General features: G+C 46.3%; 53 protein-coding genes and 4 pseudogenes (2 of these 57 running past the window's edge). 18 read left to right on the top strand and 39 right to left on the bottom strand.

Going from position 1 to position 57,671, the window contains the following annotated elements; translation table 11 throughout:
- Together NST44_RS05785 and NST44_RS05780 are read right to left on the bottom strand one after the other, a co-directional pair.
- On the bottom strand, positions 1 to 111 hold the beginning of the coding sequence (locus NST44_RS05785) for a DUF4261 domain-containing protein (RefSeq protein ID WP_040738332.1). 765 nt of this gene lie to the left of the window's left edge; only the first 111 of its 876 coding nucleotides appear in the window; its start codon is at positions 109 to 111; its stop codon lies off the left edge, out of view.
- 212 nt (positions 112 to 323) lie between these two features.
- Positions 324 to 776, bottom strand: coding sequence for a MerR family transcriptional regulator (locus NST44_RS05780; RefSeq protein ID WP_007129133.1), 453 nt, complete (start codon positions 774 to 776; stop codon positions 324 to 326).
- 175 nt (positions 777 to 951) lie between these two features.
- Here NST44_RS05780 and NST44_RS05775 point away from each other — a divergent pair, with 175 nt between their 5' ends.
- Entirely contained in the window at positions 952 to 1,803 is an 852-nt protein-coding gene (locus NST44_RS05775) for an aldo/keto reductase (protein WP_340898282.1), read from the top strand.
- A gap of 110 nt (positions 1,804 to 1,913) precedes the next feature.
- On the opposite strand, the gene NST44_RS05770 is transcribed toward NST44_RS05775, so the two are convergent.
- From NST44_RS05770 to pnuC, 4 genes are read right to left on the bottom strand one after another with little or no spacing between them, the layout of a single operon-like run.
- Positions 1,914 to 2,465, bottom strand: coding sequence for an NADAR family protein (locus NST44_RS05770; protein ID WP_340898281.1), 552 nt, complete (start codon positions 2,463 to 2,465; stop codon positions 1,914 to 1,916).
- A 3-nt stretch (positions 2,466 to 2,468) separates the two neighbouring features.
- Complete coding sequence (locus NST44_RS05765) at positions 2,469 to 3,353, bottom strand: NUDIX hydrolase (protein ID WP_210094148.1); 885 nt, start codon at positions 3,351 to 3,353, stop codon at positions 2,469 to 2,471.
- A gap of 54 nt (positions 3,354 to 3,407) precedes the next feature.
- Positions 3,408 to 4,442, bottom strand: a complete 1,035-nt coding sequence (locus NST44_RS05760) for an AAA family ATPase (protein ID WP_340898278.1) — start codon at positions 4,440 to 4,442, stop codon at positions 3,408 to 3,410.
- Positions 4,439 to 5,110 (bottom strand): nicotinamide riboside transporter PnuC, encoded by a 672-nt coding sequence (gene pnuC, locus NST44_RS05755; RefSeq protein ID WP_340901419.1) that lies wholly within the window; start codon positions 5,108 to 5,110, stop codon positions 4,439 to 4,441. The genes NST44_RS05760 and pnuC overlap by 4 nt, the downstream gene beginning before the upstream one ends.
- 324 nt (positions 5,111 to 5,434) lie before the next feature.
- Between pnuC and NST44_RS05750 the strand changes: the two genes are divergently transcribed.
- The gene (locus NST44_RS05750) at positions 5,435 to 6,544 is read left to right on the top strand and encodes a PRK06851 family protein (RefSeq protein WP_340898276.1); all 1,110 of its coding nucleotides are present in this window, start codon (positions 5,435 to 5,437) and stop codon (positions 6,542 to 6,544) included.
- A 21-nt stretch (positions 6,545 to 6,565) separates the two neighbouring features.
- Here the strand turns inward: NST44_RS05750 and NST44_RS05745 are convergent, their stop codons facing one another.
- Positions 6,566 to 6,970: a VOC family protein gene (locus NST44_RS05745; RefSeq protein WP_007129140.1), complete on the bottom strand. Its 405-nt coding sequence runs from the start codon at positions 6,968 to 6,970 to the stop codon at positions 6,566 to 6,568.
- Positions 6,971 to 7,330: 360 nt separating this feature from the next.
- Here NST44_RS05745 and NST44_RS05740 point away from each other — a divergent pair, with 360 nt between their 5' ends.
- The 3 genes from NST44_RS05740 to NST44_RS05730 all read left to right on the top strand — a co-directional run bounded on the left by NST44_RS05740 (position 7,331) and on the right by NST44_RS05730 (position 10,173).
- A complete protein-coding gene (locus NST44_RS05740) occupies positions 7,331 to 8,506 on the top strand; it encodes a sensor histidine kinase (RefSeq protein WP_040738333.1) in 1,176 nt (391 codons plus the stop codon).
- Positions 8,493 to 9,140, top strand: coding sequence for a response regulator transcription factor (locus tag NST44_RS05735; protein ID WP_007129142.1), 648 nt, complete (start codon positions 8,493 to 8,495; stop codon positions 9,138 to 9,140). Before NST44_RS05740 ends, NST44_RS05735 begins: the two co-directional genes overlap by 14 nt.
- A 211-nt stretch (positions 9,141 to 9,351) precedes the next feature.
- Complete coding sequence (locus NST44_RS05730; RefSeq protein WP_340898271.1) at positions 9,352 to 10,173, top strand: CPBP family intramembrane glutamic endopeptidase; 822 nt, start codon at positions 9,352 to 9,354, stop codon at positions 10,171 to 10,173.
- A 192-nt stretch (positions 10,174 to 10,365) separates the two neighbouring features.
- Here the strand turns inward: NST44_RS05730 and NST44_RS05725 are convergent, their stop codons facing one another.
- The 7 genes from NST44_RS05725 to NST44_RS05695 all read right to left on the bottom strand — a co-directional run bounded on the left by NST44_RS05725 (position 10,366) and on the right by NST44_RS05695 (position 22,694).
- Positions 10,366 to 16,440: a CehA/McbA family metallohydrolase gene (locus NST44_RS05725; protein WP_007129144.1), complete on the bottom strand. Its 6,075-nt coding sequence runs from the start codon at positions 16,438 to 16,440 to the stop codon at positions 10,366 to 10,368.
- Between the two features lie 116 nt (positions 16,441 to 16,556).
- Positions 16,557 to 17,663 carry an SGNH/GDSL hydrolase family protein gene (locus tag NST44_RS05720; RefSeq protein ID WP_007129145.1) on the bottom strand — a complete coding sequence of 369 codons (1,107 nt, stop codon included), beginning with the start codon at positions 17,661 to 17,663 and terminating at the stop codon, positions 16,557 to 16,559.
- Positions 17,664 to 17,709: 46 nt separating this feature from the next.
- Positions 17,710 to 18,474: a Cof-type HAD-IIB family hydrolase gene (locus NST44_RS05715; RefSeq protein ID WP_007129146.1), complete on the bottom strand. Its 765-nt coding sequence runs from the start codon at positions 18,472 to 18,474 to the stop codon at positions 17,710 to 17,712.
- Positions 18,471 to 19,307 carry a carbohydrate ABC transporter permease gene (locus tag NST44_RS05710; protein ID WP_007129147.1) on the bottom strand — a complete coding sequence of 279 codons (837 nt, stop codon included), beginning with the start codon at positions 19,305 to 19,307 and terminating at the stop codon, positions 18,471 to 18,473. Before NST44_RS05710 ends, NST44_RS05715 begins: the two co-directional genes overlap by 4 nt.
- Positions 19,308 to 19,336: 29 nt before the next feature.
- On the bottom strand, positions 19,337 to 20,287 hold the full coding sequence (locus NST44_RS05705) for a carbohydrate ABC transporter permease (RefSeq protein WP_007129148.1): 951 nt from the start codon (positions 20,285 to 20,287) through the stop codon (positions 19,337 to 19,339).
- Between the two features lie 155 nt (positions 20,288 to 20,442).
- Positions 20,443 to 21,915: an ABC transporter substrate-binding protein gene (locus NST44_RS05700; protein ID WP_007129149.1), complete on the bottom strand. Its 1,473-nt coding sequence runs from the start codon at positions 21,913 to 21,915 to the stop codon at positions 20,443 to 20,445.
- A 194-nt stretch (positions 21,916 to 22,109) separates the two neighbouring features.
- Positions 22,110 to 22,694, bottom strand: coding sequence for a YdcF family protein (locus NST44_RS05695; protein ID WP_007129150.1), 585 nt, complete (start codon positions 22,692 to 22,694; stop codon positions 22,110 to 22,112).
- Positions 22,695 to 23,014: 320 nt separating this feature from the next.
- Between NST44_RS05695 and NST44_RS05690 the strand changes: the two genes are divergently transcribed.
- The 3 genes from NST44_RS05690 to NST44_RS05680 all read left to right on the top strand — a co-directional run bounded on the left by NST44_RS05690 (position 23,015) and on the right by NST44_RS05680 (position 25,900).
- Positions 23,015 to 24,190, top strand: a complete 1,176-nt coding sequence (locus NST44_RS05690) for an ROK family transcriptional regulator (protein WP_340898265.1) — start codon at positions 23,015 to 23,017, stop codon at positions 24,188 to 24,190.
- Positions 24,191 to 24,589: 399 nt separating this feature from the next.
- Positions 24,590 to 24,988 (top strand): nuclear transport factor 2 family protein, encoded by a 399-nt coding sequence (locus NST44_RS05685; RefSeq protein ID WP_007129152.1) that lies wholly within the window; start codon positions 24,590 to 24,592, stop codon positions 24,986 to 24,988.
- A gap of 36 nt (positions 24,989 to 25,024) precedes the next feature.
- Complete coding sequence (locus NST44_RS05680; RefSeq protein WP_007129153.1) at positions 25,025 to 25,900, top strand: NmrA family NAD(P)-binding protein; 876 nt, start codon at positions 25,025 to 25,027, stop codon at positions 25,898 to 25,900.
- 189 nt (positions 25,901 to 26,089) lie between these two features.
- Here NST44_RS05680 and splB read toward each other — a convergent pair whose 3' ends face one another.
- Positions 26,090 to 27,118: a spore photoproduct lyase gene (gene splB, locus NST44_RS05675; protein WP_007129154.1), complete on the bottom strand. Its 1,029-nt coding sequence runs from the start codon at positions 27,116 to 27,118 to the stop codon at positions 26,090 to 26,092.
- A complete protein-coding gene (locus NST44_RS05670; protein WP_007129155.1) occupies positions 27,111 to 27,359 on the bottom strand; it encodes a transcriptional regulator SplA domain-containing protein in 249 nt (82 codons plus the stop codon). The genes splB and NST44_RS05670 overlap by 8 nt, the downstream gene beginning before the upstream one ends.
- Before the next feature lie 354 nt (positions 27,360 to 27,713).
- Between NST44_RS05670 and NST44_RS05665 the strand changes: the two genes are divergently transcribed.
- Positions 27,714 to 28,088, top strand: coding sequence for a MerR family transcriptional regulator (locus NST44_RS05665; protein ID WP_007129156.1), 375 nt, complete (start codon positions 27,714 to 27,716; stop codon positions 28,086 to 28,088).
- Positions 28,085 to 28,846 (top strand): SDR family oxidoreductase, encoded by a 762-nt coding sequence (locus tag NST44_RS05660; protein WP_007129157.1) that lies wholly within the window; start codon positions 28,085 to 28,087, stop codon positions 28,844 to 28,846. The genes NST44_RS05665 and NST44_RS05660 overlap by 4 nt, the downstream gene beginning before the upstream one ends.
- A gap of 185 nt (positions 28,847 to 29,031) precedes the next feature.
- Here the strand turns inward: NST44_RS05660 and NST44_RS05655 are convergent, their stop codons facing one another.
- From NST44_RS05655 to NST44_RS05610, 10 genes and pseudogenes are all read right to left on the bottom strand, one after another.
- Positions 29,032 to 29,943 carry a sensor histidine kinase gene (locus NST44_RS05655; RefSeq protein WP_007129158.1) on the bottom strand — a complete coding sequence of 304 codons (912 nt, stop codon included), beginning with the start codon at positions 29,941 to 29,943 and terminating at the stop codon, positions 29,032 to 29,034.
- A gap of 23 nt (positions 29,944 to 29,966) precedes the next feature.
- Positions 29,967 to 30,731, bottom strand: coding sequence for an ABC transporter permease (locus tag NST44_RS05650; protein WP_007129159.1), 765 nt, complete (start codon positions 30,729 to 30,731; stop codon positions 29,967 to 29,969).
- Positions 30,724 to 31,647: an ABC transporter ATP-binding protein gene (locus NST44_RS05645; RefSeq protein ID WP_007129160.1), complete on the bottom strand. Its 924-nt coding sequence runs from the start codon at positions 31,645 to 31,647 to the stop codon at positions 30,724 to 30,726. Before NST44_RS05645 ends, NST44_RS05650 begins: the two co-directional genes overlap by 8 nt.
- Before the next feature lie 370 nt (positions 31,648 to 32,017).
- A pseudogene (locus NST44_RS05640) lies at positions 32,018 to 33,055 on the bottom strand (serine hydrolase domain-containing protein); the annotation flags it as partial.
- A gap of 88 nt (positions 33,056 to 33,143) precedes the next feature.
- Positions 33,144 to 33,839: a response regulator transcription factor gene (locus tag NST44_RS05635; protein ID WP_040738336.1), complete on the bottom strand. Its 696-nt coding sequence runs from the start codon at positions 33,837 to 33,839 to the stop codon at positions 33,144 to 33,146.
- A gap of 286 nt (positions 33,840 to 34,125) precedes the next feature.
- The gene (locus NST44_RS05630) at positions 34,126 to 35,199 is read right to left on the bottom strand and encodes a hypothetical protein (RefSeq protein WP_340898257.1); all 1,074 of its coding nucleotides are present in this window, start codon (positions 35,197 to 35,199) and stop codon (positions 34,126 to 34,128) included.
- Between the two features lie 76 nt (positions 35,200 to 35,275).
- The gene (locus NST44_RS05625) at positions 35,276 to 36,349 is read right to left on the bottom strand and encodes a hypothetical protein (protein WP_340898253.1); all 1,074 of its coding nucleotides are present in this window, start codon (positions 36,347 to 36,349) and stop codon (positions 35,276 to 35,278) included.
- Positions 36,350 to 36,541: 192 nt separating this feature from the next.
- Positions 36,542 to 37,603, bottom strand: coding sequence for a hypothetical protein (locus tag NST44_RS05620; RefSeq protein WP_340898250.1), 1,062 nt, complete (start codon positions 37,601 to 37,603; stop codon positions 36,542 to 36,544).
- Positions 37,587 to 38,165, bottom strand: a complete 579-nt coding sequence (locus NST44_RS05615) for an RNA polymerase sigma factor (RefSeq protein ID WP_210094159.1) — start codon at positions 38,163 to 38,165, stop codon at positions 37,587 to 37,589. Before NST44_RS05615 ends, NST44_RS05620 begins: the two co-directional genes overlap by 17 nt.
- A 531-nt stretch (positions 38,166 to 38,696) precedes the next feature.
- Positions 38,697 to 39,494, bottom strand: coding sequence for an SDR family NAD(P)-dependent oxidoreductase (locus NST44_RS05610; RefSeq protein ID WP_340898249.1), 798 nt, complete (start codon positions 39,492 to 39,494; stop codon positions 38,697 to 38,699).
- A gap of 253 nt (positions 39,495 to 39,747) precedes the next feature.
- Here NST44_RS05610 and NST44_RS05605 point away from each other — a divergent pair, with 253 nt between their 5' ends.
- Complete coding sequence (locus NST44_RS05605) at positions 39,748 to 40,602, top strand: helix-turn-helix transcriptional regulator (protein WP_340898248.1); 855 nt, start codon at positions 39,748 to 39,750, stop codon at positions 40,600 to 40,602.
- A gap of 96 nt (positions 40,603 to 40,698) precedes the next feature.
- On the top strand, positions 40,699 to 41,571 hold the full coding sequence (locus tag NST44_RS05600) for an SDR family oxidoreductase (RefSeq protein ID WP_340898244.1): 873 nt from the start codon (positions 40,699 to 40,701) through the stop codon (positions 41,569 to 41,571).
- Positions 41,572 to 41,765: 194 nt separating this feature from the next.
- Here NST44_RS05600 and NST44_RS05595 read toward each other — a convergent pair whose 3' ends face one another.
- The gene (locus NST44_RS05595) at positions 41,766 to 42,362 is read right to left on the bottom strand and encodes a hypothetical protein (protein ID WP_340898242.1); all 597 of its coding nucleotides are present in this window, start codon (positions 42,360 to 42,362) and stop codon (positions 41,766 to 41,768) included.
- A 165-nt stretch (positions 42,363 to 42,527) separates the two neighbouring features.
- Between NST44_RS05595 and NST44_RS05590 the strand changes: the two genes are divergently transcribed.
- Both NST44_RS05590 and NST44_RS05585 read left to right on the top strand, forming a co-directional pair.
- The gene (locus NST44_RS05590; protein ID WP_340898240.1) at positions 42,528 to 43,154 is read left to right on the top strand and encodes a hypothetical protein; all 627 of its coding nucleotides are present in this window, start codon (positions 42,528 to 42,530) and stop codon (positions 43,152 to 43,154) included.
- 250 nt (positions 43,155 to 43,404) lie between these two features.
- Complete coding sequence (locus NST44_RS05585; protein WP_340898239.1) at positions 43,405 to 43,617, top strand: hypothetical protein; 213 nt, start codon at positions 43,405 to 43,407, stop codon at positions 43,615 to 43,617.
- Between the two features lies 1 nt (position 43,618).
- Here the strand turns inward: NST44_RS05585 and NST44_RS05580 are convergent, their stop codons facing one another.
- From NST44_RS05580 to NST44_RS05555, 6 genes and pseudogenes are all read right to left on the bottom strand, one after another.
- Entirely contained in the window at positions 43,619 to 46,342 is a 2,724-nt protein-coding gene (locus tag NST44_RS05580) for a TrlF family AAA-like ATPase (RefSeq protein WP_340898237.1), read from the bottom strand.
- A 376-nt stretch (positions 46,343 to 46,718) separates the two neighbouring features.
- Positions 46,719 to 46,793 (bottom strand): annotated as a pseudogene (locus tag NST44_RS05575) (23S rRNA (pseudouridine(1915)-N(3))-methyltransferase RlmH); the annotation flags it as partial.
- 102 nt (positions 46,794 to 46,895) lie between these two features.
- Positions 46,896 to 47,723, bottom strand: coding sequence for a hypothetical protein (locus NST44_RS05570; RefSeq protein ID WP_340898235.1), 828 nt, complete (start codon positions 47,721 to 47,723; stop codon positions 46,896 to 46,898).
- Positions 47,724 to 47,766: 43 nt separating this feature from the next.
- Positions 47,767 to 48,246: a 23S rRNA (pseudouridine(1915)-N(3))-methyltransferase RlmH gene (rlmH, locus tag NST44_RS05565; RefSeq protein ID WP_099477990.1), complete on the bottom strand. Its 480-nt coding sequence runs from the start codon at positions 48,244 to 48,246 to the stop codon at positions 47,767 to 47,769.
- A gap of 394 nt (positions 48,247 to 48,640) precedes the next feature.
- Entirely contained in the window at positions 48,641 to 49,762 is a 1,122-nt protein-coding gene (locus NST44_RS05560; RefSeq protein WP_340898231.1) for a cytochrome P450, read from the bottom strand.
- Positions 49,763 to 49,837: 75 nt separating this feature from the next.
- On the bottom strand, positions 49,838 to 50,416 hold the full coding sequence (locus NST44_RS05555; RefSeq protein ID WP_007129182.1) for a TetR/AcrR family transcriptional regulator: 579 nt from the start codon (positions 50,414 to 50,416) through the stop codon (positions 49,838 to 49,840).
- A gap of 267 nt (positions 50,417 to 50,683) precedes the next feature.
- Between NST44_RS05555 and NST44_RS05550 the strand changes: the two genes are divergently transcribed.
- The 3 genes and pseudogenes from NST44_RS05550 to NST44_RS05540 all read left to right on the top strand — a co-directional run bounded on the left by NST44_RS05550 (position 50,684) and on the right by NST44_RS05540 (position 51,760).
- A complete protein-coding gene (locus tag NST44_RS05550) occupies positions 50,684 to 50,857 on the top strand; it encodes a DUF3934 family protein (RefSeq protein WP_340898228.1) in 174 nt (57 codons plus the stop codon).
- Positions 50,858 to 50,893: 36 nt separating this feature from the next.
- Positions 50,894 to 51,355: pseudogene (locus NST44_RS05545) on the top strand (HEAT repeat domain-containing protein).
- 111 nt (positions 51,356 to 51,466) lie between these two features.
- Complete coding sequence (locus NST44_RS05540) at positions 51,467 to 51,760, top strand: hypothetical protein (RefSeq protein WP_007129184.1); 294 nt, start codon at positions 51,467 to 51,469, stop codon at positions 51,758 to 51,760.
- 104 nt (positions 51,761 to 51,864) lie between these two features.
- On the opposite strand, the gene NST44_RS05535 is transcribed toward NST44_RS05540, so the two are convergent.
- The 3 genes from NST44_RS05535 to NST44_RS05525 all read right to left on the bottom strand — a co-directional run bounded on the left by NST44_RS05535 (position 51,865) and on the right by NST44_RS05525 (position 55,132).
- A complete protein-coding gene (locus NST44_RS05535) occupies positions 51,865 to 52,905 on the bottom strand; it encodes a GTPase (protein WP_007129185.1) in 1,041 nt (346 codons plus the stop codon).
- A gap of 187 nt (positions 52,906 to 53,092) precedes the next feature.
- Positions 53,093 to 53,260, bottom strand: coding sequence for a CxxH/CxxC protein (locus tag NST44_RS05530; protein ID WP_007129186.1), 168 nt, complete (start codon positions 53,258 to 53,260; stop codon positions 53,093 to 53,095).
- A gap of 498 nt (positions 53,261 to 53,758) precedes the next feature.
- On the bottom strand, positions 53,759 to 55,132 hold the full coding sequence (locus NST44_RS05525) for a S1C family serine protease (protein WP_007129187.1): 1,374 nt from the start codon (positions 55,130 to 55,132) through the stop codon (positions 53,759 to 53,761).
- Between the two features lie 802 nt (positions 55,133 to 55,934).
- Between NST44_RS05525 and NST44_RS05520 the strand changes: the two genes are divergently transcribed.
- A complete protein-coding gene (locus NST44_RS05520) occupies positions 55,935 to 56,192 on the top strand; it encodes an alpha/beta-type small acid-soluble spore protein (protein ID WP_340898219.1) in 258 nt (85 codons plus the stop codon).
- Between the two features lie 354 nt (positions 56,193 to 56,546).
- Here the strand turns inward: NST44_RS05520 and NST44_RS05515 are convergent.
- From NST44_RS05515 to yycI, 3 genes and pseudogenes are all read right to left on the bottom strand, one after another.
- Positions 56,547 to 56,642, bottom strand: a pseudogene (locus NST44_RS05515) (MBL fold metallo-hydrolase); the annotation flags it as partial.
- A gap of 143 nt (positions 56,643 to 56,785) precedes the next feature.
- Positions 56,786 to 57,589, bottom strand: coding sequence for an MBL fold metallo-hydrolase (locus tag NST44_RS05510; protein ID WP_007129189.1), 804 nt, complete (start codon positions 57,587 to 57,589; stop codon positions 56,786 to 56,788).
- A 7-nt stretch (positions 57,590 to 57,596) separates the two neighbouring features.
- Positions 57,597 to 57,671, bottom strand: the 3' end of a protein-coding gene (gene yycI, locus NST44_RS05505; RefSeq protein WP_007129190.1) for a two-component system regulatory protein YycI. The gene runs 675 nt beyond the window's last position; the window shows 75 of its 750 coding nt (coding positions 676-750); its start codon lies beyond the right edge, outside the window — the gene reads right to left on this strand; it ends in the stop codon at positions 57,597 to 57,599.

The raw sequence follows: 57,671 nt of genomic DNA, 5'->3' as shown, positions 1-57,671 counted from the left end.
CTCGGCATTCGGCCGTTCCGCTTCCTCCTCAAACAGCAGGTACATTTGAAACAACCGCTGAAACTCGCTTTTTTCGTCTAAATTTTGCTGAAGCACGCGTTCGCTCTCCATTTCTCCCCTACCACTCCGTTCGTATGTCGTTCCCCTCTACTATAGAGATTGCCACACGGTTCCGGCAAGTCCGCTCAGGAAAATGATTCCAAAGTCGGATCTATGGGGCGCTCAGCCTTTCCTGAATCGGAACGCCCATCTCCGCCTTATGCCTATCAAAGCAGCTTATATCGGACATAAATTTTTCTCCGTCACTTGTTGTACGGTTCAGTTTAACGGGGATAACGAACAGAGGGCGAGTAAAATACGTCACTATGCATGTGCAGAATTCTGTCCCAGTTCCCGGGATTGGTCGTGTCTGGAGAGCGGTTCTCTAGAATGGCCTGATACAGGGTTGTTTTTTCCTCCAAATGGGCAACATGCCGTTTGGCTTCCTCGAGCTTAGCGAGCGCCGCTTCTTTATGCTCCATCATGAGTGTGTAGCGTTGCGGAATGGTTGAATCCCCTTCGAGACATAAATCGACGTACTTTTTAATGACTTCAATCGGCATCCCGGATTGCTTGAGGCATTTGACGCCATGCAGCCAGTTGATCGATACTTCGTCGAACATCCGGATATTATTCTCATTGCGCTGTACGCTTGGCACCAGGCCTTTATCCGTGTAAAAGCGCACGGCATGCTCGGTGAGTCCCGTTATCTGGGCAGCTTCTTTGACCGTATGCATTGTGAAATCCTCCTGAAAAATAATTTGAAAGACGGCTTGACTTCGTGTAACACGAAGGCTCTAAGCTAATTGTAATGCAAATCGGCTGTAAGCGAAATCTTCGCTCGGCGGTACCGATTCCCCTGGGACTCGCGGCCGTTTGCCGTAATACATTTGAACAATAGGAGGAATTACAATGCAAACCGTAACGTTGAACAACGGAGTAAACATGCCGATCATCGGCTTCGGGGTCTATCAAGTTCCCGATGCGGAAGAATGCGAGAACGCAGTATATGAAGCACTAATGACCGGTTACCGCCTCATCGACACCGCCGCCGGTTATCTGAACGAGGAGGCAGTCGGACGAGCAATTAAGCGCAGCGGCATACCGCGTGAGGAACTGTTCATCACGACCAAGCTTTGGGTCCAGGATGCCGGCTACGAGAGTGCCAAGCTGGCATTTGCCAAATCCCTGAAGAAGCTGCAGCTCGACTACCTCGATCTGTACCTGATTCACCAGCCGTTCGGCGATTACTACGGCGCTTGGCGCGCAATGGAGGAATTGTATCGCGAGGGCAAAATCAAGGCGATCGGGGTCAGCAACTTCCTGCCTGACCGTCTGATGGACCTTATCGTACACAATGAGGTCGTCCCCGCCGTCAACCAGATCGAAACGCATCCGTTCTACCAGCAGACAGAGGTCACCGCTTTTTTGAAAGAGCAGGGAGTTCAACATCAGTCGTGGGCGCCGTTCGCCGAAGGACGAGGCAACATGTTCGGCAACGAAGTGCTGACCTCGATCGCTGAAAAACACAGCAAGTCCGTCGCCCAGATCGTGCTGCGCTGGCTTGTTCAGCGTGAAGTCGTTGTCATTCCAAAATCGGTGCGCAGAGAGCGGATCGCCGAAAACTTCGACATTTTCGATTTTGAGTTAAGCGCGGACGATATGACACAAATCTCTACCCTCGATACGCGGGAAAGTCTCTTCTTATCATACCGCGATCCGGAAGTCGCCAAGATGATGGGCAACTGGAGAGTCGACCTGTAAACCTCGGTCGAAACACAATCCCATAGAGAGAGCTATCGACGAAAAATGAAAAGAGGATCGATTTTAATACAGCACCTACGATCCTCTAATTCCGTTATCCGACCAAAAAACTAGCTCTGCAGCAGCTCGTCCCGCGCTTCGGTCAGCGCGAATCCCAGCAGGTTTTGGCCCCGCCATTTCACGGGGTTCTCCGCATTTGGATTGGACTGGCTCATACCGATCCCCCAAATGCGGTCCTGCGGGCTGGCTTCGACGAGGATGCGGTTCTTCGTCGACTTGAGATAATCGCCAAGCTCCGGATTCTGCGAAAACTTGGCCAAGCTGGCTCGTTTGACGATGCCGTAGCATTCCTGGTCCCAGGTATCCTTGTCGAAGTTTCGGACCGCGCGCCCATAAGCCTTCATTTCCTTGGGATGCTTAGCTGTAAGGATCGACTCCAGCATTTCATGGTCGCCGAACAGCCTTGCCTTCTCAGCCATCATAAACTGCTCGGCACAGGAATATTCCGTCCCCTCTACCGTGAACGGGCACATCCACCACTGGCTGAAGCAGCTTTTGTCGATGCTCCCGTCCTTAGGCGGCGTATGGCCCCAAAAGAATACAAACTTGAACGTTTTCCCTTCGTTATAAGCTTGTTTTAGCTCATCGAGATTGTAAATCATCCGTTATTCCTCCAGTTTTCTTCGATACAAGCGGGAAGGCCTGTGTCCCGCATTTTCGGTGTAATGATCGGTCTCCGCCACGAGATCGGCCACCTTGCGCCGGAAGGCTGCCTTCAATAGCTCTTTATCCAAAATGACCTCATAAACCTGCTGCAGCTCCGTCAAGGTAAAAAGCTCTGGCATCAAGTGCAGCGCAATATCGGTATAATTTACTTTTCCCCGCAGCCGCTCGATCGCGCATGCTATAATCTTCGCGTGGTCAAAGGCCAATCCATCATTCGATACGATCTTGTAATCCGTGCTGGTCGATGTCGTCTTTACGGTCAACGTCCTCGCCACGACCGCCGAAAGCTCCTCCTCACCGCTTAGCTTGAGTTCATACTCCAGCGTCTTGACGTATCCGTCCTCCATCATCTCTTTCTGCTCCCGCAGCAGCCGGTAGGATACCTTGAACCAAGCAGCGTCGGCCGCATCGTCTCCCGCCTGAAGCTCCAATTTATCGCTGTTGATCAAAGCCATATAGCTGCAGCTCATCACCCAGGTTCGGGGATCTCGCCCGATGTCACTGAACGTATACAACTGCTCCAAATAAACGTCGTCCACGCCGGTCTCCTCGCGCAGTTCCCTTGCCGCGGCCTGTTCAGTCGTCTCGCCCGGCTGGACAAAGCCGCCAGGCAGCGCCCATTTACCCAGGAAAGGGTGACCTCCCCGGCGGATGAGCAGGATGCGGAGCTCTTTTTCGGGTAGCTTCCGATAGCTGTCAGCCGCCTCATCCGTAACCGTGAAGATCACCATATCGGCTGCCACCGAAGGCCGCTCATAATTCTCTGCCCGGTACTTCTCCAAAAATTCGCGTTCCGTAAGTCCGTCCCGATCCAACAAATCCAATGGGGGCGCCTCCTTGTTTTTTCATTCTAAGCTAGTTGTGGTTATGTGTTCATTTTACTCCCTGCCTGCATCTAATTCTAAACGTTTTAGCTCCCCGAAATAGTTCCGATAGGGCTCGAACCTCGCCAGCACCTCGTCTACCTTGCGCATGCGCTCTTCCAGGCTCCCCCGCAGCGTAATGTAGGGGATGCGCCGCTCCTTCAAATCCGCGATGATCTGTTTATGAAAAACATGCCGCTTCTGATCCCCGCTTCGATCCCACGTATCGTCGTAAGGAATATCGTCGTCGCACAAGAAGAACAGATCGTAGCGCTGCGCGTTCTCCAGGGCAATCCGCGTTAACCGCTCCGGCGCCCGGCCGTGGTAATCCATAGCGAACATATACGTCGTAATCGCATTCGTATCGACGAACAGAAATCGGTTCGCCGCAAGCAAAGCCTGCTCTTCCCGCTCGATATGGCCCACAGCGATTTCATCGAACGCCTCCAGGCTGATTCTGCGGTCCACCTGATGCTCGGTCCAATAATCGCGCCCGTATTCGCTAGCATAGGTCGTGTGATACCGCCGCGCCAGCGCTTCGGTGATCGTCGACTTCCCCGTCGACATCGCCCCAACGAATACCACCTTCGTGATTAAGTCCCGGTACACGATATCACTTATGAACTCCCTGTATTTATACGGATCGGAACGGATCATCGTTGCAGAGATCGGAACCTGCTCGCGGGCTTCATCAACCCGCCGGTCAACCGAGCCCAAAGCGAGGCTCATATGCCTGCCGTAAAACTCGCTCGAATAAAAATGCGTGACCTGCTCCCCGTTCAGTAAACGGAGGATATACTGTTCCTCCCGAATCTCATGCTCTCGGTCATCCGAATACCCGTCCGGTCCGTCCCAAGCTTCAACGACCCGGACTGCCGGGTATAGTCGCCGAATCCAATTCGCCCGGATGTGAAGCGGGATCGGCGTCACCGTCGTCTCGTAAATGACCACGATCAACTCATCGACCTCTTGCAGCGCCGTTTCGATCATGAACTGATGCCCTTTATGCAGCGGGGCAAACTTCCCCAGCGTTAATCCGAGCTTTTTCATGCCGCCACCTCCCTGGCCCCTTTGTTCCAATTGTAATAGCCGTATACCGCATTAACCAAATACGCGCTCCACATGACGATCATCAGCATGCCTTCGCTGCTGCCCTCAAGCAGTCGAATCGCCCAGAGCAGCACCGTAAACAAATTCAACACAATATAGACAAGCCATTGCTCCTTGAATCTGCGGACCATTAAGAAGGTGGCTACAACGGACAACACCGTCGTAATAGCATCGATGTAAGGCGAGTTCTGTCCCGGGATGAACGAAAGCCCAAATCCCAGCAGCAAACAGCCCAAGATACAGGCTGCGCCAACGAGAAGCAGACCTCTAAACTCCATTTGGCGCATGATCAGCTTGCCGTCTTGGCGGTGACTTTTCCACATGTAGAAGCCAATGACGTTCATCGGAACGAAGAACAGCAGATTCAGCATAACCTCTCCAAACAACCCGTTAATATAGGCCAGATAAGCGTAACCGATGGTGTTGTACATGCCGAAAGCATAGCTCATCAGGCTGCCCTTCGCCGCAAGCACCACGCACAGCACCCCGGTAATAAAAACGGTAAATCCGAATAAAGAATCCTTGGACATCACCGTAAATCCCACCGCAATCGAGGTAAACAGCGCCAACCAAGCGATTTCGAACAGGTTCCAGCCGCGCGCAACCATCTTCACAATACATCCCCTCTGCTTTCTTCACTGGTTTATAGAGCGAAACCACCCAGTCAATACTTAGTATCATTTTGTTAATAACATTTTATTACTATCAAAAATAACAGAAAAGCCTGCGCATGGCAAGTGAAATCTGCCCATTTATCGCAGACATGATCGTTATGATCTTGTACATTCCGCAGCCGTAACATATAGCGAAAATCATGAGAGGACGAACACCACTTGTTACAACACGGAATATACAAATATATAGGCACTTATCCCAATCATGCTTATTCTGTAAGCTTGGCGAATCGGAATAGGCACAAAGGAGTGTGTAGGTTGGTACTACAATCATCTCACTATTTTGCCCACGGCAACACTGCGCGCGGGGCTCATTTCTTGTATACATCCGCATTTGACGGGTTGAACAAGATTTATGTCCTTACGGGGCCCCAAGGTACGGGGAAATCAACGGTCATGCAAAGCTTGGCGGATCGCCTGCTGGATCAAGGCTTTCATGTGCAATGCTTCCACTCCCCCCTCCGTCCCGACGAACTGGATGGCATCATTTTTACGGAATTGAAGGTTGGTATTGTTGACGGCAGAGTCTGTAAGGGAATTTCGGATAGCGGGGCCGATAACATCGTCTTTATCGATTTCGGGGAAGCATTCGATAACAGCCTGATTTCACCGGAAGACTTGGTCACGATAGAAGATCTTAGTGGCAAGCTTGAGGACGCCTATTCAACTGTATATGAAACATTCGCAACGGCACTACGGATTCATGACGAGTGGGAAAAATATTATATCGAAAATATGGATTTCGCGAAGGCCGATCAGATTGCACTGGAATTCATTCAAGAATTATACGCCGGTCATGAAAGCGATACGCCAATCGCTCCGCGTCACTTATTTTTCGGAGCTGCGACCCCGAGGGGGGCGTTCGATTTTATTCAAAGCTTGACCGCTCAGCTGCAAAGACGGATATTCATCAAAGGAAGGGCGGGATCCGGCAAATCGACGCTGCTGAAAAAGCTTGCATCTGCTGCCGAACAGAAAGGAATCAACGTTCAAGTGTTTCATTGCGCCTTTGATCCGAACAGTCTGGATATGCTGATATTCCCGGAGCTTCGAACAGCGATCTTCGACAGTACCGCTCCGCATGAATATTTCCCCGATCGGGACGGGGATGAGATCCTAGATATGTATACGCGGACCATTGCCCCTGGAACCGATGAAGCCTATGCTAACGAAATAGCGGCTATCAAAGCACGCTATTCGGCAAAGATGAAAGAGGCCACCTCCCATCTGGCGGAAGCCGAAGCCATCGATTCTCAGATTAAAGCCTACTATGTTGCGGCCACCGATTTTTCGATCGTGGAGAAACTCCGCCTTCAATTACAGTCCGAATTGAATGAACGGATCAGCTCCATTCAGGCTTCACAATAAGATACAACCCAAAAGCGTTCGTCAATGTCTACCTTTGAACCGTTTAATCGCTTCCTCGGTCACCGGCTCGAAGAGGTTAAGCAGATTGCCATCGGGATCGCGGAACAGCATAGAACGGTTCCCCCACGGCATCGTGGTCGGTTCCTTTACCCAATGATCGACGAATGGCTTCAAGCGCACATATTCGGCTTCGACATCATCGACGCGGAACTCAATAATGACAGTGCGATTATTGGCCCCCACTACGGAACCCGCGCCGAATAGCTGTGCCGTTTGGGAGTGGCCGATTGCAAGGGTGCATGATGGCAAGACGAGTTCGGCAAATACGGGCGCGGGTCGCTCCGCCGAAACCCCCATGACTTTCTCATAGAACTCGACGAGACGATCCACGTCGTCAGTAATGATGCGTACGGAAGCGAAATTCATAAGTTATCATCCTTCCTAATAATGGGTTTGGCTGTGCCCCACAGCCGTTGTAAAACTTGCTTTTTACTTATTTCATTTACTTGTCCAATAATAAAAAAACGCTACTGACAACGTTATGTCAGTAGCGTTTTAGAATTTTTGGGGCTTCGTTCGATTCCTTCACCTTATCTGCGATGTCATGGTTAAATCGAAGGCATACTCGCAAGTGGCCATCAGCCTCTGACACACAAGAAACCATTAAAGACATTTATCGCGGTTGGGACGACCCGTAGGTCATCGTATTGAGCTGCAATGCCGAGTTTTATTATACTGGCCGGAATACGAGGTTCCAAGTTTATAGATTTCCTGTAAAATGATGCTATGAAAAAAATATTATCTTTCATGGATTGGGGCATATTCGCTCTTCGTTCGTACCATTATATCTTGCTGTTGTCCCAGGCTCTGGCGGTAAGTGAGTTTTCGATCCGAACGTTATTAAATGTGACCTGGCTGGGCGCAGCCCTTGTCGTCCCTTTGCTGTTCTGGTTTCCTGGGCGCCGGATGAACAAAGTCTGGTTTTGCATATTGGAGTTATTGCTTGGCGGTTCTTATTATGTGAATTCTGTCATTCATCCGGATCTGACTTCAAAAGCGGACTATTTGCTGCCGAGTCTTACAATCGGGTACTTATTAACTAAGCAATCTCTTTGGATCATTCCCTTGCTTGCTTTCATTCCTTTTTCCTTTCAGTCTTCCCTAAGACTGTCCTGGGAGCAAGCCCTAAGTCTCGGAACAGACAATCTGCTGTTCTGCTTCATCGGCATGTGGGCAAGCCTCGTAGCCAATGCGTATGATCAGAAGAATAAACTGGTAGCCGAAGTGGAGCATCAAAATAAGCTCTTAACTCACTACTCGGCCGAGATCGAGAAAATGACTTTGCTTGAAGAACGCAACCGCATGTCCAAGGAGCTTCATGATACGCTGGGTCATTCCTTTATCTCACTCATCCTGAGTCTTGATGCTTCTATTGCCCTTATGGATAGCAAGCCTGCCGAGGCCAAAGATCGGTTAATTCGCTTAAGGGCATTGGCTGAGAAAAATCTGGACGATATGAGAAACATCGTACACGAGATGGGGGAAGAAGAGGAGTCCAGTCTGATCCGACAGATTGAATCCCTTGCGGCCCGTTTCCGGGAGCACACGGGTACGGCCCTGACTGTGAGTCTGCCGGGGACAGAGAGGTCGATACGTTTTGAAGTACGGCAAACAATCCTTCGGGTCATCCAGGAGTCCTTTACGAATGCATTAAAACATGGAAAGGCAACTCAACTTCATCTGGAGCTTGGGTTTTCCGAGAGCCACCTACTATTGTCCGTTCGAAATAACGGCAAGCCGATCGACAAGCTAAATTATGGCTTCGGCTTGACCACGATGAACCACCGGGTTGAGCAGTTAGGAGGCAGCTTGCACCTGTCATCCAGGGAGGGAACTCCAGTGATCACCGAAGTCAGATGCGAAATCCCGCTGAAAGGATTGGTACCGCATGGAGAAGATTAAAGTGCTGCTTGCTGATGATCAAGAATTGATTCTCGAAAGTTTACATATCGTGCTGTCCATGGAACCGGATTTGGAAATTGTCGGTTTGGCCAAGAATGGGGAAGAGGCACTGAAGGGCTGTGAGCAGTTTTTGCCGGATATTGTGTTGATGGATATCAATATGCCTGTCATGGACGGCGTCGCCGCAACAGCCCTGATTAAAGAGCGGATGCCTGCAACTAAAATCATCATGCTAACCTCCTATAAGGAAGTAGAGTATGTGCTAGCAGCGTTAAGCCATGGAGCGGAAGGTTACCTGCTCAAAGCCCTTCATCCCAGAGACCTGGCTGCAGGCATACGGGTGGTTCAGGCGGGAGGGACTTTAATTTCGCAGGAAATGGCGAGTAAAATGATCAAGACCATGAACAATGCTCCCCTTGCAAAAAATAACGAATTTGGGCTCACCGCCCGTGAAATGGAAGTGCTGCATAAGCTGGCTTCTGGCCTGCGTAATCAAGACATTGCCGAGTCGCTGTATCTTAGTGAAGGAACGGTCAAAAATTATATCTCCACGATTTATTCAAAGCTGAATGTGAAAGGAAGGCGCGAGGCCGCCCGTAAAGCCCGAGATTCGGGAATGCTGGATCATTCATAAGCTGATTCCCAAGAAGCTGGTAACTCATTAGAGTTACCGGCTTTTTTCTCAATAGCCATAGCTTAAATGATGACCAAAGCGCACTGTCTCTTATGACTTTCTCAGCCTATACTCATAGCATCAAACAATAGAAGAGGCGATAAGAAATGAAGAAAAAAATGTCCGGAAATAAAGAACTTCTGCAGAAGCAGAATGGCAGGAAGTTAAGTGCTTGGAGTTCATTTTGGCGCTTTCCCATCGTCTGGATGCTTGTAGGAGCTATCGGTATACGTTGTTCCGGCAGCTGACAGAGCGAGTTGATGGGGTGATTTCCCTTGCCCTTACACTAGTGATGGGGTTGCTGGCCATCTTGGTTTATAAGCTCACCCTGACATACCTGGCCCGGCGTTCCACTCCAGAGATAGCTAGACAACGCGCAGGGATTGAGGCCTTGCTGGGCGTACTTACCGGGACAATCTTTATTGCAGGCTCCGTCTTTATTATTATGGCTCTGGGAGGTTACTCCTTTCAGTGGGCAAGTTCTGCGAATGCGGGTTCTGTTCTACTATCCTCCATTGGGGCAGCTTTAGGAGCAGCCATTGTCGAGGAGCTTATCTTTCGTGGACTTATGTTTCAAGCCATTGATCGATTGGGGGGGAAACCGCTCGCACTCGTTGTGACCTCACTATTCTTTGGAATTGCCCATCTCGGCAATCCAGGGGCAACATTATGGAGCGGGTTCGCCATAGCCCTGGAAGCAGGTGTTCTGCTCGGAGCGGCCTTCCTGTGGCGGCGGAACTTATGGTTTGCCATGGGGCTGCATTTTGCATGGAATGCCATTGAAGGAGTGCTAGGCATTCCTGTTTCCGGACACTCGGCTCCCGGTCTGTTTACTGTAGAGGTGAACGGTGCCACACTTCTCACAGGGGGCGATTTTGGACTTGAAGGTTCCATTGTTTCGGTTGTGGTCAGTCTTCTGATCTCCATTCCAATGCTAATTGGGGCTGCGCGGTATCGAAGGGTTGAGGCCCGGAACCTTCCTGTATCAAAGTAAACGGCAGACCTGATCCATCCCAAATAAATTTCAGATCTAGATAGGACGCTGTACCCACCAATATAAATCACTTGCAGACATAAAAAGAAAATGAGCCCGGTATAATTACCGGACTCATTTCATGAAACTGCCCAATACATATGATATCTGACCGTTTTGGGTCACTCCACTGGTGGAGCAGCCTCTATTTCATTAAAGCTTCGACACGGATACGAGAAGCTCGTTATCGCTTGAAACGACCACCACTTCAGGCGGTCCAGGTGGGTGCGGCATCCGGTTCGCGATCCACCACTCCCCCGTTGCGACAAAGGCCGAAGCAGTGAACGGGAGCGTTGCTTCCGCATCCAATCCTTGGTTGACTCCCTCCATCTCGATCTGCTTCGGAGTCAAGGTTTGCAGCTCATAGGTTGCAATCAAGCCATTATACTCTGCCGTGATAAGTACGGTTCCTTCCGAAATCGCCGTTACTACACCGCTAGCGCTGATCTCCGCTATACTTGGATCACTGCTTGTATAGATGACGTTTGTCTCTACCTTTTCACGGCTTCCATCACTATATACTGCGGTAGTCACTGTTTGATAACTCTCTCCTACGACCAGTGTAGAAATTCCTTCGAGCTCAAGCTCAATCAGGCTAACTGGCTCTTCTTCGTTGCCTGTTGATACCGATTGTAAAACAGGTCGTTTAGCAATATCGTCCCATCTCCAAATCGCGTTAAAATCCCACCCTAGCCTGTCTGTATAGGTGGATGGAGTCTTTATTTCAGTTTCAGATAGCCCCAATCCTTTAAGGGTTGTTAATGCTCCTTCAGCGACACCTTCCCGATCCACCATCATGCCGTCAAATGCATAATTATTTTCGAGCGTAGCGGTGTGCCCCGCAAGAACACGTCCCATCACCCGGTTTGCCATCGTTGGCGCCGTAACCGAAGGGCCCAGGGCAATGACATTTCTGACGACCGTATCATTGTATCCGTATCCAGTCACTCCGCCCGCATTGCTCGTAATCGCTCGAACTGTTCCTGACGCATACACGTTTTCTGTTAGGCTGCCCGAGTTCGTAATGCCGATTAGGCCGCCGGCCTGACTTACCTGAGCGGTTACATCCGCGGTTGAATAGCTGTTTCTTACGATACCATTGGAATAGCCTACTAGACCGCCCACTGTGCTGGAGCCTGTAATGGAGCCTGTTGAGAGACTATTCTCTATCTCGCCATTGTTCGTGTTGACGAGTATGCCAATTCTGCTCCCACCAGTGACGCTGGCATCGATCATGGCTATATTCTTAATCACTCCGCCATTGAGATGGAATAAGCCGCCGCTCGAAGAATTAAAGTTAACGATTTTCTTTCCGTTTCCATCCAAAACACCAGTGAACGAAATCACTTTAAAAAGCGACTCAGCCGGTTGTCCGGCGTAATCCAAATCATTATCCAAAATATACTTTTCTGCCGGGAAGCTTTCCATAACGCTCAGATCAGCAATGGACTTGATCCGGTAATAACCTGCTTCATTTCTTTCCAGTGGCACGACAGGCTCGCTAACCTTTTCAGGATTACCGCTCAATACCGGACGCTTTAAAGCATCATTCCACATCCATACCGACTCGAAATTCCAGTTCAGTCTATCGGTATACGTATGAGGGTCTTCAACCTGCTGCTGGGATAGCCCTAAACCCTTTCGGTTGTCAGCAGCGGCAACACTCTCGCCTTCTTTATCCACCATCATGCCGTCGAACGCATAATTATTTTCGAGCGTTGCTGTGTGCCCCGCAAGGACTCGTCCCATCACCCGGTTCGCCATCGTTGGCGTCACGACGGAAGGGTTAAGAGCAATCACGTTTCTGACAACCGTATCATTATATCCATAGCCGGTCACTCCGCCTGCGTTGCTTCTAAGCGCCTGGACGGCTCCGGATGCATACACGTTTTCCGTTAAGCTGCCTGCGCTTGTAATTCCGATCAGACCGCCAGCTTGGTTCAGCTGGGCCGTTACATCTGCCGTAGAATAGCTGTTTCTCACGATGCCATTGGAATAGCCCGCAAGACCACCCACGGTGCTGGAGCCTTGGATGGAGCCCGTGACATAACTATTCACTACCATTCCGTTGTTCGTATTAACGAGTATGCCGATATTACTTCCGCCAGTAACGCTTGCATTAACCATGGCTATGTTTTCAATCGTTCCGCCATTGAGATGAAATAAGCCGCCATTTTCTGATTTGAAATTGGTTAAGGATTTATTGTTTCCATCAAACGTGCCAAGGAATGGTGTCGCCTTGAATAAGGGCTCAAATAGCTTCCCTTCAAAATCAAGATCATTCGCCAGTATATAATTCTCATTTGGGAATTCGGATATCGTCTTTAATTCTTGAACCGAACGGATGATGTAGTACCCATCTTCATTCCGATCAAGCTTCGGTTTTGGAATATGATCTTCATTAATTTGTTCCAGACTACTTTGCAATAATGGTCGCTTGGCATCCTCATTCCAGATCCAGATTGAATCAAAATCCCAACCGAGGGTCTCCATGTAAAAAGATGGCTTCGTAAATACTTCTACGCCGACCCCCTGTCCTTTTTCATTGTTCGGATCAGCAATCGTAACATTCTCACTGCTCACAAACATATTTTCATCAGCGTAGTTATTGACTAAAGTTGCCGTCTCCCCAGCTAACACTCTGCCGACAATTCGATTCGATGCAGTACCTGTCACAATGGATGGATTTAATGCCATACTATTTCGAATGACCGTATTGTTATAGCCGTATCCGCTGATACCGCCAGCATTTGATTCTTCTGCTATTACGGCTCCGGTTGCATAGACCTGTTCTGTTGTACTCCCCCGGTTCGTAATCCCGATGACGCCGCCGGCTTGCTTACCTCGTGCATTGACTCGAGCTGTAGAATAACTATTTCTAACAATCCCGTTCGAGTAGCCCACAAGACCGCCAACTGTAGAATTGCCTCGAATGGATCCGGTGCTGTAGGCAAATTCCACGATCCCATCGTTCTGATCCACCAGGATCCCAACATTGCTCCGGCGAACATCAATGTCAGCAAGGATTCCTACATTTCGAATTGTTCCTTCATTAATAGCGAAGAGACCTGCGCCGCCTGAGGAGACCATAACACCTGTAATCGAATGCCCTTGCCCATCAAACGTACCCGTAAATGGGGTGCCATTCGCGCCAATGGCTTCAAAAAACATGCCTTTACCATCAATGTCCTGAGTTAAAATAAAATGTTTGTCCGGGAACTCGAGCATTTTATAGAGTCCACTGGCACTTTTGATTTGATAGGGATTGCCTTCCGAACCATCGCCCAGCATTCCTTCTTTAGCTATGAACGGTTCCGTTAACGGCTCTAGATCGATTGGATTATTAACCACTCTTACGATGATCGTATGTTCATCGCCAAATGAAAGAGAGGTATCAAATAAGATGATTTGTTCACGTCCGAGATGTTCTAGTGTTGCTTCTTGAACAACCGTTTCCAACAGCTGTTCACCTGTATGGTTACGCTTCTCCCCGATCACGGTAATACGTTCCAGAGAGCTCGGATAGTTCAGAACCCCTACGCCCTTTAGGACATTATTCTCTATAATTGCGCTTGTTAACTTCATATAATTCGCAGGTTGTTTAATCGTAAATGAATCAATTTCAACACCGTCGCTGTTATAAGCTTTCAACGTGAGAGACCGATCAGTAGATTCTAAAATAACACCCGTCTGCTTATTCTCATCATAAACAATATGATCCCAGTCAAATGATTTATTATCATAGAACGTTGGACCTGATGAACCGACGGTCACAAAAGTTGTGCCTAGATTCATCGCTTCTTCCGATATATCTTTTACACCGTTTCGTATGGTTGTCCGCTTGTAGACATGATCATGACCGCCAATGTACAGACTGACACCAAGCCGTTCAAATGCTTGAGACAATTTCACTCTCATCATGTCCATACCGGTCTCATCACCGGATTGACCGCCATAATAAGGATAATGCCCCATCACGATTTTCCACTTCTTGTCGGTTGCCCGCAAATCTTGCTCCAGCCATGACAGCTGCTTGTCAAAATCCAGCACGGAATTCAGAACTGCAATGTGCATATCGCCGTAATCAAACGAATAATTCGTTTCCCGGTAACTGCCTTCACCATTCTTTGGCAGGTTGAAAAACCCCGAGAACGGCACGAGCTTCCGCTCCGTCGCACGTTCACGGTCCCCGACAATGTGAGCAGAAATCAGACCCTTTTCGTTGTTGTAAATGTTGCTAAACACATCATCCCATGCATACATATTGCCGCCATTTTCGACCAAGTCTCCGACTTGAATCACCGTCTGTCCGTTTGAATTCTTTTCCCTCAGAACGTCCAGCATATTGTTAAAGAGCTGGAAGCTTTCCGGATTTCGATCCGGAACTTCAAGATCCCCCATCACATACATAACGGCTTCCTCTGAAGCTGGCGCGGTGCTAAAGCTATAATTGCTGCTCCAAGGTCCAGTCGGTGACATTCCATACCGATATTCATACTTAATCCCTAAGTCGAGATCTGTTATATTCGCTTCATGAGCTGCAAGCACGCGATAATTACTCTTGTCATACGTATCACCATAGGCGGCTTGAAAATAAGAGGCTTCTGCTTGTACTACTTTAGCATTGTCCCACGTCGCCACTGACTCTGGTTTATACTGAACATACGATGTTTCTAACGCCTTATCCGTCACCAAGTTTATTCCTACTTCATGTTCGTTTTCACCTACATTAACCATGGGCTGGAATTCATTTAAAACTTTATCGGCATCCAGCTTCTGTTGATCAACGAGTAACCGGATAAGTTCAACTCGCGTATTACCTTGAGCATCAGTGGCTACATACTTAATGAAATATTCTCCGTACATGTCGACCTTGAAATGCTGATTTGCTACGGCTACCTCTCCCTTGTCATTTAGAACGATGGCCTCAACCGATAAAGATTGACCGCCGTGATCCGTCGCAGAAGTGCCCAGCACTTCCACTTGATCCCCAAGCATAATCGTTTCGGGATATTGTCCATGAACCGTGATTTCAGGCGCATGCACAGTACCTCTCGTTTCATCACCAATCCATATTGGAGCACTTATAGCTTCTTCACCGTCTGCTTGGAAAGCTCTAACGAGGAAGTAGTCCCCATCTTCACTTGCTAAGGTTACTTCCTGTTTAAATTGATTGCTGGCAATGTTGCCATACTCCTTGACGATTTGACCGCTGTTTTTGTAAACAACGACTTTATCCAACACATCGTTAGCATCAGGGTCACTTATCTGTATCTTGAGATTAATTTTCTTTGTATTGGGCGGAAGAATCGCCCCCATCATCTGACCTTTGGCTGAAACCGCCATTTCTAAGTTGCGATCAAATGATACATAGGTGCGGCGGTTTCGCATCGCATCATAAAGACCTTCTCTAGTAAGCTTCTTTCCCCACATACCGGTCACATGGGGCTGAACCATTCCCCAATTCCCTTTGTGCTCGTCCCCGCCAAACACAGGCGAAACATGCCAGCCTCGATCTAATGCCTTGGTATAGACTGCAAAATCATTGGAGGATTTGTATTCGATCAGATTAAGGTTTCTGTCAACGTCTCGATTATAATGTTTAAATTCATTGAAACTCCAATTTCCTGACAAACGTGGATGATTAAACTGAGCAATCGCATTCGGATCTTGGGCAAGTCTTGCGTAAAAGGTGGGCAGATCATATTTGATGTCGCTCCAGCCCCAAGTGCCATCCGCACCTACTCCATGTGTTCTTGCAAACCATGGGGCATTAAATAAGTTGATATGACCCGATTCATCATACCAGGTCACTTCCGTACCCGGCAGCGTAATAAATTCGTAATCACGATTGTGAGCATCCGATTGTTCATGCAGCAGCTTGTATTCATCTGAATAAGAGTCTTGAACATTCGTAATGAAATCACTGCCCGTACTGATATCATAAGTCACGTCGTGTTCTGTCACTGCAAAAAAATCAAAATCTGTATTACTTTTCACAAAATTATAAGCATCATTAGGCAGCAATATCCCATCACTGAGTGAAGTATGAGAGTGCATGTGACCTTTGAACAGTGAAGCTCCTAAGTGCTTGGCTCTATCTTTTTTAGAAACATCAACTTCTTTCTCTGCAGACGCGAATACCAAGTTACCGTAACTAAGACTAACAACCCCCGCGATGATACAAGCCAGCACAATGAAAGGCAGTCTTCTTCTTTGGAACTTCACTCAAACCCTCTCCTTTTCGGCTTAAATGGTAATACAGGTGTCTGACTGATAAACAAACAGCCCTTAAACTAAAAAATGAAGTCTGAAGGCTGTTTCATATCATCTATCTTTGTTAATCACAGTCGCAATAATCGCTTAACGACAGGTGCTAGCGATTGTGCCATGCGCATAAATCCGAGGTCCGTTGGATGTGTTCCATCAACCGTACAATCATTGACGAAATCATCACCCAGCAGCTTAAAGCCGTCAACGAAATGGATATTGCGGTCTCCTTCTGTCCGCCTCTGTTCCACATTCTCGATCTGGATCAGCCTGCGGCGATCATTAAGCTCCCTCCTCTCCATATAGAACTGGTTTTCGGCAGTGCTAATCCTTGAGACTACTAATATAGGAACTTCGGGATGCCGATCTCTCAAGATCTGGATGAAGGCGGGCAGCGTTCGCGCGATGTTCCCCGCCTCGCCCGTATTCCCTTCATAATCGAGAATGAATAGAGCCGGATCATCGATTTCCGACATGATCCGCGCAAGCTCCGGCTCGCCCTTTCCACTTCCCGAGAAGCCAAGATTGACGAACTCAACCGGTATCATACGGCTGAGAATATTAGAGTAAGCCATTCCCGGCCGGGAGGCGCATCCCCCTTGCGTAATCGAAGTTCCATATATAATGACGGGCCTACTGCTTGCATAGGCGGGTGCTTCGCTTATGACCGCATCCTTATCCACACCGATCCACACCTCCTCTACTCCTTGGTAGAGCGGCAGGTTTAAGGTGACGGCCACCTCCTTTTTTGTATCCCACTGATAAAGCTGGGATTCATATTCACTTTCCGAAGGCTTGAATTTAGCCGTGGTGATAAAGCTCTGCTCTCCCGGTTCTCCAAGATAGCAGTCGACCCCGCACTGTCCTGTAGGCGGCATATGATACATATTGGCCGGTCCGGCAAGACGCACCCTTATGACCAGCCTTGAAGAATTGGTGCGAAAACGAACTTGTCCGCCTGCCGTACAATAAGCAAGCGTATCAACTGCGGGCGGCAATACAGCCCCGGAAGCCAATGGCAGACGTCTGTATATCCCATCCTGCTTAAGCCAAGGGAAACCCGCGATGTGAAAGGGCGCTTCAAGCGGAGAATGCCATCTCAACTGTTCGCTATTTTTTGTCTCCGGGTATAACGTTCCGCCCAGTTGATCCAGGTTTATCTCTTTCGATTGAACGGTCATCTATATCTACTTCCTCACTATATTTACTAGAATATGTTCCCTGTGTTTATTCCATTTGGAATACATATTTCCGAATTGCCTGAGCAACGCCGTCCTCATTGTTGGTAGCCGTCATCACATCCGCTATGGATTTGATATAATCTTCACCGTTGGCCATCGCCACACCGAGACCTGCTGCCTTCAATAGCTTCGCGTCATTGTCGCTGTCTCCCATCGCAATGACATCCGACATCGACAAGCCCAGCATCTGACAAACCTCTTGCACTCCGCTTTCCTTTGTAGTTCCTTTTACTGAAATCTCCATATTAGTAGGGGCTGAACGGGTAACCTCGAGCGTCCCCCAACGGAGCAGCTCTTCCTTAATTTCTGCAAGCTTCTGTTGCTCATGGCTGCCGATGCCGAATTTCATCCAATCCCGTTCGAACATCTCAGGCGTCCATTCCTTGTCGCCCGTCAAGCTTTCCACGCTGTAGCCCCAGTACCACTCGCCCCGCTCGGAAGCAATGGCGTGAATATTGCGGACCGTGTCCCGAGGGAGGAAGACTCGCTTCTTAAGCCTGCCCGGTCCCTCCCAAATTTCCGCCCCATTGAGCAGCACCATCGGGGAATCGAGCCCCAGCTCATCCCAAAGACCCTGTGCAGTTTGCAAGCCTCTTCCGGTAGAGAACATCACTTTAACACCGTGATCTATTGCATATTGAAGCCACCTTTTGGTCTCTTGCGTAATCTGTTTTTCATCCGTCAGAAGAGTCCCATCCAGATCCAATGCAATCAGCTTATATTTCGCCTTTACCTGCTGCACCATATTCATCCCTTCACCGCTCCCATCGTCGCGCCTTCCATGAGAAGTTTTTGGAATAAGATATAAATAATAATGGACGGTACCATCGCAATGGTTACACCGGCAAACAAAGTTACCCAATCGGCAGTAAACTCCATTTGCTTATTCGCAGAATACATTTGCACCGCAATAGGATATTTCTTTGGATCGCTCAAATAGATGAACGGCGCTAAGAAATTGTTATAGAACCCTAGGAACTTGAATACGCCAACGGTTACAATCCCTGGTGTGGACAAAGGTACAATAACACGCCAAAACTTTTGGAATAGTGTCGCACCGTCCATCGTTGCGCTCTCCTCAAGCTCCATCGGCAGAGAGCTCATAAATCCTCCGAGCAGCATAAGGTAGAACACGCTTTCACCCAAACTGGACAGGAGAATTAATCCCGTCAAGCTATTGGTCAGACTCAATTCCCGCATAATGACATACTGGGGTACAAGCGCATTGATGCCTGGAAGAAACAGAGACAACATAATCAAACCCCAGATCAGTTTTCTACCTTTGAACTGCATTCGAGTTAGCGCATAGGCGTTAATTGTCGTAAAGAAAATTCCAAGCACCAGACTTCCGCCAACATAATAAAGGGTATTTAAGAGTGATTGCCCAAAACCGTATTGATTCCAAGCCTTCGAATAATTCTGCCATCTGAGTTCCGAAGGCAGCGCCCATATATCTTTAAAAAACTCAGGGTTGCTCTTCAGCGATTCATAAATAACCCAGATTAAAGGAAATATTATAGTCAGCGACCAGGCATACAGCACCACACGCCACACAATGTCCATTAACGTTCGTTTTTCCTTCAACGGTATCCCTCCGAACCTTCATATGGAAACTAATACTCGTAGCCTTTGTTCGGCACAAATTTATCGATTAACAGCTTGGCTGTTACTAAGATAACGAACAGAATCATACCGACTGCGGAAGCGTAGCCATAATTCCGATATTCTATGCCAAAGGCTAAGTTAAACATGTAGAGGCCAATAACATCCGTCGACCCGTATGGGCCCCCATTTGTCATAATGAGGATGATTTCGAAGCCCTTCATTGTGCCAACGACGAGGAACAAAGCGCTGACGCGGATAATTGGCGTAACGAGCGGCATTGTAATTTTAAACAAGCGTGTCATATGTCCGGCTCCTTCAAGAATCGCCGCCTCGTACAATGACTTGGGAATCCCCAGCATCGCATTAGCAAAGATAATGACATACAAGCCGACGCCGCCCCAAACCCATGCTGGAATAATGGATACAAGTGCCGTGCTTTCATTGCCCAGCCAATAGAAATTCCCGGTATCAATTCCGATGAACTTAAGGATCCCATTCAGCAAACCGTACGATCCGTCATAAATGAAAGCCCAGAGTAGAGCGACTACGACCGTAGATAAAACATTCGGGAAGAAAAACAATACCTTCAAAAATTTATTTTCTTTATACGTTTTATTGGTAATTAAATAGGCAAGAAGCAAGGAGATGATAATAACAAAGAAAGGCACTGTTATCATAAAAATCAAGTTGTGGGTAAGCGCGCGCCACACATACTTATCTTGGAATGCAGTGGCGAAATTGGACAGCCCGACAAACGTGGCATCCGTAAACCCGTCCCAATTGAGCAGCGCATAATAAACGGATAAAATGTTCGGAAACAACGTAAAAAGCAAATAGCCGCCAAAGGGAGGTACGATGGCTATGATCAGAAATATCCACTTCTGCGTATTCGCTTTATCTAGCCCCAAACGCTTGCGCACTGGGGCTTTTGGTGTCGTCACAATGGTTGAATCTGACACGAGAGGTCAACTCCTATCTTACTAGCGTTTATAAAAGGGCTGTTCAAAAAGCCGTCTTTTGATCACGAAGTGAGTCAAGAACAGTGTGAAAGCTAGGTTCACAGAAGTTAAAACGGAAGAGCGGAGATGAATCTTCCCCGCTCCAACATGTCTTATTATTTCTTTTCAGCCTCTACAGCTTTCTTCAGCAGCTCTTCAGCTTGCTCCAGAATCGGTTTCGGATCCTGCATGCCCATAGCAAATTTCACAATATTCTCATTCATTAATTTTTCGGCTTGAGCAAGATTCGGATCGGAAATGTTGATAGACCGACTTGCTTTAAAAGTCTGAGCCTTATTATCTGCTATGTACTTCAGAACAGATTGAGCAGAGCTCGAAAGGTTAGCCGCTCTGGAAGGATCCTCCATTAAATCCTTGCGCATTGGCAAAGCACCTGCTTTTTCGGCAGCAAATTGTTGATTTTCAAGCGTAACCAGCCATGCGATCAATTCTTTAGCCCACTTTTTGTTCAGTTCCGGCTTAGCTGCCCAGATATAATTGAAGTTTGAAGTTCCGCTTCGAATCCAAAGCGTTTGATCCGTGTTATCTCTGAAAGGAACCGCCATGAAGCCCCAGTCGAAATCCGCAGGCGTTGCTTCCTTCATCTCATTCTCGACATGTGTCCCTGTGGATACCATCGCGGCTTGCCCCTGAATAACCTGCATTTGCGATTGCGTATGGTTCAGTGCCGGAAGTCCTTCTGCAAAATATCCTAGCTTGCCAAGCTCATAGAAGCGCGTCCAGGTTTCAACCGTCTCTGGATTTGTGTATTGCGGCAGACCATAAGTTCTATAATTTTCGATGAATTCATCGACATGGCCATTGATATCAGCCAGCTCAAAATTTTTGGCTGTTCCGAAAGCCCAGTTATGGTAGCTTGGATGAATGCCCGGGAACGTAATGGGAGCAATCCCGTCCGCTTTAATGTCTGCTAGTAGTGTTTTAAATTCGTCCCATGTGTTCGGGTTTTGGTTCCAGCCATGCTCTTCGAATAGCTTTTTGTTAAAAAACAACCCGCCAAAGCTGCTCGCCGTAGTAAATTCATATCGTTTCCCATTGATCAGCGGCGTTGACTCGTACATGCCAGGCATCATAAGGTCCTTGACCTTTTTGTCCGGTACGTCTGGAAGAGGGAAGTCCCAAATGTCATCCATTGGTTCAAGCTTGCCGGCTTCAGCGAGCCCAACAATACCTCCAGACGGCTCTGTATTGAATAGATCAAACATGTCATTATCATTGCCTGCAGAGATTTTTGTAGAAAGAATCGTCTTCATATCAGCTGAAGCTGTGATGTCTATTTTGACATTTGGATACTTGGCTGTGAACGATTCAACCGCATAATCGAACCATTCCCGGCCATATCCTCCTACAAAGAAGCCTACCTTTAGCGTTACTTCCTCATTCTTCGGCAATCCATTCTCGTAAGTCTCAACTTCTGCAGATACACCCGGCTTATCCGAACCAGCAGGAGTTGTACTTGGGTTAGCCTCGTTCTTTCCGCTGTTTCCACCGCAACCAGCCAGCATGGTTAAAGATAATAACGCTGCAACACCCGTGCTCATGAATCGTTTCATTTTTCCGTTAAACATTATTTCGCCCCCCGTTAATTAATAAATAAATTGGATTAACTATTTAAGCATAACTATGATTTGTTAGTTACCTATCAAATCAGGGTTAATAATTTGTAAACAACTTCTGGCTTATAGCCTCTTAAGCCTCACCTCCAACAAATCTGTAAACGCTTTCATATTAATCACTTATCGGCTGCCTGTCAACCTTTTTATCAATTGTTTTGATCATTGATGATCCTCTTAATAATGGGGAGAGTTAACCGAAATGCCCGAATTTCTAACAATGTTAATTTGAGCTGGAACCCCACAACGCTTCTAAGGCTTCGATTAGCGCTGAAACCGCCTTTCATGCCAAGACGATGCATAATATACTTCGTGCGGCGGACATGAAATAAATTTGTTATGATCATAAAAGATTTTAGCTGGTACTGCTCCATCAATTGCTTGCTAAAGATTAAATTCTGAACGGTGTTGTGTGACTTGTCTTCTTTTAATATTCTTTTCGCCGGAACGCCCTTATCAACCAGATACTCCTTCATCAGCTCTGCCTCCGATTGGCGTGAACCAACTGCTCCCCCCGATACAATGATGTATTTGTGCCCAAACTGCTGAAATCGTTCGTATGCCTCATCCAGTCTTTCCTTAAGCAAAGGGTGTATTCGGCCGTCTTTGGTTACATAGCCAAGTACAATAAGTGCATCTGCTTTGCCAGGTTGTAATATAACTGCATGCAGCCAACATATGTAAGCCAGCACCGTCATCGCTGCTATTGCAATTATCCATCCGATCCATACCATTACTTACTCCTTTAGGCGTCATTTAGTTATATTTAATCAAATCAGTTTACAAATATAATATCCTTTTTTATTGCAATGTCAATACAATTCGCTGTGTTTTTGGATTAAAACTTTTCGTATTGATCTGTCTCATACCGTATAATACCGCCATCTATCGTCGTTTTTATGAAAATTTAAATGATATGCTCGTTGAATTAAACGAACTTGCAACTTTTATTCGCCTTGTATTAATGCTACACTTGAAGTAAATTATGTTCCTAATTTGTCAAATGTTTTGAATCTATATTATATAAAACGTTGTTGGAAAGAGGATGCATATTGTGAGTGATTCGGTTAAACAAACCAGCCATATGTTATTAAAATCAATTAATCAGCAGAAGGTTCTTTTTCTCATTTATTCAGAGGGGCCGATCTCTCGCGTAGAGCTTGCGGAAAAGACTGGCCTAAGCAGACAAACGGTAACCAATATCGTGAATCGCCTGTTGAAGGAAAAAATAATCGTGACAGGGGAGCTTATCGACTTGGAGGCAGGCAGCGGAAGGAAAAGAGTCGGCCTTCATATCAACAGCGGCCACTTTTACGCCATCGGTCTTGAGCTCGCCGGCAAATACATTCGTGGAAAAGTGTTCAATCTGCGTCAAGAAGCTGTCGCATCCGCAGAACGCACGAGCAACAAATATGGTTCTATAGATGTGCTGATGCAGCTGTTGCATGAAGTTATCGATGAGCTGCTCACCCAGGTGCCCAACACCTCCAAAGTTAAAGGGATCGGAATCAGTATGCAGGGCCTGGTCGATTCACAGCATGGCATCGTTCTACGGACACCCGGCATAGGCGTTCATCGCCTTCCACTCAAGCAGCTGCTTGAAGACAAATATAACATTCCAGTATATATCGAGAACGATGTCAATCTTCTCTCTGTCAACGAGAATATGAACGGCTGCTTGAAGGATTCCAATAACAATATCACAATCAAGTTTGATTATGGTACAGGCGGCGCGATCGTCCATGATAAACAAATTATTGCAGGATCAAGCTTTGTTGCAGGTGAATTCGGGCATTATAAAGGCTTCTATGGAGAAGATGCCTATCCATGCCATTGCGGCAGATCCGGATGCTTAACGACGCTGGCTTCCAGCAGCGGACTTAGCGTTTCCATCAAATGCACACTAGAGGAGTTCGCAGAAGGCATAAGAACTGGAGATCCCAAGTTCCTTAGTTTATACGAAAAAATCGTTGATGGTATCGCGACCGCCGTTACCAATATCATTACATTCATAAATCCAGACAGTCTGCTTATAACGGGCCGAGTTATTCATACCATCAGTCCTGAAATGTTCAACGAGATTAGAGCCAGGGTGATGCACCAGCTGCCTGTGACAGTTAATAACGTACAATTGATCTACCTTGATAACAAACCGGATGAAACAAAGCTTTCTGCCGGGTTGGTTATTAAACGTGCATTTGAAATACCGCTGGATACTTTATCTCTTTAATTGACCCCGCTTTTTGATGTCATTCTTAAGATGGATAAGTCGATCGTACTCAATAAACAGAACTCTCCAGACTCGGAGAGTTCTTTCTTGCGAGGTTGAACCCGAAGGTTTCATTTCCCTTATTATCCAACCGCGAAATTATCCCGTATACTTGTTGCTTCGCAAGAATTACCTCAATCCGCTCAAACAATGCTCTAACTTTTGGGCTACTTTAACAATTATCCCTCTTCTTAAAGCCACTAATGTTTTTATCAAAGTAAAGAGATAAGAAGCAAATATTTTTTTGATCATTCAGTCCGAATATACTTGACCATTCAGTCCGGAAAGTGATATAGTGGGTCTAGACCTACCACTAATTGGATAAGGCACCCACTCTTCCAAGAAAGCGAGGCAACTGAAATGAGTACATTGTCTTACGAGCAAGCTGAACAGCTCATTCAACTTTTCGCAGACCGTTATATTCGTAAGGACTACGCTGCATTTTTCAATTTGTTTACTGACGATGTCGTCTTCGAATTTCCTTATGCCCAGGAGCCCAATCCTAAACGTCTGGACGGGAAAGCGGCGCTGCAGCAGTATCTGGAGAATTTGGGAAAGGTGCTTGAAATAACCTCATTCACAGAACCAGTCATTCATATAGCCGCTGACGCTCCCGTGTTCTTTGCTCAGTTCGGAGCGAGCGGCAGAAATTTATCCACAGGAAGAGCTTATGAACAAAGCTATATATCCGTAATCAAAGTTCAAGATGGCAGGATTGCCCACTATCAGGACTACTGGAATCCATTGGCACTAACTTGATACAGAACATAAATGAGAACTGAAGGAGATAACCGTATGCATAATGAATCATCCACTCGTATTCTACTCACCGGAGGACAGGGCAAGACGTCCTCCCGCATTGCACAGCTGCTGCACGGTCAGGGTTATCTGATTCGCAGAGCCGGACGCAGTATGCCGAGGCCCGGGGAGGAACAAATCGGTGAACACGTCCCATTCGATTGGTTCGATGACTCTAACCATGTTGATCTCCTGAAAGACGTACAGGCCGTATATCTGGTTGCACCTGCAAGTATGCATCCTGAAGAAGTCATGATTCCTTTTATCCGCAGAGCGCTGGATGCCTCGGTTAGGCGATTCGTTCTGTTATCCAGTGCCTCGATTCCGGAAGATGGCCCCGTTTTCGGAGCCGTTCACCGTTACCTGCGTGAGCATGCCCCCGAATGGGCCGTACTGCGCCCTTCCTATTTCATGCAGAACTTCACGGATGCCGGACATGGGCACGGGCATTCCTTGCGCCACAGCGGACACATCTATACTGCAGCCGGAGACGGCAAGGTAGGTTTCGTCGACGCAGATGATATTGCAGCTGTTGGCTTTCATGCCCTGACCGACAAGGAACCCCATAACCGGGAGCTTATCATCACTGGACCAGAATCCCTCACTTATGACGATGTGGCCGAGGTGATCCGCCGCGTTACCGGCCTGAACGCCAAGCATATCCATATCACACCAGAGGAACTCACTGAGAGGCATAAGGCCGCCGGCTTGCCGGGGAGCTATGCCGAATACTTGGCCGGACTGGATGTCCGCATTCGTCTCGAAGGATTGGAGGATCAGGTAACGGACACGGTATTTCGTGTAACCGGGCGAGAACCGCGTTCTCTGGAGCAGTTCATCTCGGAGCATAAGACCTCGTTTCCATCTAATTAACCAAAAGGTACCTTAAGATAAAAGGCTCTCCTGTCATCACCATTTCGGATGACCCAAGGAGAGTGTTATTTACGAACAAGGCGTTTCCGGAGCGTAAAACGTGACACTTTAACATCTATAGAGAGAAATCAAAAAGGCACCCCATCAGGTGCCTTTCTTCTTTGGCGTATCTTTATTCAATTCGCTTTATTACGTAAAATACTCAATTTTTGAATTAGGGAAATAAGTATGGATATACCTGCCTAGCGTATCTTTAATATCCTCCTGCTCTTGATCAGTGTACACGTATTTTCCAATCCCATACCGCCCCCACTTCCACTTTCTCTTCGTTTCATCAAGTTCCAGCTTCGTCATCGGATAGTTTTTCTGTATGACATTCTTCGCTGGTTTAGTAAAGCGATGCTGAATCAGCTCAAAGGTCAAATCCTTTTTAGAAGAATGGGTAAGTGCGGATTCTAATTTCTCGAACATATCCTTGTAGCCCTCTTTCCATCCATCATGCAAATATATAGGGGCAATAATGAAACCTAATGGATATCCTGCCTCCCCAACTTTTCTGGCAGCTTCGATCCTCTCTGCCTGTCTGGATGTACCTGGTTCAAAATTTTTAATAATATAATCGTCATTCATACTAAATCGAAAGCGAGTCCGCCCATTATGCTTGGCATCAAGTAAATGATCAATATGAGCAAACTTGGTTACGAAGCGTAGTTGTCCCAAGTCAGACTTACCAAAGTATTCGATAGCCTTCTTGAGTGTATGGGTTAAGTGATCAATACCCGCGATATCCGATGTACATGATGCTTCAAACCTTGTAATCTCAGGGGCTCGCTCTTTCATATATTGGTCCGCAGCTTCAAAGATGTCGTCAATATTGACATAAGTCCGGATGTACGGCTTACTTCCCATCGTCGTTTGTAAATAACAATAATGACAATGGCCCATGCACCCTGTTGCAAACGGAATAGCAAACTCTGCCGAAGGCTTTGAAGTGTCGAATTTTAAAGTTTTCCTAACCCCGACAACTAACGTTGACTTTGCTATTCGATATTTTTGAAAATCATTGTCTCCAGGCAGGTTCCGAATTTGGTTATGTGAGGTCGTCTCGCGGATTTCGATGCCCATGGTTTCAAACTTGGATATTAATTCTCTTCCCAACGGATAATCCAATGCCCTTGGCTCTACATATACGAGTTGAGGCACAAATGGCTTAACCATAATACGCCCCCATATCAGATAAACCGAATGCCTCTCTATAGGCGTGCTCAGCTTCACTTGCTGTTGGGTACACCGCAATCTCATCGTTCAATGGGTAATACGTCTCATAAATAAACAGCGCATAATTTCCCGGCGAATCAGGATCATTCACTACGGCAGCTTCCTGGACATTTGCGACACCCTGAACATGCGGGTTACGAATGATTACATACACAATCTGTCCCGGTTGATATTCATTCATCACTTCATTGACCCCTATCCTCGATGTTTCGGTTAGTATCACACAAAACAATCTGGAATATGCCGACATGTAAGGAGATCTGATACTGGGGGCATATAAGGGGAATCAACCCGGCTTTCTCTCTCCCAGCCACACTGTCCTTGCTTCTTTACCAATTCCAGATGTATCTCATTTCCCTAAATCCGACATCCCATATTCTCAACACTCAAATTAACAATTCGACATGCCTGATTTCAGCTCACCGCTGCCTGAAACGGCATATGCACGCATGGAAACTAACTGTTGACTTAAACCATGGTTTAAGTCGTATCCTATTCTTGTCGACATTGAAATGTAAGATTTGGGGGCCTTCAAATGAAGTATTGTTCCATTAGCGAAGTTTCAGCCAAATTCAATATTCCAGAATCAACATTGCGTTATTACGAAAAAAAAGGACTGCTGCCACGAATTGAGCGTGATGAAGCAGGCAGGCGGTTATTTTCAGAAGTCCAAATGGCGCTCCTTCAAACCGTAATTTGCTTAAAAAATACTCGCATGCCAATAAGGGAAATTAAGCAGTACATGGATTGGATCCAAGAAGGAGACGCCACAATTGAACGCCGACTTGAAATGATGACAAAACACAAACAGAAGGTGCTGGATGAGATTTCGTTAATGACAGACTCCTTGCAAGGTATTGATGAAAAAATAAAGCGCTATACAAATCGAATCAGGGAGGAACGATCATGAATCTTTCAGGGAATACAATTCTCATTACAGGTGGAAGTGCTGGAATCGGATTAGCCTTTGCAGAAAGGTTCATAAAGGCTGGAAATAAAGTCATCGTTACTGGACGGCGGGAAAATGCACTTCAACATGCAAAAGAAAAACTTCCAAGCCTGATAACTCGTGTAAGCGATTTGAATAAGGAATCCGAGCGTGCAGCGTTATTTGACTGGGTAACAGGAAACTATCCGGAAGTAAATGTGTTGGTTAATAATGCAGGGATCCAACAACGTTTTAACGTGTTGAAAGCAGATGCGACGAACAATTGGAGCTATTTCAACAAAGAAATCATAACGAACCTTGAAGCACCGCTCCATCTCTCTATGCTGTTTGCTCCGTTTTTTGCAGCAAAAGAATCGGCGACCATTATTAACGTAACATCAGGGTTAGCTTTTACACCGTTTGCGATGGCTCCGATTTATTCAGCAACGAAAGCGGCACTTCATTCGTTTACGATGAGTCTAAGGCATCAGCTGTCCGATACGTCTGTCGAAGTTATCGAAGTCGCTCCTCCGGCAGTAAATACAGATTTAGGCGGTGCGGGATTGCATACGCATGGCGAGCCATTAGAAGCCTTCGCGGATGGAATCTTCAACGAATTAGCAAAAGGCAAAATGGAAATCGGATATGGTTCTTCTGTGGCCCGCTTGCGCATGTCACGAGATGAAATCGACAAATACACAGAAAAGATGTATAAGGCAACGAAAAACACCGTTGAATAACAGCTTGTATAAAAAAAGCACTGCCATGACGCAGGCCCCGATCAGCCAATCTACAGTTGCTACGACTTCAAATTGGCATATAAGGAAAAACTCGCTTCCATAATGGATGCCCTCTTTAAATAACAAAAAAGCAGCATTATTGAACGCCAAAAAAACTTGCCTTACTTACGATACGGTTCACAGTATCATAAGTAAGGCAAATTTCTTTTCCACTCGCATCTCATCTCCACGTACCCGTCATTAAGCTCAGCGGTCAGCCGCCCGTTCATCTTTAACATGAGACTACGGGCGATGGTTAAACCCAAGCCTGTTCTTCGACTTGATCTGGATCGATCCGCTGTGTAGAAGCGGTCAAACAGCCTGTCTAAGTCTTGCTCGCTCAAGTTATTTGCTTCATTCCTGAAGATGAGCACGATGTTCCCGCCTGCTTCTTTCAAGCTAATCGCTACATCGCCTGTCGCATGCCGGAGCACATTGCTGATTAGGTTTTCGATTACACGTTTAACCGCTGACGGATCCGCGTTGGCAATCAGCACTTCATCCGTTATTTGCAGGTCCGGTTCCAGATGTCGCTCGTTAAATTGATCATAAAATCCGGTCAGCACTTCCCACAACAATGCATTCATGTGTACCGGTTCAAGCTTAAGTTCATAATCAGCAGATTGCACGAGAGGCAATTCGAAGAATTCCTGAAGTAATAGGTGTAAGCGATCGGCAGTTGCTCTGATGGTGGATAAATACTCCTGCCTTTTCTCTTCTGTAACCGAACTAGCCCCCAATAATTTGGTATATCCGATTATAGCCGTTAGCGGCGTCCTCAAATCATGAGACATATTAGCGATCGCTTGTCTCAATTCGCGATCACTGCGTATTCGCTCCCTGTTCGATTGGACCGCCAGATCCATCAATTGATTAATATTTCCGGCAAGCCCTTCGATATCTTTGTCCAGTAAAGCAATATCAACCTTCTTCCCGCTTAAGCCTTTATGAAAGCGTTCGACCTGGCTGGATAAGCGTCTCATCTCCTTCTTGACCATCACAAGGCGAAAGAGAAAAATGAACATAAACAGAACTGCAGCGATCGCTATATAGATCATTTTTCCTCTCCCTTACTATCTTATTATTTAATCTCTTTCCTCTTAAACACCAGAATCCCGAAGAACACCAAAATTAGAAGGCTGCTGAATCCAACCAACAAAGACTGGATCACATCGGCGTATGTCATCCGGATTCGGAAGGAGTCGATAAGATGATGGAATATCGAATAGCGATACATCGCTTCCAGAACCCCTGGCAACGGTCTTAGAACTTCTGCTACGGAGATGAACAATGCAATTACGATCGAAATAATAATGGTTTTCCCGCTATCTTCCGCAAGCACCGCGATCAGCATCAATAAGGCAACTAGGGCCAGCATATGAATGAGGAACAAGCCTACTGCTCTTGCCAAATAGCCCAAGGCCGACGGGTCTGTCATTTCTCCGAATCCGAATAATACCTTCCCGCCTATGATTACAATGAACGGACATACACCAGCTAGAACCATGGAACCGAGTGCCAAGACGATAAACTTAGCTAAAAAGATATGACTTCGGCGGTTTCCGCTCATGACAATGTTCTTGGCGACTCCTATTGTAAAGTCATTCGCCACAAAAAATCCGGCAAACGTACACAAGAATAGCATGAAGTAGAATGGGGCTGTAGCAAGTGCAAGCGAAGAGAACATTTCCAGACCCGCGCCCATAAACATATTATCCATCTTCCACCATCCGATGGTAATTAGAACGTGCAGGAGAGCAAAAACAACCGTTACAATGATCATTAGTGTCCAAAACATCCTATTTTTGCCGAGTTTGAACAGCTCCATGCGCAATAAATTAATCATGGAATCCGCCCCCAACCCGTTTAGTAAAATAGCTTTCCAAGTCATCCCCGTCTGGCGCAAAATATTCAATGACCAGACCGCTGCTTGTCAAAGCCATAGATACCCTTCTGACATCATGATAGAGGCTGTAAAGCTTGATCGTACCGTCCTGCAAAACTTCATAATCCTGGGTGCCCAGTTCCATCTCGAGAACAGTTGCGGCCTTGCTTGGATCATCAACTCGGATGCGTAGATGCTGCTTGCACTTCTCATTTAACTGTTCATGGGTCATTTGCTCCAACAGTCTGCCTTCATGGATAATGCCGTACTTCGTTGCCATCTGATGAAGCTCGCTCAAAATATGGCTGGAGATCAGAATCGTTAATTCCAACTCGCGATTCAGCTCCTTGACCAGTTCTCTAAGTTCCACGATGCCTCCAGGGTCAAGGCCATTCGTCGGTTCGTCGAGTATAAGCAGCTCCGGGTCGCCCAGCAAGGCGATTGCCAAGCCCAAGCGCTGCTTCATGCCGAGTGAGAAGTTCTTCGCCTTCTTCTTCCCCGTATCCTGTAGTCCGACGAGGGCAAGCGCTTTCGATATGCATGCCTTACCCGGGATGCCCCGGAGCAGCCGATGGACTTCAAGATTATCGCGGGCCGTCATATCAGGATATAACGCAGGGCTTTCAATAATCGCCCCTACGCGCTTCCGGGCTTCAATCAACCCCGCCTCGCTGCTTTCTCCAAACAAACGGACAGATCCGCTCGTTGGCCGGGCCATGGCAGTCACGATACGCAGCAACGTACTTTTTCCTGCTCCGTTCTGCCCGATAAAGCCGTATATATCTCCCTTTTCCACGACCAAGTTGACATGCTCCAGGGCGGTCTGTTCCTTGTATTTCTTCGTCAAATCGATGGTTGCCAGAACAGTCTGTCCCACCCGTCATGAACACCGCACATAAGAAGATGATCGATAACAGGATCGCCAAAGCCGGCCATAGTCGAAACACATCCAAGGTCGTCGAGCTATTGTCCTGCAGCTCCGGAACAACAAACATTAACCATCCTATTCCCGCAATAGGAATCAATTGAGGGATTAACCGCAGATAGTAACGCACAGCGGAATGGTGCTGGCGCTGATCAGACCACTTTTTACTGCGCAGGATTCCCCTGATCCCAAAGCTTGCATACAACAAAGTAAGAAATCCAAGCGATAAATCAATGATGGTAGGCACAGGTGCCTTTATCGCAGGTGCTTGTCCCTCGGTCAGCTGAATAATCCCTGAGCTCATCTCGTATGCATGCTCGAAGGTCGTTGTGAAGCTGTTAAGGATTACAGCTATGGCATAACCGCTGCTTAGTACGATGCTTTGTTGAGCTTGATAGCTTGATAATGCTCCACTATGCTGTATTCGTTGCGGCGCAACACCCGAAGAACTAAGCGACCAGCCTAGACCGTAATGCTCACTACCAGGCTGCGGGGAATAAGATTCCTCCAATAAGGATGAAGACAATAGTCTAACTCCTGATGGGCTTACCCCATCATCGGTATGCATGGAGAGCCATTTTCCCATATCTGCTGCTGTAGTAACGATTCCCCCTGCTCCACTGAACATGATCTCCATCTCTGATATTGGAATTGCTGTACCGTAGGCCGTCACATGCCCGCGAGGCAACCCTGGAATCGCAACCCTAGAGTTCACAGGCGAGAGCGAGTCGTCCATACCGAGTGGGGAAAACACCTTTGTGTCAAGATACGCAGCGAACTCCATGCCGCTTACGTTCTCCACCAGCCATGCCAAGATCCAATAGTTCGCATTGCTATAGAAATGCCTCTCCCCGGGGTTGGATTGAAGCTTCCAGGAGTGAAGACGACTAACGCCTTGTTCCAAGGTATCCGCCTTAGGCACAATGGTTGGGTTGGGAATCCCGGATGTATGGCTAAGCAGATGGCGTATGGTCACTTGTCCGAATCTGTTATCATCCATCGTCAGCTTAGGCAAATGGCGGATGACCGGGTCATCCAGTTGAATGGCTCCTTCATCCACGAGCTGCAGTATTGCAAATGCGGTAAATGTTTTAGACACGGAACCAATTCTCATTAACGAGTGTTCCGTTATGGGACTGCCCTCGGAATCATGCCCATAGCCTTGCGCATGGATGATCTCGCCATCCTTAACGATAACAATCGAAGCACCAGGCAGTCCATTCCGTCCCAAATAACGTTCAATATAGTCGTCTACCGTTTCCTTGTCGAGTACAGGCGCAGCGGCAAGGGTTGGTTGAGGAAGATAAAAAAACGGGGACAGAAGTGCTATTGTTATTACTATGAGTAGAAATTTTCTCATGTTACACTCTCCTATTTCAGCTGATGAACATCATACTAATCATCAAATCCTAATAGAAGATTAAATAAACTATTAAGAAACTATTAATTCATCCTTTCAGTCGATACCCCATTCCCCAGATCGTCTCAATATACTCGGCCTCCGGGTTTGCCTGGGCCAATTTTTTTCTTAAATTGCTCACATGTACGGTAATCGTATTGTCCTCCCCCAAGTAAGCGTCTCCCCACGCCGCTTCAAATAGATTCTGCTTCGTATATACTTTCTTGGGATAAGACATTAAGAGTTCAAGCACCGCAAATTCCCTCGCGGTCAGGATCACATCGGAACCGTTGACCGATACCGTCTTCGTATCTATGTTCAGCAGAATATCCTTGTACGTCAATTGCCGGATCGGATCGGGCTGCGCGACACGTCGATATCTGCCAAGATGGATGTCGATTCTTGCCGATACCTCTTCAACATCAAATGGTTTTGTAATGTAGTCGTCCGCTCCCATTCGTAAAACGGCGACTTTTGTCTGCTGTTCCCCTTTGGCCGATATAATGATAACCGGCAGTTGTCGATCCGGTCCTAACTGTTCAAGGATTTCTTCGCCGCTTCGACCGGGAAGCATCAGATCGAGCAGGACCATGCTCCACTCCTGCTTATTCGCCAAATACAACAAAGCCTCTGTGCCGGAATAAGCCGGCTGCGGAACATAACCACTATTGGCTATAATTTCGCACAGTAATTTATTTATTTCATTATCATCTTCTACGACCAATATCTTTACTATTCCGTTCATTTCATTCACCCCATCATTCTATATTCTCTCATAGAAATCCAGAGATTGGATCGAAAAATCAGGCAAAGATGAAATAATGCAGGTGCATTTTTTTATGACTAAATTTATGAAGGATAGGAAATTGGCATAAATTCAAGGGTATGACCCAGATCTTTTATCACAGATGGAATACGCAAATCAAATGCTGGATGAAGCCAAAAATAAAAAATGAGCCCGGTACAGTACCGAACTCATTTTGAGAAAGCTGCCTGATAAAATCACCGCGTCAAGATTTCCACATTTAGAATTAGTTGATTAATAATTTTGGTCCCTCATTTGCAGGCCCTACGATCGTGTTTCCGTCGAAACTGAGATGCTGACCATACTTCTCTACTATAAATTCGTTAAACGATCCGTCTGCATCCACTGTGGCAATGACTGTGGGAGCCCCTTTTTTGGTGAACGTCATTTGATCCTTGTCCCATGCATTTGTTCCTCTTGCTCCCTTATATCCTTTCAAATCCAGATTTAACATCGTTTTTGCGTCTTTCACTGCATTCTTCATTAATGTATCCAATGTCAGCTTCTTGATCTTTGCATCTTTTTCTTTTTCTTTCTTTTGGAATTCTTTGTAATTATCTATGCTTTTACCATTACTCTGATATACGCCTGCTTGAAGCAGTTCCAGCGTTTTTTCTTCAATGGCAAAGCTCGCATTCATCGTTTTGGATTTATACTTATATTGATACACATTCGGTTTGCCATCACGGACAAACACACGATCCAGCTTAGCCCCCTGCTTGACCTTTCCATTGGTAAGCTTGGATAATACCTGAGCAGCCTTCTTCTCCACGCTTGCAGGGGCATCGTCAGGGGCATAATTTACGCCATGCACCTCGCCATTCTCTTCCATATAAACTTGTTTATTTTGCTTGGCATTCGATGAGATTGTACCCACACTGTAGTTTGACTCTGAGATACTCACATACTTTGGTGTTTCCCCTGGGAACAAAGCTTCCCACGTTTTCCCCAGCTCAGTTTGATATTTTCCGCCATTTAAATCTTCATAGTTGACGTTAATATTGATGCTTTCAAGCTTTCCATTCTTTTTATAAGTAATAACATCATATTTGAAATTCTCTCTTTTAAAACTCACCAAATCTTTCATGGCTGTTCCCTGAATTAACTTATAGGTATTTCCTGTTAGCTCTTTCAGTTTATCCTGAGCCTGCTGTATAAGCTTCTGATCCGCCTTAACATTCTGTGAAGCATTGATATTTACCGTGTTAGGTGCATCAGCCTGAGCAGGTGTTTGGCACCCCAGCAAACTTCCTGATAATAACGCTACCCCGAGCATAGGGAAAATTATCTTTTTGTTCATTTCAATGAACTCCTTTCTTTTGCTCTCATGGTGATAATGAAATATAGGAGCATCTCAAGCTACTTTTCCATTCATATTAGTCAATTAACAATTTGAGTTCTTCATTTGGAGGACCTACGATGGTCATTCCATAAAAATCGATTGTCTGATTATACTTATCAATGGTAAAGCTGCTAAACGATCCGTCTTTATTAAATCTAGCAGTAACTGAAGGAGCCCCTTCTTTTGTGAACGTCATATAATCCTCATCCCATGCATTCGCTCCTCTTGCTGCCTTATACCCTTTCAAATCCAGGTTTAACATCGTTTTTGCGTCTTTCACTGCGTTCTTCATCAAAGTGTCTAACGTTAACTTCTTGATCTTTTCACTTTTTTCTTTTTCTCTTTTCTGGAATTCTTCATAACTGTCTACCCCTTTACCATCGGAATGATATACATCTGCTTGGAGCAGTTCCAGTGTTTGTTCTTCAATGGCAAAGCTGACTTCCATAGCTTCTGATTTATACTTATATTGATACACATTGGGTTTGCCATCAAGGACATACATACGATCCAACTTAGCACCCTGCTTGACCTTTCCATCAGTAAGCTTGGACAGAACCAGATCAGCCTCCTTCTGCACGCTTGCCGGGGCATCGTCAGGAGCATAATTTACGCCATAAGCCTCGCCATTCTCTTGCATATAAATTTGCTTATTTTGCATAGCATTCGATGAGATGGTGCCCACATAGTAGATTGACTCTGAGATGCTCACATATTTCGGTTCTTCCCCTGGGAACAAAGCTTCCCACGTTTCCTTCAGTTTGGTTTGATATTTCCCACCGTTTAAATCTTCATAATTGATTTTAATACTGATCGTTTCGAGCTTTCCGTTAGCTTTATAGGCGATGATATCGTCCTTGAAGTTCTCTCTTTTTAAATGGATAGATTCTTTTGCAGCAGTTCCTTGAATCAACGTATACGTATTTCCTGTCAATTCTTTAAGCTTACCCTGGGCCTTTTGCATAAGCGTCTGCTCAGATTTAGCATCTTGCTTAATGTTCACATTCTCGTTGTTATGCGAATTGGCTTGAATCGGTGTATCATATCCAAGCAGACTTCCTGATAATAAGGCTGCTCCGATGATAGGAAAAATTATCTTTTTGTTCATACGAATAAACTCCTTTATAATTTATTACCCACAGCTTTTTAATGGAATGCTTCAGTCACGTTGAAATAAATCTATAGAAGACCAGTAGTCATCACCCCCTCTCTCTGCCTTAGACGGGCAGAGCAGCACCTTCAACCTGCCAGGCAGGACAGCTTTTGCCATTTAATTCAGCTTAAACCCTGCACCTTCTGATTAGTCCGTACCTTTTTCAGATAATTGCTTTAGCTCAATTTTAATAGAATAGATCGTTCCTTTAGAGGTGAACAACGCAGTCACGTCTGGAGAACCCTCTTTTGTGAACGTTAATGTATCAAACCGTGATTCAAGTTTGGCTACGTTATAATCAGCCAAATCCAAATTCATCCATGCTTTAGCCTGTTTCACTGCCTCCTCATGAATCTTGTCCAGCTCAATTGCTTTTGTTTTCTCAACTAAATCATGATATTTATTTTTATCATCCAATTGATTAAGTTGATCCGACAGCGGAAAAGCTACAACCCTTGTGATCTGATTCGTATTTTTTTGTACATCAATGAGGATAGAACCCTTGTGTGTACGATACATGAACTTATACACCGGATTTTGATCGGGTCTTAAGATCATTTGATTTACTGACCGTTCACTTTCTTTAAAATCCCCAACTTTATGAAAAGCTTGGTCCGCTGCATCCTTTGTTGCATCTGGAACCTGCTCCTCTTCAATCGTTTGCTGCGCATAATACCATTTACCTTGGTCAAATTCGATGGAATTATTGTCGTTTCGCGCCTCTATGTGAAATGTGTTCGGTTTATATTCGTACATAATCACATCATTAATTCCTTCTCCTTGAGGGAAAATCTCATCCCAAACCTTTTGCAGCTGGCTTTTAAACTCCTGGTCCTCAATGTCCTCAAAGGGAATCATCCCCGTATGAAATTTCTTATTCCCATCCAAATCTCGTGAATAAACGGTATCCACCTTCTCATTTGGACTACTTTTCATTTCTTTGGCAAACGGATTAATATATTCAAGCAAAGATAGCCGCTCTATGGCTTGAGCCATGACAGGAGTTAGAGACACACAAAAAGCAACCAATGCCGCTGCGATAACGCCCACTCTTCTTGTGAGGAATGGCTTTTGTCTTGACACGCTTTTGGATTCGAGCTTTTCTACAATCTGTTGACTCATGCTGTGCTCTGGCGTCTCCGTATCCCGAATCATTTGCTCCACCTGATGAATACTTACGATTTTAGATGGATTAGGTGATCGACGCATTCACTGTTCCTCCTTCATTAACTTCCTTCGTCTGCAGTTTTTTGCGAAGGCGTTCATACTTTTTGCGCACGGTTGCCGGTTTCATATTCATGATTTCACTAATCTCATTGAAGTTATATCGATGAATCGCCCGGAGAACTAATATATGTCTCTCTTCGATCGTCAGTGAATTTAGAAAATCCTTCAGTGTCGTTTGACTGTCTATTTGCTGAGTCGGGGTCTCAGGCTGATCATATTTATAACGATCTATAAAACGAAGCCACCTTTTTTTGCTGCGGATTTGATTCAGACTGTAATTGTAGGCAATTTTGTACAGCCATGCCGAGAAACTCATATTTGGACGATACTTATGTATCTGTTCATACACTTTAATAAATATTTCTTGTAGAGCGTCCTCGGCTTCTTCCTTGCTTTTGAGCATATGGTAACAATAGATATACATTGGTTTTTCAAAGTTTTTAATAATTGAAGCGAAAGCTTCCTTATCACCAAGCTTAGTCCTTTCAACCAGCATCTCAATTTCTTCTGAGTTTGATTTATACTCTCTGTAATGACTATCCAAAAACTTACCCCCTCCTGCCTACATCCTTAAAACACCAATGCAGCTCCTTTTGTGACAGCAGCATCAAAAATAATAACATCATCGACCTTGAAATGATGAAAAAGAAAATAATATTTACGGGTATACAACACTGGGAAAGCCTTGTTTTCCACTTGTGTAATGTACGAAGACGGCAAATTATCAGTACAATCTCTTTGAGGGGGGCTTTATCCACTTATTCACGGACTGCTTGCAGCCGGACTGATCGAGTAGGTCACCGATGACGGAGGGCGATTGAAAAACATATGCATTGCATCACGGGAAGAGCAGGAGATCTATTGGAATGGGGGACGGCGGAATTAGCGAACTAAATGCATTGTTTCGTAAGCGAACGCCCTTTGGCTTCACAGCTTAACAGGCCTAACGGCGAAAAACTCTTCTTGGAAAGACCAGTCTCCATGAAGAGTTTTATTGTTAAATGATATCTATATGATTTACTATTGGTGATCTTCAAGTGCATCGAGACTCTAAGTCAAGAACCGGATCCCGCTATCAGTGCCTTTTTGGTTTTGACATACGTTCCATGATCAAAGCCACCCTGCGCCTGCTGAAAAGTCGGATCATTAGAGCCATAAAGTAATTGCTACGGCCATCGATGATATAGCTGCGCCCCTGGTCAATTCCGCGAAATCCGGCCTGTACAACCTTTTCCGGGGTCGAGAGCTTCTGACCTGCTCCCATCTCCTCGCTGCCGACCGCATCGAAAAATCCCGTCTCTGTTGCACCCGGGCATAGTGCGAGCACGCGAATACCACGCCCGCGCGTCTCCGCCCATAGCGCCTCAGAGAAGGACAATACAAATGCTTTGGTACCCCCATAAACTGCAGAATATGCACAAGGCATGAACGCAGCCATCGAAGCTACGTTAACGATGACTCCATCCTTTCTCCTCAGCATATCGGGCAGCAGCCGATGCGTAAGATCGACTAACGCAGCCGTATTCAACAGAATCTCCTCCTGCTCGCGCTTCGGGTCTATTTCCTCGAAACGGCCATAAGTGCCAACGCCTGCGTTGTTGATGAGAATATCGACCGACAAGCCCAGTTCGGAAATTTGTTCGGCCAGCTGACGCGGGGCATTCGCTTTGGACAAATCGCAAGCCAATGCATAAGCCTGTACGCCATACTGGCGGTTGATTTCCCTAGCCATTGCATCCAGTTTGTCCTTGGAGCGCGCTGCCAGAACGACATGACAGCCTTGTGCCGCCAGTTCGTTGGCATACGCTTTCCCAATTCCGGATGAAGCACCAGTGACTACTGCCAGCTTATTTCGATATATATATTTGTTCAAGAAGCCAACCTCCTATTTAAGCGTCTCTGACGTAAATTATCTTCATTGTACTGTCGGTGGGGGGAAGTCAACCACATCATGTTTATACTATTAGCGGGATTAACAGCCTCTGTACTCGTTATGGTTCTCTTTTGTAGAAACGGCATTCAACAGAGATTATAATAATCATATATAACGTTCTTTTGGTCCATTTGGTACTAGCAATCTGCATCTACCCTATGAGTAATTAGATAAGTAAATAGAGGTGACCCATTTGAAAAAGAATCATTCTCCATCCGCATTGGGTGACTTCCTTAAATCGCGCAGAGAACGGTTACAGCCTTCAGAGGCAGGGATCCAGCCGCTGCCCGGACGAAGACGTACTCCGGGACTTCGAAGAGAAGAAGTCTCCTATCTTGCCAATATAAGCGTGACTTACTATGCCTGGCTGGAGCAAGGCAAGGAGGTTAATCCTTCGCCGGAAGTGCTGCTAAGTATCAGCAAAGCGCTTCAGCTTGACGAAGACGAGCAGAAGCATCTATTCGATCTGGCCAATGGAGATGTGGCGAGCGTCGTCACAGTGCCAAATAACGGTGGGCCGGATACGGGAGTTCTGCAGAAAATCGTAAATCAACTGCAGTATCCTTCTTTTATCACAGACGAAGGTACGGATATTATCGCCTGGAATCGAGCGGCAGAACTGATCGTAGCCGATTTCGGCAGTCTGCCGGACAACGAACGGAATATGATGGAGATTATGTTTTTAAAGCCGGATTACCGCAACAGACTGGTGAATTGGGAAGGCTTTGCCCGTTACGCTGTAGCTGTTCTGCGGGCAGGCTTCGATCTTTACAAGAACAACCCGTTATATATGGAACGATTCGAACGCTTGAGGCGGGAAAGCCCGGAATTCGTGCATTTCTGGGAACTATATGAAATCAAACAAAAACGCGTAGCCACCGCTTTATTCCGTGTTCCTGACGCACAGGAGATGGAGTTTGAGCTCCATTCCGCGGCTGTAATCGATAATGACCCGGGACTGCACTGGTGTTTCTTTGTTCCGGTGCCCGGTTCAGGTACGGAAGAGAGATTATTGCGTTTACTTGAGCAGGACAGGCAGCTACCGTAGACTGTTACTCCCATTAATAGAATAGACGTGCTGTGGCTAGCTCCCTCCAGTTGTTTGTATAATTCGGTGGATGACAACGATTGGAGGGTGTTTAGCATGCAAACTTGGTTTATTACAGGAGCATCAGGAGGCTTGGGTTCATGTATAACTCGCCGGTTGCTGGATAGAGGGGACCGTGTAGCCGCAACGGTACGCAAGCCGGGGGTGCTGGATGATCTGCAGGCACAGTATGGCTCTGGGCTTTGGCAGGCTAATTTAGATCTGACAAACTCTCAGCAAATTGCTGAAGTGGTGGAGCGTGCATTTTTAGAACTGGGCACGATCGACGTGTTTGTCAATAATGCAGCCTATGGCTTGTATGGCGCAGTGGAAGAAGCAAGCGACAGGCAAATTGAGCATCAGTTTATGACCAATGTACTTGGCTCCCTACGTGTGGCGCGTGCAATCCTGCCCTTTTTCCGTAAGCAGGGCGGCGGTCACATGGTACAGATTTCGAGTATGGCGGGTCATTATTCTATTCCGGGTATGGGACTGTATTGCTCTTCGAAATGGGCGGTCGAAGGAGCCTTTGAAGCGCTAGCTAAGGAAGTTGCTCCGTTTAATATTAAGACCACTATGGTGGAGCCCGGCGGAATCCGAACGAATTTCATTACAAGCAACGCCGTATTCGGCGAGCGGATGGACGAATACCGGGATACGGAGGCGGGCCAATTCGTCAGCCTGATGAAGGGAGAACTGCCTGGTATAGATATGAGCATGTTCAATCAAATGGTTGTCGGCGATCCGGATAAAATGGCGCAGCAGATTATCCGTCGTGTCGACCAGGGAGAGGGTCCGATACGTATGGCGCTGGGCAGTGACGCCTATGAGCAAATCCGGGCAGCCCTGCTGGACAGACTGGCCGCTCTGGAAGCACAGAAAGAGCTAGCTTACTCCACTGATTCAGATGATGTGGTAAAACCCTTGTAAAGGACACCAAAAAATTCGGCATCCACGATAACTGGTATGCTCCTCTGCAAGTAGCCTGTTTATTTATTAAACCTGCTTACTTAAAGGGGGGCATATTTAATAATTTGCCGTTATTTATGATACGGTTCAGCTAAAGGGCCTATCGGCCCCCCATGTCCAGAACCTTCACTTAAGCCACTAAGTGATAGCCTCACTTACATCTTGAGACTAATGTTCCACTCAGGTTGGTATTTTCTAATTAACTCTGCCTCAAGCTCAGTTATCTCATTGTTATCCTCTAATTTACACACGTAAAAGCTTGTGCTTGCCTTATTTGATGTTACAAGATTATTCAAATGACAATTTGTTGACTGTCCATCTATATAGCAATTTTTCGGATGTATTTTTCCGTAACCTGCATTTATTCTCTTACCAAATGAATCTTTACACCTCCCAATGTACTTTACTTGCCCATCAATGCTGTACAAATATAGACCTTTCGACTTTTTAATCCCTTCATCCTCAATATAAAAATTCGAGTAGAGCTTGTCTCCATTCTTATTTAAGAATTCTTTGTAATACATATCACCAGAATTCTTTAGATCTTTCAAGAATACTCCTAAACCAGTATTTAAATAACTCGTGTATCTGCTATTTATGGTCTGTTTATGTTTTATGTATCTTTTGTGACTTATTGTTTCTAATACCGTTTTATTATTCTTTTGTGCAAACACATCAGAATAAGCCTCACCACTAAACACTAGGCGCACTTCTTGAAATATTAGTTCTCGATCTTCCGCAAACAACCTCACCGTTTTCCTCCTAATCTCATATAACTCCTTATTAACTCAATAATAACATGGATGAACATGTCATCAGGGTCTAATCAAAATCTCTACAAGTTTTATATTCTGAGATTACGAAAAGGCACTAATTAAAGATATTATAGTTGTATTTATGCAAAGGGAGTTGATTACATGGCCGTAGGCAAACAGAAACAGCTATTAGCGTGGCCGAGAAGGCCATTCTTGGATAAGATGTTGGACGACGGAGAAAGTCCAAATAAATGTGCAGCTTGGTGTAAGGAAAATGGCTTCGATATCTCAGTTCCTACTATGTACGAGTACGCAAAGAAGCGTAGAGCCGCGATTATAGGGGAAATTCAGGCGGATAAACTTCGCTCTGGGAGGCCCAAAGGAATTGCAAATAATCTTACGAAAGAAGAACGTAAAGCTGCTCACATGACCGTGAATAAAGTGAAGCACGACCTCGAGCTTTTGGATGAGGTAATTCAGAAAGGCTTCGAAACGTTAGCACATATTGACGAGATTTCACCCGCTACTGCCATAGCAGCAATCCAGTTAAAGTATAAAATCACGAATGGTGCGCATGGCGGCTATACGGTTTACGGTATAGAGGAAATTAAGCTACGTGAAGCAGCACGGGAAAATGCCATAACAGCTGTGCTTCTTGAGTTTATCCCGGAGGAGCAACATGTGGCAGTGTTGGAGCGAATGGAGCAAGTGACTAAGGAATATTATGATTCGATTGGATTGGGTGAGGCTTATGCTCAGATGGAAACACGAGGGTCTTTTTATGAGTAGGAAAGTAGTTCGATAACATATTATCTCTTAAATCACTGAAGGAGAACGACCACTATGGCGTTCTCCTTTTTTTGACTTGGTGGGACGGTGGGGCTGTGGTCAATCAAATAGAATAAGTTATTGAGATTAAAAAAGAGGCTTCCTTAAACTCGCATTAAATGCTTCGAATAAGGGTAATTTTAATGTGAATATATTTTACCGAGTTTAATATCCTGTTAGTATAACAAACATCTTGAAAGGAGTCTTGAAAATGTTCATTAAAATGCCTGTTAATGAAATCAAGTTTCTTGAACAAAAGAAGATGGCGATCCACATTTCTTTATGGGATAACATTGAAAAAGCAGAAAAATTCTATTCAAATCTAGATGGTATTTATACTGCATATAATGAGGAAAAAAGAAATCTAATGTCTGCTTTTTCTACACCAGTTAAAATCTATAAAGTGTTTTCATCCCCTAGATGATTTAACTTTCCAACGCTCTAGAAATCCTAAAGTAACGTCTATCTAAAGCATCCTTACCTCCCTCCATGACATTACAAACAGCTTCACGAACTCCACTCTTTTGAAGTGCACCACTTACTTGCTTATATATCTGACCATTTTCAAAGTGCATTTGGATTATATTCTCGGCCGCACCATTAACAGGGATATTCGGATTATGTGTAACAACTATAACTTGCTGTTTGTTTTTAAATCTCCTTAACTCAGTAACTACCAAATCTGTAATTCTTTTTGTATCAAGATCTTCTTCTGGTTGATCAATAATTAGTGGGCAATCATCCAACAACAACATTAATGAAAGCATTGCAGCTGTTCTCTGACCCGCTGAGCCCGTTTCTATATCCTCTTCCTTTCGATTTGTTACTAACTTCAAATTAATTTTATCTTCAGGATACCAAACTAATAGTCTGTCCATATCTTCTGGTGTGTTGATCTTAAGATTGGTTAAATGTTTAACAAAGGGTTTATTGAAGTTTTGAGTATCCTCTTCATTAGCGTTAATAAATCTATTTATTAATTCTTCTCTAGCTGTCCATACCGAAAGTGATTGTACAAAGTTGAACAAAAAACCTCTAATAGGGTTTCCCTCATCATCACGTTCAAGTATATCTCTTGAGAATTCAAAACCTGTTTTTCTAATCAAACTTCGAAAGCTAGTTTCTGCATTATCAAGATCACCCATTACTGAAAGATACATCTTAACATTCGATTGTGTACCTTGCCACTGGTCAATGATTTTTTGTCTCTTCCTCCTTAATTCTACCTCATGTTCATGAATATCATTTAAATATTGCCTAACCACTTCATTTTGCTCCTGCAACTGACTTTCAAGGGCTGCAATATCCTTAAGTTTCTGCTTTAACTGATAAGACTTCGATGAAAGTAGACCATAAGCATTAGGATTTCTTTCCCCTCGTTCTTCTAATTTGCGAACAAACTCAGCATATTTTTGTTCAACTTCTGACTTTGTTGCTTGCCAAGGGATATGATCAACAGATCTCTTTGTCTTCTCAATCAGTTCATTTAGTTTGAAAAGCAATACATTCAAGTCATGCTGAACTATTTCATACTCTTTGGAATGAGCCTTTAATATTTCATACGATCGTTGATCTAGTAATGGCAAGTACTCTTCATCAAAGAGGTTACCTGGAACAGTTTTAATAGTATTTTCTAGCTTGCTAAAATATTCATATGCGTTTGCGATTGATTTACTGATCGACCCCTCGACAGCTTTCGTCTTTTGGTATTCCTCTAGGAGAGTATTGTATCCAGATTCCTCGAATACTTTCATTTTTGCAAGTGTGTCATCGAGTTCTGCTCTTATGTTCCCCTTTTCTCGAATTCTAGATTGTAGATCTCTCTCCTTTGCCCTTGACTGCATCCAATCCTTCACAAGTTCTTCTCTTCGCTGTAACCAACTATTTTTATCAAATTGCTCATCAATTATTTTAATAATATGGTTGGGATCTTCAGTTAAAGAATAAAGATGTTTTTGACTAAAAATTCTTACTGGAAACCGAGTTGCAATATTATCACTTTCCTCTTTCCTCACCCAATTTCCGTCAGCGTTCACTTGTTCTTCAATAATTCTGTTATTCTCCCATGTCAGTGCAACCATTCTTCCGTCTTTTTGCATTTCTATACGTATAGCTGTTGAATCAGTAAGCATCCCTGTCTTTCCACGTCTTTTTGGGATCTTGCTAAATTCGTTAAACTGCTCTTCAACTTTTTCAGGAAGTCCAGTAACCTTACTTAAAGGAAGTCTCATGTATTCAATTATGCTGGATTTACCTGAACCTCTCCCACCAATAATTGTATTTAACCAAGGGCTAAAACTAACATTTAAAGTTCTCCCTCTTCCGGCTTTTGCTCCATTAGTAATCTCTATTGAACGAATATAAAACCTATCTCTAACATCATTGGGGTTCTCCATTTGAGAATTGCCCCTAATAATACCATCTTCTCCATCGTGTAAAGCTAACCGAAGTGCTTCCAAATCAGGTTTTTCCATTTTTACCCAACTAAAACTTGAACCCGCTGTATCAGGATGATGACTATCAGAACCAGCAACCTCGGCCAAAGTGAGCTTTGAATCGATATATATTTGAGGTTTTATGTAGTTAACATCGCATATCTGCATAGCTAACAAGCCATTAGCATTTAAACAAGTTCTCAGTGAATTGCCTTCTTGTTCAACAAACAATCCCCTCACTTTATCCACATGAGCCGGTATAGACAATCCCTTCATTTGATGAATAATCTCTACAACTTCATTGAATGACTTTGTAGTACATTGGTCAGACTCTCCTTGTTGACCATCATACCCACATTTGGCAAGTAAATTACTAATACGTTCAGAGGTCTCAATTGGGTCAAAAATTGCTAATAGATGAATGTTCCCATGAACAGTTATCTCCACTCCTGGGAATATTATTAATTCTCTGAATCCTTGGACCTGTTCTTCTCGCATCAGAACTAATTCATTTTTTAACACGTCAATCCAATGTCCAGAATTATGATCTGTCACGGCAACACAGTCAATTTCTTTTTTCATATAATCCAAAAGCCACTCACGTGGAGTTCTTTGTTGTAACGTTATATGATCTGGTCCTTTTCCATAATCCATTGATTTAGGAGTGTGGGTATGAAAATCAAATTTCCACCATTTAGCGCCGTGATAGATCAACTTAAACACCCTTCCGTTTAATATAGGTATAATAACTGGAGTAATATTACTCCCTTTCAGCCTATGTTTCTTCTATTATCATATCACATGGTGGAAAATGGTGGATGATAATGTCGATTTTAATCGCCTCCCAAAACACTAATGCCTCCCCATGTCCAAAATTCTTCGTTTTCTACATTTCTAAATACAGAAAATATTTTCTTGAAATCCATCCTCATGAACGTATCTTTCATTTATTAAGTTCTCCAGTTGCGATTGATTAAAGTAATTCCATCTAACCGCCCAATCCGGAATTTTCAATTGTACAAGGAGTAGGGGCATGGACCCAACCACTCCATTTCGTTAAATATTTTTCGCCGTCACTTATCACACTGTTCCCCCGACTGATCTTCACCGCCCGGTAAACCTGCTCCACCAACACAAGTCGCATCAGTTGGTGCAGATAGGTCATTAGTCGGAGTCGCTTCCATTGACATATGACAAAAGGGCTTTTCCTTTGTCCGGAAAAGCCCTTCTATTATGCAAAAAATTACGAATGTTTTTTGAGTGATACTCAATCTTTGTTTGACTTATTTAAACCCAGAAACTTTACAAAAGAAGGTATACAAACCCCTTCCAGTGCACAAAGGAATAATGGAAAGTCACCATGCAACCTTCTAAACTCGCGGTTTATAATTATACCAACTTCTTCTCCAAATTCAATCATACGATTCGTCCGTTCAGCAAGATATGGCACGAGCTCTTCATGGTTTCTTTCTTTTCCTGGGGTATAATCGGCAAGAGTACCATTGCTATCAAATGGCCCTAGTCTGTATCCCCTGTCATCAGAAAGCAATGAAATTTGTTTTCCATTATGGATTATAAAATCTCTGATCTCTCTCACTAATTGAAACTCCGATTTAATGTTCTTCAGTAGACTGATTAAATCTTCGGGGAAGTAGCTTTCTGCCCTTGGATTCGTTTCAGCGTACGTTATTAAATCATTAAGCGAATCAAATGGGATTTGTCCTATCCGTCCTTCTTCAACAGCAAGCCTCAATACCTTGGACATGAAGTCATATATAGAGCGGAGATTAGTGAAGTATTTTTCTATCAGTTCCATAACGTACAAGAAATCTTTATGAGGTAATTCCCCATGCTTTTCAAAGGTGAACTGAATCATATCATTAATAATTGCTAATCCATGAATATCGTGTACCATTGCTGTTCTTGCCTCTTTTATCAGGCCTTGATAATTTGGACGTAACATGTATACATCCCCTTGTAGAGGGCTAAGTATACAATCCAAGACACTCACAAGAAACAACCCCAGCACACTATCATCAGCTTCTAGATCTTCTGCACTCCGACCAATACTAGTACCCTTATTTACTATAAGCATCTTCAACACCCCTTAGGTCCATACTCAATCAGATTTTTCGCCGTCACTTGTGGTACGGTTCCCCCCGATTAATCTTCACCGCCCGGTAAATCTGCTCCACCAACACCAGCCGCATCAGCTGGTGAGGCAAGGTCATACGCCCGAAGCTGAGCTTCGTTTGGGCGCGTTTCAGCACGGCCTCGGAGAGACCGTTCGAGCCGCCGATCACGAAGGCGACGGTGCTGGTACCGTAGGTGCCCAGCTTGTCGATATGGGCGGCCAGATCCTCGCTGGACCACAGCTGGCCGCCGATTGCGAGCGCGATCACGTGGGCGTCCGGCTTGATGTGGCCAAGAATGCCCGCACCCTCCTTCTCCTGCACTTGACGCATCTCCGCCTCGCTCATGTTTTCCGGCGCTTTCTCGTCAGGCACCTCGTGCACCGACAGGCGCACATATGGCGCAAGACGCTTGCTGTATTCCGCAATTCCCTGCACCAGATACTTCTCCTTAAGCTTGCCTACGCATACAATCTGTATATTCATGGCGATGATTTCGCTCCTTATCTTTGCTGTTCTGACGTTCATTCTACCATTGTAACCTCTGCACGGAAAGAAAGACGCCGTCTTACCTTCCTCCCGTACGAAGCCTGTCGTTTCCACCTACGCATGAAAAGAAAAAGAACCGCAACCCGCGGCTCTCCCATCCATCGTTATTTTCAGTTGCTGTTCATTGTCGTTACAGCGAAGCTGAAGCAGTCGGCCTTTCTGATGTAAACATCAGAACTACCCCGCACACTTCATTTAAACACACACGACCTCCGGCATTTTGAACACACCGCTACTAGCGCCTCTCTTCCGTGCACATTCCTTCCGAGAAACCCTTATGCTTGAGCCAGTTCTCCCGCTGTGCTTTAACTTGAAGCCTCCTCCCGCCCCCTCAGCGCAATATGACAGGCAGCTCCTTCAGCGCAAACATCATCGTGCTATCCATCCGGGAGAGAGGGGCCGAGCGGTCGCGCCGATACTCCGGGAAGCGCTCCAGCAGCGCCTCAATCGCAATGCGTGATTCCATCCGCGCGAGCTGCGAGCCGAGACAGTAATGGATGCCGCTTCCGAGTCCAAGGTGCGGATTCGGATTCCGGTGAATATTGAAAACGTCCGGACGCTCGAACACCGCCTCATCATGATTCGCGGAAGCCATCCAGATATACACATGCTCGTTCTCCCGCAGCGTCTTCCCGCCCAGTTCCGTCTCCTGCTTCACGCGGCGGAACATCACCTGTACCGGCGAGAAATAACGGAATACTTCCTCCAGTGCGCCCGGTATGAGCGATCGGTCGGCAAGCAGTTCTGCCCGCACCTCCGGCAAGCTATCCATGGCCAGAACGGCAGAGGAGATCAAATTCGTTGTCGTCTCATTGCCGGCGACCAGCAGGAGGATGCAGAAGCCGATGATTTCAAGCTCGGTCAATGACTCGTTATCGATACGGGCTTCCACCAGCTTCGTAATCAGGTCATCCTGCGGATGGCGGCGCCGGTCCTCCGCGATGGCCGAGAAGTACTCGCTCATCTCGCGCTGGCACTGGATATACGCTTCGTAATTATCGCCAACCAACGCATCTGACCATGCCTTGAAGCGTTCCCGGTATTCCAGCGATACGCCCAGCATCTCGGCAATGACGACGATCGGGAGCGGACTCGCTAAATCCGCCACGATGTCCATCTTCCCCTTCTTCTCCGCTTCATCCAGCAGGGACTTCGTGATCTCCTCGATCTTGGGAGCAAGCGACTCGATCATCCGCGGCGTAAACGCATGGGAGACCAGTTTCCGAAGCTGTCGGTGCTTCGGCGGATCCTGCCGGAGCAGGCTGGACTCGATCGGGTCATCCGAAGAAGGCGAGCCTTGGGAAGAGAAGACCTCATAGTTGGTGAAGACCGCCTTCACATCCTCATATCTGAAGACGTTCCATGCGTTGTCGCCAGCCTTTTCCACGGGGGAATTCTTACGCATATTGCTGAACCATTCCAATGGGAGCAAACCGTTCTGATTCCATTCCATACCGATAACCTCCATCTTTGCTTCAAGTTTTGAACTGACTGGTCAGTCATGCCTGCTTACAAAAGAAGGCCGTGTTTATTCAACCGATATAAACAGGCCTTGGGTAATGACCGTGAACACAAACTGCTCCAGGTCTTCGCGGGTATAGGCTTCTTGATGATTCAAATAATAATTACATACGCTCTCCAATGTGCCGATCATGCTGACTGCAGCCAGGTTGGCATCGACATCGCGGAACAGATTCTCTTCACACTTGCCATCCTCAATGATCTTCGCCAGAAAACCGATATGCGTCCGCTTCAGCTCCTTCAGCTCTTCCAGGACATCCTGCTCAATGCCGTTCGAGATCTCATTGAATACGATATGGGAAAAATGCCGGGATTCCAGAAACAGATCCAGATGATGACGGATGGTCCGCATAATCATCTCTTTGATCGGCAGCGGGGAATTCAGATCCGCTTCGGTCCGCCGCATAATATCCTCGAAGCCCTGCTTGACGACCGTCTTGAAGAGCTGGGATTTGCCCGGGAAGTTGTAATACAGCGTTCCCTTGGCAACCTGAGCGCGGGCGGCAATCTCGTCCATGCTTGCGCGGTGGTATCCGTTCTCGGAGAATACTTCTATGGCTGCTTGGATAATTTTTTCTTTGCTCAATTGGGTCTGCCCTTTCACACAAATTTCAGTTCAACGTCTCTTGTTCTGACTGGTCAGTTCAAAAATAAGATAACATGCTGGGAAAAATTAGTCAACCGAAGAAGTCCCTAGACTATATCAATGCTTGGATTCCATCCATATATATTTCGATTCTTAGGTTTATTTCCGTTCTATCCTATACATATGGTCCAATACAGTGTATATTTCAACAGGGCTGGTAAAGAATCAGCATATAGGGACAAGAATATATCGTAACGGAGTGATGGGTTGAGTAAATCCAAGGGCAAGGGCGGAACAGGCCGAGGCACAGGCAAGAAAGGCTGGAGCCGATGGGATGCCAGCGCGAGAAGAGCCAAGAGTAAACCCAAACCTTATACCAGTAAAGGGACCAAACAGGCGGACAATGCAGCGGACGGCAGTAAGCATAAAGGTACCCCATAATGAACATATGGTTTTAGGAACCCCCTGATACCACCTATGAAGGAGATGAACGGATTGGACAATCAAGAGGTTTTGACGGACGTGCCGTCGAATTATGAAGAGCTGAAAAGCTCCGCTAACCGGAACGCCAATTGGAGAGAACGGTTAAACGCCGTTGAAGAGCTGGGAAATTGGAAAAATCAGAAATCCATCGATATTTTGCTGCATAGACTGAATACGGATGCGGTTCACCAGGTAAGGGAAGCAGCCTATCATAAGCTCCGGGCCTTTGGCGAGGACGTGCAGATGCCCGAAAGACGTAAAGGCGAGCTGATGAAAGACGTTTCTAAGGTGCTGCTGCGCATCAAAAAAAGCCTTCCCCGTGACCACAAGTATGAAGACTTCAAAGACAAGCTAAAAAAGATGAGAATTGATATCTATGATACGTAAGAGGGTGACAAAGGAGACGAATTCGACAGCTGGCTGGAGCAAACCTGGTCTTCCTTGTTAAGAAGATAACGGGGTAACCAGCCTTCCGGAAAGTCTACCATGTTTATAAGAATTCCGGGTATGTTATACTGAACACAAATATTAATTTATAGGAGTGGTACTCTGAGAAAGCAAAAGCCCATGTCGTTTGATGATCTGTTGAAGGAATTGCAAGGACAAAAATCGGTACAGGAGGATCCGGATAACATCTCTCTGGAAAAGCTGTTCAATGAATCGTTTATGCGTAAACATTCATCCCATAACAGCTTTGGGGATTTTGTCGTAAAAGGTAACTTCCAAGTGGAAACGCATGAAGATATCGATAACATTCCGGACGAACTGTTTGACCGTCACGTTTCAAGAGAAACCGATTTTCCGGATTGGAAATCGATGCTGGAGCAGGCCAAAGCCGACCATGAGGCTGCCACGAAGTAAATCAAAGATAAATATCGCTGCTTTGACGCAGCTACGATTGGGGGCCGAAGGCCCCTTTTTCTATTCCATCCGTTTAAAGTGGTATGCATTCGACATCGGCTTGCTTACTTCGACTCGGAATTGGATTCCGATTCCGTCTCGGCCTTCTCCCTGAATTTCTTATAGAGCTTTGTAATATTCGCCGTATTGATCTGGATGTTGTGCTCGTAAGCATATTTCACAGCATATCCCAGCGCCAGGGTTGTAGCCCCCGCGACCGTCGCTCCGGCGACCGATCCTGCGCCAGGGAATACCTTCACGATCTGCCGGAAAATGCTCTTCCCGATATTCCCGAATATCGTGGCAATGACGAGCTCCTTCGCCGTCTCCTTGCTGATCGGCTTATTGTACAGCACCGCGAGCCGGGTAAGGAGACTCACTTGAATGCCGGTAATCGGAATGATATCCGATCCCGGAATGGGGGATGCGCCTACTGCTCCTGCCGAGATCGAGGCTCCGATGATCCACCCGTTGGCGGTCGCCGACTTTTCCTTGATGCTTTTGGCAAAAAGGATGTCTTTAGACTTTTTTTTAAGCATCTCCAGAATGCTGCTCCGCAGCCGGTCGATGTTCTCGCCCGTCCGAGAAGACACCGGCACAACCTCATAGCGCCCTCCGGTCTCCTTCCGGATACGCGCCACCAGGCGGTCGATTTCATCCGCGGCGTCAATTTTGTTCAGCACGATCAGGATGTTCGAGTTGACGCCTTGAATTTTCTCAAACGACCTCTTCTCCGCCTCCGAGAAGACGGTGCCTGCAGCGTTCAGAAAGAACAGCACCATATCCGCCTGTTTATAGTAATTCAAGGTCACTTCCGAATTGGCGGTATTCACATCATTCAACCCGGGTGTATCAATGAAAGATATATTGTCCTTATATTTATGCGGATGAATCACCGTCGTTTCGCCGGGCTCGGCCCCGACGCCCGCCACCTCTTCGCCCACGATCCGATTCATGGTTGAGGACTTGCCCGTATTCACGTCGCCAATCAGCGCAATGAGAATTTCCTGCTTCAGTTGGCGGTTGATTTCATCCATTTCCTTCTCGTATGCCTCATCGGCTGCCCGCTTGATCTCCTCTTCCCAGACCTTCCCGAAGTCATCCATCTCTGATCGTCTCCATTCACGATAGGTTATCGGCGTCTCCGTGCAATCTACACATCCATCATACACTACGGAGGACTGTCTACCAAAGCTTCGCTGCTTCGATTGCCTTCATGATCTCTTAAACAAAAAAAGCGTGAAATCATCACGCTTTCTCATTCGCATTATTTATTGAATTAAAATATTGACGTTATACAATTAAAAATTCAGCATGCTTCTCGCACTCCGCGCACTTCACTGGCGGGTCCCAGTCCGAAAACTCCGTCTCCTTCAAATCCACGATATCTGGAGCATCCTCATACTCATCCACGAAATTTTCGATTGCCAGTTCCACATGTTCTTTGCATACGACGTACATTCTATGCATCCTTTCTGTTATCGCCTATGAGCCCGCGTTTCTATCAAACCGTATAGCCACTCTTCTGTTCTACCACACTCTGCGAGAAAAAGAAATGCTTTTGCCCGAATTACCCCCGCATCCGGGCTTCCAATGTATTCTGCCTCGCTTCCAGGCTTGATATTCCCCCAAGATCTTCCTACTGGACAATGGATCATTCGTTATTCTGGGACAATACCACGCTCAAAGAGGCCCGTCCTCTACGCGCAGCCTCCATGAATCGGGGAAGAGGGCGAAATGTCTGCAAGGAGTTGATCAGACCAATGTTCGGGACAAGGTATGCCGACGGGGAGGCCGCCTATCCCCATATGACGCTAAATTACCGCTAGGGAGTGCCTCATTGCCTCAATCCCAGTAAAACAGCAAGAGAGCGTGCATAAGCACGCTCTCTCTTTAGTCCGCCATGTGAATGACGCTCAACCCTTTTCATATCTCTTTCGTCTAAAGCCTAGCCGAAGCTTATTCCTCCGGCTTCTCTTCCAGCTTCACCTTGAGCGACTGCAGCTTCCCATCCCGGTAGAATGTTACATCCAGCTCACCGCCAACCTTGGTGTTGCGGTACAGATGCTTGCGCAGCTCCAGGGTGGTCTTAATCGGCTTGCCATCCAGCTTGACGATGACGTCGTTCAGCTGAAGGCCCGCATCCTTGGCAGGTCCCAGGGCATCCAGTACGACCACACCCTCGGTTACGCTCTTCGGCAGCTTCAGATTCTCCTTCTCTTTCTTGCTCAGCGGCGCATAGGGATTGCCCAAATCCACCGTATAGACACCCAGGTATGGACGCGCGATGTAGCCCTTCAGCATAAGCTCCTTAACAACCTCGGTAATCTCGTTCACCGGAATGGCGAATCCAAGGCCTTCCACACCGGTATCCGCGATTTTCATCGTATTAATGCCGATCACCCGGCCATTGAGATCGACCAGCGCACCGCCGCTGTTGCCCTCATTGATGGCGGCATCGGTCTGAATGACTTCCTGCTCCCAATCGTAATTTCCGTCCTGATTGAGCGAGACCGGAATGATCCGGTTCGTATAACTGACGATGCCGGAGGTCAGCGTATCTCCCAGCCCAAGCGGGTTCCCGATCGCAATGACGGTCTCTCCCAGCCGCAGCTTGGAGGAGTCGCCGAACTCGGCTACATCGCCAATGCCTTTGGCGTCAATCGAGAGCACCGCAATATCGCTCACGCGATCGGTGCCGACAAGCGTCGCTTGCTTCTTCTCGCCGGTCACGGTAACGACCTCGAAGGAATCGGCGTTTTCTACGACATGATTATTCGTGATGATGTAGGCCTTGCCTTCAAGCTTCTTGAAAATAACGCCGGATCCCAGCGCATCCTCCTGAGATTCGCCGAAATCACCGAATTCATCCCCGAAATCGAATTCCTCTCCGAAATCAAATCCCTCCGGAAGCTCCAATCCCTCTTCGTCTTCAGGCAAGACTTCCTCCTCGCTCTCAAGATCCTCCTCTTCAGGCAGCACGGTCTCTTTATGCGTCAGCACGCTTACGACAGCAGGACGCACCTTCTCGGCTGCTTGAATAATCCGCTCATAAGGGTCCCCTTCCGTCGAGGACAGCTGATGTCCGCCGTTCACCAAGGAGACCCGGGATGTGGAGGCAGGATGGCCGGTAATGAAGCTGAACAGCATCACGGCAATCAATGCGCTGCATACCGAGCTGATCGCGGAGATTTGGAAGGTGGACAGCCCTCTGCTCCGGCGGCTGGTCCGCCACTTCGTTCGCCACTTGGTTCGCGCAGATCGGTCCTCGCTGGCATTTTTGCTCTTCCTGGATACTTTGGTTGAATAAAAATCATCGTCAAACAATCCCATTCGCGATCCCTCTCTCCCCTTGTCGCTGCACGTCAAGATACGATATCCGCTTAAAGACCATCGCCATTACCGACCGACTCCGCATTCATTCTGTCGCCATAACAATCCGCCCTGCATCGTGTATCAGATCTTTCTTCCAACGCATGCCCACGCCAATAAATCTCTCTATAGTAATAACTCTTGAGAAGGCCAAAAAGTTGCAGGTCTCGGCCATACTCTTTCGATTTGTACCATTTATACGAACCCTGCCTGAACGTTCCGACAGGAAACTATGAATCTTCATCCAGAAAAGGTATGTATTGGTACCCATATGGTTCAAAAAAAACCCTGTATCCTTCTATTACCACAAACAGGGCGGCTCCAAGCGCGAACTCCATGTAATTTTATGAAACAGCCGGCAATCCGCCTGCTCCATCCATCGTGAACAACCCAATCCAGTGCATTCCAAAGATGCACATTGTACCAAATACCAACAGCTGTCATGAGCATGTTCTTTAGTGCTCCTATTGTACCACATCAGTCACGTTTAAAGTTAGCTGTCTTTTGTAAAAACAATTGTCAAATTGATGGAAATATTTCTGGAATTTCGTTCACATACCTCAGGTATGATGCTGCAGCCACGCTTCTCCTAACACACATAATAAGGTATTACGCTATTTTCGCCCCAAGGTTCCGAGTTTTTCGCTGAGGCTGCCCGTTGTCTTCAAGGTGATCGAGCTGCTGCTTGCGCATGCGTCCGCCATAAGGCGGGGATGTTAAGAACGCGTCGTGATGATGGTTCACGAAAAGGAGGTGATCGAATATGGCTAGAAGATCAAGACGGCGCCGCAGTCCAGAAATGCAGCAGTTCATGAACGACGTCATGCGGAATGAGGGCTACCAGGTCAACCCGCAGCAGGAAGTGAAGCATGAGGTTGCAAAGACGCTTGGCGTCCCGCTCAAGCCTGAAGGCAACGGCAATCTGACCACCGAGCAGGCCGGGAAAGTCGGAGGCGCTATCGGCGGCTCGATGGTCAGGGAAATGATCCGGATGGCACAAGAGAGTTTAAGCAAGCCGTAAGAACGTTCTTAGTTGCCTGCTATGGATAAAAGCACAAAAGCACTCCATGGCTTCCGAATGTTGCACGGCCCGGGAGAATGCTCATCATGCTTCCATGCCGTTCCTTGCACACTCGCTAGGGGTTAGCGCTCGGCGCTTCGTGGTGCGCAGCTGGGCCCCTTAACGCATGCGACGCAGGCATAGCTTATGGCGGCTTATGGCGATAACGCCGTTGCTGCATCTTTTTCACTTAGGGGTGAAAAGCAAACAGGCTGCCTTGTCACGATCCACGTGACGGAAGCAGCCCTTTCTTGTGTGCATATTTGCGCCTATTCTCTCGATTATACTGATTTCCAACGTTTTTTTAATTCATAACTAGGTGTCGCACAGCTTAAACTCACTGTCCTTGAAGAAGCAGCCGCGGTTTATCATCGTATCGCGCACGATCATTTGGACCAGCTCCTTCATGTTTCAATAGCTGACCATTCAGTATATGCCGCCTCAACGCAACTATACCCGCTCGCCGCTGCATATACGGGGAACGAATCACTGCACATACCAAGGCACCCACTGTCCCAGCGGTTCGCGCAGTTCCTCTGCCAGCACAGGCCCTACTAATCGCTGACCTTATCCCAGGGGGTCGAGCGGTCATAATAGGTGTCGCACAGCTTAAACTCGCTGTCCTTGAAGAAGCAGCCGCGGTCCTCCATCGTATCGCGCACGGTCATTTTGGCCAGATCCATCATGTTATGATCCAAGCTGAGATGCGCCAGATAGGCCCGCTTCGTATCGCCTGTCAGCAGCTCGCTCAGCGCCTCTCCGGCCGAATTGTTGGACAAATGGCCCATATCGCCGAGAATCCGGCGCTTCGTGTTCCATGGGTAACGTCCCATCCGCAGCATTTCGATATCGTGATTCGCCTCCAGCACCAGCACGTCCGACCCGTCCAGCGCTTTTTTCACTTTATCGCTCACATACCCAAGGTCTGTCGCAACACCAAGCTTCTCATCGCCGTCATAGAAGCAGTAACCGACCGGTGCCGCAGCGTCATGGGAAATTTCGAACGGCTCGACCCGCAGCGTCCCAAAATCCTTCACCTCATGACTCTCCAGCACAATCCGGTTCTCTTCGGCAATCTTTCCGAGCGATTTGCTCATCGCTTCCCAGGTCTTCTCATTGGCATAGATCGGCAGATTGTATTTGCGCGCGACGGCCCCGAGTCCTTTAATATGGTCGGAATGCTCATGCGTTACCAAAATACCGTCGATTTCTTCTCCCATCATATCACGTTCCTTGAGCAGCTCATCGATGCGCCGGGCACTTAAGCCCGCATCAATCAGCAGTGTCGTATCCTCGTTGCGGACAATGGTCGCATTGCCCGTCGAGCCGCTCGACAGCACGGAAAAAGATATCCCCATAATTCTGTTACTCCTTTGCCGTATCGCTTTTGGGTGTGAGCACATCCCCACTAATTCCCTGTACATAGATCATTTCGCCGTT

Source organism: Paenibacillus sp. FSL W8-0919 (assembly GCF_038003785.1).
GTDB lineage: Bacteria > Bacillota > Bacilli > Paenibacillales > Paenibacillaceae > Paenibacillus_AQ > Paenibacillus_AQ lactis.
The sequence above is the reverse complement of the archived record's forward strand: the minus strand, read 5'-3'. Positions and strand labels throughout refer to the sequence as shown.

Bases quoted from the DNA above. Each gene is read 5' to 3' on its own strand.
- NST44_RS05780 (WP_007129133.1), bottom strand. From the start codon at position 776: ATGCATACGGTCAAAGAAGCTGCCCAGATAACGGGACTCACCGAGCAT.
- NST44_RS05775 (WP_340898282.1), top strand. From the start codon at position 952: ATGCAAACCGTAACGTTGAACAACGGAGTAAACATGCCGATCATCGGC.
- NST44_RS05770 (WP_340898281.1), bottom strand. From the start codon at position 2,465: ATGATTTACAATCTCGATGAGCTAAAACAAGCTTATAACGAAGGGAAA.
- NST44_RS05760 (WP_340898278.1), bottom strand. From the start codon at position 4,442: ATGAAAAAGCTCGGATTAACGCTGGGGAAGTTTGCCCCGCTGCATAAA.
- pnuC (WP_340901419.1), bottom strand. From the start codon at position 5,110: ATGGTTGCGCGCGGCTGGAACCTGTTCGAAATCGCTTGGTTGGCGCTG.
- NST44_RS05745 (WP_007129140.1), bottom strand. From the start codon at position 6,970: ATGAATTTCGCTTCCGTACGCATCATTACTGACGACGTGGATCGTCTC.
- NST44_RS05740 (WP_040738333.1), top strand. From the start codon at position 7,331: ATGAAAAAAATATTATCTTTCATGGATTGGGGCATATTCGCTCTTCGT.
- NST44_RS05735 (WP_007129142.1), top strand. From the start codon at position 8,493: ATGGAGAAGATTAAAGTGCTGCTTGCTGATGATCAAGAATTGATTCTC.
- NST44_RS05720 (WP_007129145.1), bottom strand. From the start codon at position 17,663: ATGACCGTTCAATCGAAAGAGATAAACCTGGATCAACTGGGCGGAACG.
- NST44_RS05715 (WP_007129146.1), bottom strand. From the start codon at position 18,474: ATGAATATGGTGCAGCAGGTAAAGGCGAAATATAAGCTGATTGCATTG.
- NST44_RS05700 (WP_007129149.1), bottom strand. From the start codon at position 21,915: ATGTTTAACGGAAAAATGAAACGATTCATGAGCACGGGTGTTGCAGCG.
- NST44_RS05695 (WP_007129150.1), bottom strand. From the start codon at position 22,694: ATGGTATGGATCGGATGGATAATTGCAATAGCAGCGATGACGGTGCTG.
- NST44_RS05685 (WP_007129152.1), top strand. From the start codon at position 24,590: ATGAGTACATTGTCTTACGAGCAAGCTGAACAGCTCATTCAACTTTTC.
- NST44_RS05680 (WP_007129153.1), top strand. From the start codon at position 25,025: ATGCATAATGAATCATCCACTCGTATTCTACTCACCGGAGGACAGGGC.
- splB (WP_007129154.1), bottom strand. From the start codon at position 27,118: ATGGTTAAGCCATTTGTGCCTCAACTCGTATATGTAGAGCCAAGGGCA.
- NST44_RS05670 (WP_007129155.1), bottom strand. From the start codon at position 27,359: ATGAATGAATATCAACCGGGACAGATTGTGTATGTAATCATTCGTAAC.
- NST44_RS05665 (WP_007129156.1), top strand. From the start codon at position 27,714: ATGAAGTATTGTTCCATTAGCGAAGTTTCAGCCAAATTCAATATTCCA.
- NST44_RS05660 (WP_007129157.1), top strand. From the start codon at position 28,085: ATGAATCTTTCAGGGAATACAATTCTCATTACAGGTGGAAGTGCTGGA.
- NST44_RS05655 (WP_007129158.1), bottom strand. From the start codon at position 29,943: ATGATCTATATAGCGATCGCTGCAGTTCTGTTTATGTTCATTTTTCTC.
- NST44_RS05650 (WP_007129159.1), bottom strand. From the start codon at position 30,731: ATGATTAATTTATTGCGCATGGAGCTGTTCAAACTCGGCAAAAATAGG.
- NST44_RS05635 (WP_040738336.1), bottom strand. From the start codon at position 33,839: ATGAACGGAATAGTAAAGATATTGGTCGTAGAAGATGATAATGAAATA.
- NST44_RS05630 (WP_340898257.1), bottom strand. From the start codon at position 35,199: ATGAACAAAAAGATAATTTTCCCTATGCTCGGGGTAGCGTTATTATCA.
- NST44_RS05625 (WP_340898253.1), bottom strand. From the start codon at position 36,349: ATGAACAAAAAGATAATTTTTCCTATCATCGGAGCAGCCTTATTATCA.
- NST44_RS05620 (WP_340898250.1), bottom strand. From the start codon at position 37,603: ATGCGTCGATCACCTAATCCATCTAAAATCGTAAGTATTCATCAGGTG.
- NST44_RS05600 (WP_340898244.1), top strand. From the start codon at position 40,699: ATGCAAACTTGGTTTATTACAGGAGCATCAGGAGGCTTGGGTTCATGT.
- NST44_RS05590 (WP_340898240.1), top strand. From the start codon at position 42,528: ATGGCCGTAGGCAAACAGAAACAGCTATTAGCGTGGCCGAGAAGGCCA.
- NST44_RS05585 (WP_340898239.1), top strand. From the start codon at position 43,405: ATGTTCATTAAAATGCCTGTTAATGAAATCAAGTTTCTTGAACAAAAG.
- NST44_RS05570 (WP_340898235.1), bottom strand. From the start codon at position 47,723: ATGCTTATAGTAAATAAGGGTACTAGTATTGGTCGGAGTGCAGAAGAT.
- rlmH (WP_099477990.1), bottom strand. From the start codon at position 48,246: ATGAATATACAGATTGTATGCGTAGGCAAGCTTAAGGAGAAGTATCTG.
- NST44_RS05560 (WP_340898231.1), bottom strand. From the start codon at position 49,762: ATGGAATGGAATCAGAACGGTTTGCTCCCATTGGAATGGTTCAGCAAT.
- NST44_RS05540 (WP_007129184.1), top strand. From the start codon at position 51,467: ATGTCGTTTGATGATCTGTTGAAGGAATTGCAAGGACAAAAATCGGTA.
- NST44_RS05535 (WP_007129185.1), bottom strand. From the start codon at position 52,905: ATGGATGACTTCGGGAAGGTCTGGGAAGAGGAGATCAAGCGGGCAGCC.
- NST44_RS05530 (WP_007129186.1), bottom strand. From the start codon at position 53,260: ATGTACGTCGTATGCAAAGAACATGTGGAACTGGCAATCGAAAATTTC.
- NST44_RS05525 (WP_007129187.1), bottom strand. From the start codon at position 55,132: ATGGGATTGTTTGACGATGATTTTTATTCAACCAAAGTATCCAGGAAG.
- NST44_RS05520 (WP_340898219.1), top strand. From the start codon at position 55,935: ATGGCTAGAAGATCAAGACGGCGCCGCAGTCCAGAAATGCAGCAGTTC.
- NST44_RS05510 (WP_007129189.1), bottom strand. From the start codon at position 57,589: ATGGGGATATCTTTTTCCGTGCTGTCGAGCGGCTCGACGGGCAATGCG.